This is a genomic window from Deltaproteobacteria bacterium CG11_big_fil_rev_8_21_14_0_20_49_13 (assembly GCA_002796305.1).
Taxonomy (GTDB): Bacteria; UBA10199; UBA10199.
Genome location: PCWZ01000050.1, coordinates 1 through 45,917, shown reverse-complemented (window position 1 = coordinate 45,917; position 45,917 = coordinate 1). Strand labels below are relative to the sequence as shown.

Genomic DNA, 45,917 nt, shown 5'->3' with positions numbered 1-45,917 from the left:
ACTATACGAAATCATAAAGAATTTAAAAGATGTTTCCGATAACTGACCACCGATAACCGATCACCAGACTTTATCAAATTGGTAAATTTATACCGGGGATGGGCGTTTTTTGACGGTTTTCCAAAACACGAATACATTTTGCCGTGAACGTTGTACAAAAAATTGCCTTGCCTCGCTGTCTAACTATCATGTAATGAAACCCAAATGGATATAATCTGCGGGATAAATTCTGTCTATGAGGCGATAAAGGCGGGAAAGAGGAAAGTCTATTCTCTTTACGTCGTTGAAGGCAAACAGAACCAGTCGATCATTGAGATCGCAGACCTTGCAAACAAGAAGGGCATCAAGACAAAACCTGTCCCAAAGGGAAAGATCGCGGACCTTACCCATGTCGAAACTAATCAGGGGATAGCCGCCGAGATCGAGTCATTTAAATATTTTGCCATCGAAGAACTTATAAATCTTATAAAAAGCAATAATGAGTCGGCCTTTATCATTATATTGGATCAGGTCCATGACCCCCACAACTTAGGGGCCATTATCAGGACAGCTCATCAAATTGGGGCACACGGTATAGTTATACCCAAGGACAATGCAGCCGATGTTTCGGCGACTACGACCAAGGTGGCTTCGGGTGCTGTGGAGTATCTTCCAATAGCTAAAGTAACAAATTTAAACTCAACCATTAAGTTGATGAAAGATAACGATATTTGGGTCGTTGGTGCGGAAGGGGAATCTCCTAAAACTATTTATGATTATGACTTCAAAACCCCAACGGCGATAGTCCTCGGGGGGGAGGGAAAGGGCCTAAGGCGCCTTGTAAAAGAGAGTTGCGATGACCTTTTGAGCATCCCTATGAAGGGTAAAATTGACTCATTTAATGTCTCGGTTGCTGGGGCCATTTTTATGGCCGAGGTTGTGCGGCAACGCTTAGGCAAGAATTGTGCCAAAAGGCCTTAAAAGTCCTTGACAACCATTCAGTTTTTCAATAACAATCCGCGAACTTTGCCATAGGTGTATGCGTGTACTTGTGAGCGAGCGACTTATTCATCCAGCGCGGGCGAAAGGGGTTTGGGAGGAATGATTGGGCGCCAGCCGGAGGCTGGCCCGCCTCTGGCGGAAGCGAGTCGTTCCCACCGTTTCTAATGCCGACGTAGCTCAGTTGGTAGAGCATCTGATTTGTAATCAGAGGGTCGGGGGTTCGAATCCCTTCGTCGGCTCAGAATTTGGAGAGGTACCCAAGTGGCCAAAGGGAGCAGACTGTAAATCTGCCGGCATCAGCCTTCGAAGGTTCGAGCCCTTCCCTCTCCACACCTTGCGGGAGTAGCTCAATGGTAGAGCTCCAGCCTTCCAAGCTGGTCACGTGGGTTCGATTCCCATCTCCCGCTCAAGGAAGGCCGACATAGCTCAGCCGGTAGAGCACCTCCATGGTAAGGAGGGGGTCAACGGTTCGATTCCGTTTGTCGGCTCAAAATGGAAGCAAGAAGCGGGATGCAAGGGGCAAGAGGCATGGAAAGAATATTTTTTATGGTTATCGCGCTGGTTTTTATTTCCGTGTCTTCATTTGCGGAAGATAGCCATGTCGCCACGCTCAAGATATCTCCTGATCTTGGAAAGACGCAGTGTGCGAGCCAGCCTGGCAAAGGCGTCACGTTGGTTTGGGGTAAGATATCTGATAAGCGCGTTAGTCCTGCGGTTGGAACTTTCAAGAAGGGAAAAGAAGAGTTCGATGTTCTATTGGCAGGTCCCGTAGATGTGGTGATAGGTGACGCGATAAAGACAGCGTTCAAGAACTGTGGATATACGATGGTTGATAAGAATGTGCCCGGTGCGGTGACAGTGAACGTCGACGTGAACCAGTTCTTTGCGGGTTCGGTTAAACGCTGGTTCACCGGTGAGACAGATGCAAAGGCATCTTTTTCTCTTCATCTGAGGAGCGAATTGTCGTCATACGATTACGATTTTGGAGCAACAAAATCGGACAAGGGGCTCCGGAAGAAGAACATTCAACGTTTGGAAGCGGTGCTGAGCGGTCTTTTAGAAGAGACCGTTCTGCAGATAGCGGAGTCGCCGACGTTGCAGAAGGAGATAGACAAGCTGGCAGGGCAACAACAATAAATAAGTGAAAAGGGAAAAGGGAAATTATGAGATCGATAATACAATTGGCGTGTGGTGAGTGCAAAAATCGCAACTATTCGACTACGAAGAATAAGACCCGTACGCCGGACAAGCTTATTCTCAAGAAATTTTGCCCCCACTGCAGAAAGCACACGGATCACAAGGAGACGAAGTAACGCGAGCGAACATCCGGCTCAGCCGGTGTGAGCGAGAGGGGTATGGGGGAAAGGAGCAGTAAGCGATGAATCCGGCTTTGCCGGTTCAGATCGTGTGGGTTTGGGGGGTACTCCCCCCATATAAATAGGGGAGTAGCTCAATTGGAAGAGCACCGGTCTCCAAAACCGGGGGTTGCAGGTTCGAGACCTGTCTCCCCTGCAAATTTTTTGCTGTAGGCGAAAAATTCGTTCGCCGCGAAGTTTGGCGGACAACAGGGATGGTTGAAAGGTAGTTCATAAAGTAGTGGAAAAGTTGTGAGGAGATATGGACAATAAAAAGATCGTGAACGGTGCATTCGTAGGTATCGGGGTCATCGTCTGGATATTCGTCAAGCAGATCGTTGACACCATCTGGGGAATTGTGAAGTTTCCCGTTCCTCAGGACTGGCCCTTTACCCCCGCGGATCTTTTCGGCACTATCGCGGCGGTAGCGGCTTTTGTAATGATCAAGAAGAACCAAAGAATCAACAGGTTCTCGAACGAGGTCCTTGCAGAGCTCTCAAAGGTCACATGGCCACCGAGGAAGGAGACCCTTCTTTCTACGGTTGTTGTCTCAGTTATGGTCGCCATCTGCGCTGTGATACTTTTCGGCTTTGATACACTTTGGGGCACTTTGGTTAAGATATTATATCAATAGAGGTCAATATGGCAAAGAACTGGTACGTAGTTCACACATATTCAGGCTACGAGCAGAAGGCGAAGCAGGCGCTGTTGGAAAAGATCAAGAGTGCGCGGGCCGAAGATCTGTTCGAGGAGATACTCATTCCTTCGGAAGACGTTGTCGAAGTGAAGAAGGGTTCAAAGAAGACGACCAAGCGCCAGTTCTTCCCGGGTTATATCCTAGTCAAGATGGATCTGAACGAAAAGACATGGCACATCGTCAAAGGAACACCGAAGATCACCGGTTTTGTGGGCGGTTCGCTTAATCCCCCCATGGTTCCGGAAGAAGAGGTGGCAAGGATCACTAAGCAGATAGAGGAAGGCACGTTAAAGCCCAAGCCAAAGGTCCAGTTCGAAAAGGGCGAGGATGTAAAGGTCGTAAACGGTCCTTTTGCCACGTTCTCAGGCACAGTTGATGAAGTGAACAGTGAAAAAGGAAAACTAAGGGTGATGGTCAGCATATTCGGCAGATCAACCCCCATTGAACTTGAATTTACGCAGGTAGAAAAGGTCTGATTTAGGCATGCTACGGTAGCACGTTAAAAGATCGTGCGCTTCTTACCGCGGAAGGCCGAAGGATAAAAGGTGAGGTTATGGCAAAAAAGATTACGGCACAGATAAAACTTCAGTGCCCGGCAGGATCGGCTAACCCAGCGCCCCCGGTAGGCCCGGCGCTCGGTCAGCACGGCGTGAACATAATGGAGTTTTGCAAACAGTTCAACGCCAGGACGCAGAGTCAGGCGGGAATGATCATCCCCGCTATTATCACTGTCTATCACGATAGAACCTTTTCGTTCATCTTGAAGACACCCCCCGCTTCAGTCCTTCTTAAGAAAGAGGCTCAAGTTGCTAAGGGGTCAGGCGTGCCCAACAAAGAAAAGGTTGGCAAGGTCACAAAGAAACAATGCGAAGAGATAGCAAAAATAAAGATGCCCGACCTTAACTGCACGAATCTTGAATCGGCAGTTCTGCAGATCATGGGTACGGCCCGCAGTATGGGATTGGAGGTTGTATAATATGTCATCAAAAAATTATGAAAAAAGCCTAAAACTGGTGGACGACCAGAAGAAATATTCCGTCGAAGAGGCGTTCGGCATTCTCGATCAGTTCGAGAAGGCAAAGCACGATGAAACGGTGGATGTCGCCATTCGTTTGGGTGTTGACCCGAAGCAGTCCGACCAGATGGTAAGGGGAGCTATTCCTCTTCCACACGGTCTTGGCAAAACGCTTAAAGTTGTCGTCTTTGCAAAGGGCGAAAAGGAAAAAGAGGCCCGCGATGCAGGCGCCGATGAAGTTGGTAGCGATGAGCTCGTAGCAAAGATTCAGGGCGGCTGGATGGATTTCGACAAGGCAATAGCCACGCCGGATATGATGGGCGTTGTCAGCAAAATTGGTAAGATATTAGGCCCCAGAGGTCTTATGCCAAACCCTAAGCTTGGAACCGTTACATTTGAAGTTGCAAAGGCGGTCAAGGAATCCAAGGCCGGCAGGGTGGAGTTCAAGGTCGAAAAGGCGGGCATTATCCATGCACCGATCGGCAAGCGCTCTTTTGGAGCAACCAAGCTCAGAGAGAACTTCATAGCTCTTTTTGAAGCCGTTTTGAAGGCGAAACCATCCTCATCAAAGGGTACTTATGTCAGAAGCATCGCCATTTCTGCCGTGACAAGCCCCAGCGTAAAGATAAACGTTGGCGCTTTGGCAAAGGTATAATAAGGAGGAGGAAGGATTTTGTTTTGAGGGGAGGCGGTCGTTCCCCCCTGATATGATGTTACTAGCGAGCGAGAATCTGGCTTTGCCAGTTCGAGTGAGAGGGGTTTGGGGGGAAACGCCGAGGGTTTCCGAGGCGGTCGTTCCCCCCATCTGAATAGGAGAATTTATGAATCGCACACAAAAACAAGAAACGGTCAAGACATTCACCGAAAAGGTGAAGAACGCCAAGGCCTTTATTCTGGCAGATTATTTGGGACTAACCGTCGCGCAGATGACCAGCCTCAGGCGCAAGCTTGACAAGGACAAATCATCGATGAGGGTGGTAAAGAACCGCCTTTTTAAGCGCGCATTGAAGGACCTGTCCATCGAAGGCCTCGATACGTTCCTTAAAGGGACCGTAGCGATGGTCTATTCGAACGATGATCCTATCCTTCCCGCAAAGGTACTTGCACATTTTGCGAAGGATAATGAAAAGCTTAAGATCAAAGCGGGCTTCATGGATAACAAGGTCATGACGGCAAAGATGTTGCACGAAATCGCATCGCTTCCGTCGCGTGAGATCTTGCTCGCAAAGCTCCTTGGCACTATGAACGCACCTGCAACGAACATCGTTGGGGTCATTGCAGCGGTTCCAAGACAGCTGGTAACGGCATTGAACGCAATAAAAGAGAAAAAACAATAATTTCACTTAAATGGCCGCTCTACTAATAGAGTGGTCGCCCATTTAACCGTACCTTGGTGACTTGCCCCGATCGAACGGAGTGAGTCGAGGGGTTCGGAGGTATCTGGGGTGGAAAGCAGGAGGATAATATGTCAGTATCAAGAGAACAGATAGTCGAGGCGCTCAAAGGGATGACCCTTTTGGAGGTCTCGGAACTCGTGAAGGAACTCGAAACGACCTTCGGCGTGTCGGCAGCGGCACCGGTAGCAATGGCAGTAGCCCCAGGCGCGGCAGGCGCAGCAGTAGAGGAAAAAACAGAGTTCTCGGTTGTGCTAACAGACGCAGGCGCTAACAAGATCAATGTCATTAAAGAACTCCGCGTTGTGGTAAGCGGACTCGGCCTCAAGGAGGCAAAAGACCTGGTCGAAGGCGCGCCCAAGACGATCAAAGAAGCGGCATCCAAGGATGAAGCTGCAAAGATCAAGGCCGCTCTCGAAAAAGCAGGTGCAAAGATCGAGATCAAGTAAAGAGATTATGGCAGATGTCGGATGTCAGAGGTCAGAATTCAGACCCCTGACGTCCGGCGCCTGACCTTCGTGTTGTGTGTTTTTATAATTAAGTTTACCAGTAAACATTAATGGGTAACGAAATGATCAAAACTACGCCGCGCCGTATTAGAAGGGATTTTTCCCGTATAAAGAAGATTACAGACATCCCCAACCTGATCGAATTGCAGAAGGCCTCCTTCCGGCAGTTCATTCAAGCTGAGGTTGCCGCAAACGACAAGACCGACACCGGTCTTCAAGGGGTCTTCAAGAGCTCTTTTCCGATAAAGGACTTCAATCAGACCTCGTCCCTTGAGTTCGTCAGCTACGCGCTGGACGAGCCGAAATACGACGTGATAGAGTGCCGTAGCCGCGGCATGACATACGCTGCCCCGATGAGGCTCGTGGTACGCCTCATCATCTGGGACAGTAACGAACAGACAGGCGTTCAGTCGATACGCGATGTCAAGGAGCAGGAGGTATATTTCGGAGAGATACCCCTGATGACCGAGAACGGCACGTTCATTATTAATGGTACGGAGCGCGTTATCGTCAGCCAGCTTCACCGTTCACCCGGTATATTCTTTGAACACGATAAAGGAAAGACGCATGCCTCCGGCAAGCTCCTTTATTCCGCAAGGGTGATACCTTATCGCGGTTCGTGGCTCGATTTTGAGTTCGACGCAAAGGATATACTCTATGTCAGGATAGACAGGCGCAGAAAACTACCGGTCACTATCCTTTTAAGAGCCCTTGGATATTCCGTTGAGGACCTCCTTAATTACTTCTATGAGAGCGAAAAGATCTCTTGGGAAGGAAAGAAGATATGGAAGAATTTCGTCCCTGAGCTTCTTCTTTTCCAGAAGGCTGGCGCTGATATAAAGGATCCCTCAAATGGAGAGACGCTGGTCAAGAAGGGTAGGAAGTTCACCCGTGTCGCCATCGAAAAACTTAAAAAGGCAAAGCTTGTTGAAGTCCCGGTAGAGCTTGAGGACCTGGTGGGCCGAGTTTCAGCGCACGATGTAGTAGATCCCGCAACAGGCGAGATCATACTTGCGGTGAACGAGCCTTTAACATCCGACAAGTTCGAAAAGATCAAGAATGCCAAGGCCTCTAATATCGATCTTCTTTATATAGATGAGCTCAATATCGGCGGTTATCTAAGGAATACTCTCTTAATAGATAAGGTGACAAGCCCCGAAGAGGCGATCATAGAGGTCTACAAACGTCTCCGTCCGGGCGATCCCGTTACGATCGAGACCGGCACAAGGTTCTTTGAGAACCTCTTTTTTAACCCTGAACTTTATGATCTTTCAAAGGTAGGCCGTCTCAAGATCAACTACAAGTTCGGGTTCGACGTCCCCCTTGAAATGGGAACTCTTCGTAAAGAAGATATCTTTGCGGTCGTTCGCTACCTTCTTGACCTTAAGGACGGTTCCGGCGAAGTGGATGACATCGATCATTTAGGCAACAGGCGTGTTCGCCCGGTAGGCGAGCTTCTTGAGAACCAGTTCAGGGTGGGCCTAGCCAGGATGGAACGTTCCATTCGTGAAAGAATGAGTTTGCAGGAAGTTGATACGCTCATGCCTCACGATCTTGTTAACGCAAAGCCGGTCATGGCGGTGGTCAAAGAATTCTTCAGCTCAAGTCAGCTGTCTCAGTTCATGGACCAGACGAACCCTCTCTCCGAGATAACCCACAAGAGAAGGCTCTCCGCTCTCGGACCCGGCGGCCTCACAAGAGACAGAGCCGGCTTCGAAGTACGCGATGTCCACTTCACGCACTACGGACGTATATGTCCTATTGAAACGCCTGAAGGTCCGAATATCGGTCTAATTGCCAGCTTATCTTCACATGCCAGGGTGAACGATTTCGGTTTTATTGAGACGCCTTATAGAAAGGTCGTTAACGGCCGCGTGGCCGATGAGGTCGTTTACTGCTCAGCACTTGAAGAAGAGAAATATATCATCGCACAGGCGAATGCGACGCTCAGCTCAAAGGGCGAGTTTACCACCGAACCTGTACAGTGCAGGAAGAGAGGCGAATACATTCTGGCCAAGGCTGAAGAGGTCCAGTTAATGGATGTCTCTCCCAATCAGCTGGTCTCCATTGCCGCATCTCTCGTTCCGTTTCTTGAGAACGATGACGCCAACAGGGCCCTCATGGGTTCCAACATGGAACGCCAAGCGGTCCCTCTGTTACGTTCAACAGCCCCTCTTATCGGCACAAAGATAGAAGCTATCGTTGCGCGTGACTCGGGCGTTACGGCGATTGCAAAGAGCGACGGTACCATTTTATCGGTCGATGCCGAGAAGATAGTTGTGAAACCGGACAAGGCAAGGGCTTCAGATTCCAAGAAAAAAAAGAAGGGCCCAGAAATTGATGTTTACCAGCTCACAAAATATCAGAGAAGCAATCAGAACACCTGCATCAACCAGATCCCTATAGTTCATCCGGGTGAAAAAGTGAAGGCCGGTGATATCCTGGCTGACGGTTCGGCAACGGACATCGGAGAGCTTGCTCTGGGCCAGAACATGTTGGTAGCGTTCATGCCTTGGGGCGGATATAACTTCGAAGACTCGATGCTGATCTCAGAACGCGTCGTGAAAGATGACAGCTTTACATCCATCCACATAGAAGAGTTCGAGTGCGTTGCTCGAGATACAAAGCTTGGCAAAGAAGATATCACACGTGATATCCCTAACGTTGCCGAAGAAGCGCTGGCGCACCTCGACGAAGGCGGTATCATCCGCATCGGCGCAGAGGTCAACCCCAGCGATGTCCTTGTAGGCAAGATCACACCAAAGGGCGAGACGCAGCTCTCTCCTGAAGAAAAGCTCCTTCGCGCCATATTCGGCGAAAAAGCGGGAGATGTTAAAGACTCATCCCTTCGCGTTCCTCCCGGAATAGCCGGCATCGTCATTGGTGCACAGACCTTCTCTAGAGAAGGGATAGATCTTGAGAACGACGCCGAACCTCAGGATGAAGAGACAGCAAAACTAAGAAAAGACCTCGAAGCAGAACTTAAGGTCATTAGAGATACGGCATCCAAAAGAATGAGAACGCTTCTCCTTGGCAAGACGTCATCTTCAAAGGTGGCGACCGAGGACGAAGAGACGGTACTTCTCGCATCAGGTAAAAAGATCACCGAAAGCGTACTGGAGAAGATTCCGATGTCAAGGTGGGGCGAAATATCGGTCTCCGGCGGTGAAGATGTGGAAGAGGAGGTAGCCGAAATATTAGAAGGTCTTGAAGAGCAGGAAGACCTTGTCAAGATGATGTACGATCAGAAGATCACGAAGCTCAAGAAGGGCGATGAACTCCCTCCCGGCGTGATCAAGATCGTTAAGATATTCATTGCGATCAAACGTAAACTCCAGGTCGGCGACAAGATGGCCGGCCGCCACGGTAACAAGGGTGTTATCTCAAGGATACTCCCCGAAGAAGATATGCCGTACATGGCCGACGGAAGGCCTGTGGATATCGTTTTGAACCCCTTAGGTGTTCCTTCCCGTATGAACGTCGGACAGATCCTGGAGTGTCATTTGGGATGGGCTGCCCGCGGTCTCGGAGAGCAGATCGAAAAGGTCCTTCACACAAAATTCGATAAAGAGACCCTCGTTAAGGCGATCAAGAAGGTCTATAAGTCCGATACGATGGATGAATTCCTTGAAAAGGCCACAGAGGCCCAAGTTAAGGACCTCGCAAGGTCGCTTCGTCAAGGCATCTTTATGGATTGTCCGGTCTTTGACGGCGCACGCGAATCCGAGATCAAGGAATGTCTTAAGCTGGCCGACCTCCCTGAGGACGGTCAGACCACTCTCTTTGACGGCAAGACCGGCGATCCTTTCAGCCAGCCGGTCACGGTAGGCATCATGTATATGATGAAGCTCCACCACCTGGTCGAAGACAAGATCCACGCAAGGTCCATAGGACCATATTCGCTGGTCACCCAGCAGCCGCTCGGCGGTAAAGCGCAGTTTGGCGGACAGAGACTCGGAGAAATGGAAGTCTGGGCGATGGAAGCGTATGGCGCCTCGAACGCGTTGCAGGAGTTCCTCACGGTCAAGTCTGATGATGTGGTCGGCAGAACTCGTATGTACGAAGCCATCGTTAAGGGCGATCTGACCCTGGAGGCAGGCCTCCCGGAGTCGTTCAACGTTCTAATAAAGGAACTCCAGGCGCTTTGTCTGGATGCCGAACTAATAGAGACCAAATGAGTGATGAGTGATGGGTAATGGGTAATGGGCTTTGATGCTCATAACTCATAACTCATAACTCATAACTAACATCAATATGCCAGACATCTACAGCTTTTTTGAAAAACCGAAGGATCCTCTCTCTTACTCGGGAGTGAAGATAAAACTTGCCTCCCCGGAAAGGATAAAAGAATGGTCGCACGGCGAAGTTAAAAAGCCGGAGACCATCAACTACCGCACATTCAAGCCCGAGCGCGACGGTCTTTTCTGCGCTAAGATATTCGGGCCTGTCAAGGACTATGAATGTAACTGCGGTAAGTACAAGAGGATGAAACACCGAGGTATTGTTTGCGAAAAGTGCGGTGTCGAGGTCATCCAGTCAAAGGTGCGGCGCGAAAGGATGGGGCATATCACGCTTGCTTCACCTGTTGCCCATATTTGGTTTCTAAAGAGCCTGCCAAGCCGTCTCGGCCTGATGCTCGATGTCACTCTTAAGGCTCTCGAAAGAGTTCTTTATTGTGAGGCTTATACGGTGGTCGATCCCACGACGACAGATCTTGCAGAGGGAGAAATCCTTACCGAAAATGAATATCAGAAGGCCATCGAAAAGTACGGTCCGGTCTTCAAGGTCGGCACAGGCGGAGAGGTTATCCGCGACATTCTAAAGAAGGTAGATCTTGACGAGCTTGCAAAACGTTTACGAAAAGACCTTGCAAAGACCGAATCAGAAGCAACTCGCAAGAAACTTTCAAGAAGGTTGAAACTTGCCGAGAACTTTAAGAACGCAGGAAATCGTCCCGAATGGATGATGCTCGAAGTGGTTCCCGTTCTTCCGCCCGATCTAAGGCCTTTGGTGCCGCTCGATGGCGGAAGATTCGCAACATCCGATCTGAACGACCTCTACAGGCGCGTAATCAACAGAAATAACCGTTTGCGCCGCTTATTGGACCTGAACGCTCCGGAGATCATCATCAGGAACGAAAAGAGAATGCTCCAGGAATCCGTGGACGCTCTATTTGATAACGGCCGCCGCGCAAGGCCTTTTACAGGACCTTCGCGCAGGGCCCTTCGTTCGCTTTCAGACATGCTCAAGGGTAAACAGGGTCGTTTCCGTCAGAATCTCCTCGGAAAACGCGTCGACTACTCCGGCCGTTCTGTCATAGTCGTCGGTCCTGAGCTTCGTTTGCATCAGTGCGGTCTTCCGAAGAAGATGGCGCTCGAGCTTTTCAAGCCGTTCATCTATCACAAATTAGAACTTAAAGGACTCGTTTCTACCATCAAGAGCGCGAGGCGCATGGTGGAGAAAGAGACACCTGAGGTCTGGGATGCGTTGGAAGAGGTCATTAAAGAGCATCCAGTGATGCTTAACCGCGCTCCCACGCTCCATAGGCTAGGTCTCCAGGCGTTCGAGCCGGTACTTATCGAAGGCAAGGCCATTCAGCTCCATCCGCTCGTTTGTACGGCGTTCAACGCCGACTTCGACGGTGATCAGATGGCTGTTCACGTTCCGCTCTCGACCGAATCTCAGATCGAAGCCCGTGTGCTCATGATGTCCACGAACAACATTTTATCCCCTGCCAACGGCAGACCTATCATCGGTCCCACGCAGGATATGGTGCTTGGTCTCTACTGGATGACCCGCGAACGTCCTTCCGTAAAGGGCGAGGGGAGGATCTTTTCATCCCCTGCGGAACTTTCTATCGCCTACGATGAGGGAGAGGTCGACCTTCAGGCAAAGGTAAAGGTGAGGCTCCAGGGACGTATCCGTGAGACAACGGTCGGACGCGTTCTATTATATGATATAGTCCCCAAGGTCATCGACTTTGAAGAACACGTGAATAAGGTCATGGACAAGAAGGCGATCGCAAGCCTTATCGATCAATGTTACCGCCTCTGCGGTGACAAAGAGACGGTACTTCTTGCGGATCATATCCGTTCCTACGGCTACAAGTTCGCAACGATCTCCGGTATCTCCATCTGCATCGATGACATGAAGATCCCCACAAGGAAACAGGAGTTGATCGATGGTGCGAACGCCGAGATAGGCGAGGTTGAAGATCAGTATGTGAACGGTCTCATCACCTCAGGCGAAAAATATAATAAGGTGGTCGATATATGGGCAGGAACCACGGATCAGGTAGCCGCGGAAATGATGAGGGAGATCAAAGCCGGTCGTACTGCTAATGAACCGGCGGGCTTCAACCCGATATTCGTCATGGCCGATTCCGGCGCCAGAGGCTCGGCTCAGCAGATAAGACAGCTGGCCGGCATGCGCGGATTGATGGCGAAACCATCAGGCGAGATCATCGAGACGCCGATCACCGCCAATTTCCGTGAAGGCCTCAACGTACTCCAATACTTCATTTCTACCCACGGAGCCCGTAAAGGTTTGGCCGATACAGCTTTAAAGACAGCTAACTCAGGTTACCTCACGCGCCGTCTTGTCGATGTCGTTCAGGATTGCACGGTGACAGATGAAGATTGCGGAACACTTGACGGCATCATCATGGAGCCGCTAGTTGAAGGTGGCGAAGTGATAGAACCGCTTAGCGACAGGATCTTGGGCCGTGTTTCATTAAAGGATATCTTGGATCCGATCACAGGTGAGATCATCGTTCCGGCAGGTGCGGAACTTGATGAAGAGAACGTGGCAAAGATCGAAGAGGCGGGTATTGAAAAGGTCGTGATCCGTTCTGCCATGACGTGTCAGTGCAAGGTCGGTATCTGCGCAAAATGCTACGGGCGCGACCTTGCAAGAGGCCGCGTGGTTTCCCTCGGCGAAGCGGTTGGTGTCATCGCCGCACAATCGATAGGCGAACCTGGTACGCAGCTGACGATGAGAACGTTCCATATCGGCGGCACCGCATCCAGAAGGGCAGAGCAGTCAGCCCTCGAAGTTCGTCACGACGGCTTTCTGAAATTTCACAATGTCCACACGGTCGTTAACAGAGAAAAGAAGCTTGTCGTCATGAACAGAAACGGCGAAGCGAGCATAATCGATGAGAACGGTCGTGAACGCGAAAAATATAAATTGATCTACGGGGCAGTGCTTCTTGCCAATGAAGGCGATAAGGTCAAGGCCGGATCATTGATCGCCGAGTGGGATCCTTACACGATGCCTATTCTGACCGAAGTCACCGGCGTTATCAAATTCGGAGATATCGTCGAAGGTCTCTCGATGTCGGAACAAGTCGATGAGGTCACGGGTCTTGCGCAGAAGGTCATCTCTATTTCAAAGGATCCGAACACTCGGCCGCGTATCTCCATCAAGGACACCGATGGCAAGACACTGAAGATACCCGGGAGCGAACGCGATGCAAGATATCTCCTGCCCGTCGGCGCGCATATCGTTGTTGGTGAAGGCAATGCGATGCAGGCTGGTGATATTATCGCAAAGATTCCCCGCGAAACTACGAAGACCAAAGATATCACCGGCGGCCTTCCGCGTGTTGCCGAACTTTTCGAAGCAAGAAAACCGAAAGAGTTCGCCATTATTACTGAGATCGACGGCGTTGTCTCCTTCGGGAAAGATTCAAAAGGTAAACGTAAGATCATTGTCACTCCTCCTGTAGGAGGCGCCATGGAATATCTGATCCCCCGCGGAAAACATATTACAGCGCACGAAGGAGATATTGTGAAGTCCGGCGAAGCTTTGATGGACGGCTCTTCTAATCCGCATGACATATTAAAGGTCAAAGGTGAGAAGGCTCTTGCAAGTTATCTTGTCGATGAAGTGCAGGAAGTTTACAGATTGCAAGGTGTTCGCATCAATGACAAACATATCGAGGTCATCGTAAGAAGAATGCTCAGAAATGTCCGCATCATAGATGCCGGTGACACTCTGTTCCTCGTTGATGAGCAGGTCGACAAGTCATCGTTCGACGAAGCCAATGAGGCTATTAAGAAAAAAGGTGGAAAGCCGGCCGTTGCGGAAACTATCCTTTTAGGTATCACGAAGGCGGCTCTTTCGACCGATAGTTTCATCTCCGCGGCAAGCTTCCAGGAGACAACAAAGGTCCTCACCGAGGCGGCTTCGGTAGGAAGAGTTGACTATCTGCGCGGATTAAAAGAGAACGTTATCATGGGTCGTCCGATACCTGCAGGCACGGGGCTTAGGAGATATCGCGATGTTAAGATAGAGGCGGAAGAGGTTGAAAATAAAGAAGGTTTAGCCTCCGAACAGGTCATAGTCACCGAGGAACAGGTAGAGGCCAGGACATAAATAATAATCGTGAGTAAAGTCCTTGACAATACAAAGGGTTTTTGTTACGAGTCCGCACCTTTTAAGAAGGTGAACAGTGAACAGTGAACAGTGAACAGTGAACAGTGAACAGTGAACAGTGAACAGTGAACAGTGAACAGTTTACTAGTAACTATTAACTGCAGTTAATATGCCAACGATAAATCAGTTAGTGAGTTCTGGAAGGACGAAGGTCAGATGGCGCAACGCCGCGCCGGCACTTCAAACATGCCCGCAGAAGCGCGGAGTTTGCGTAAGGGTTTATACAACAACGCCTAAAAAGCCTAACTCGGCTTTGAGAAAAGTTGCGCGTATCAGACTCACCAATGGACTTGAAGTGACAGGATATATCCCCGGTGAAGGTCACAATCTGCAGGAGCATTCAGTTGTTCTTGTAAGAGGCGGCCGTGTGAAGGATCTTCCGGGTGTGAGATATCATATTGTAAGAGGAACGTTGGATACAATGGGAGTAGAAAAAAGAAAACAGAGCCGCTCTAAATACGGAGCCAAAAGGCCCAAATAGTTAACAGTTAACTAGTTAACAGTTCACTGTTAACTGTTAACTAATAACTGTTCACTACAGTTAATATGCCAAGAAGAAAAAGAGGTTCGTTAAAGAGAGAGGTGATTCCCGATCCGAAGTTCGGAGACAAGCTTATCTCCGCGCTGATCAACAAGATCATGTGGAATGGAAAGAAATCCACCGCGGAAAAGATCACGTATGGCGCATTTGATATCATTCAGGAGTTGAAGAAGGACGATCCTGTCAAGATATTCAAGCAGGCTTTGGAGAACATAAAGCCTTATGTTGAAGTTCGTTCCAGAAGAGTAGGCGGAGCCAACTATCAGGTTCCTACCGAAGTCCGCACCGACAGGAAACAGAGTTTGGGACTCCGCTGGCTTTTAGAGGCGGCCCGTAACAGAAGCGAGAAGACGATGGAAAAACGCCTCGCCGGCGAGATTTCTGAAGCATTTGAGAGCAAGGGTGCGGCGTGCAAGAAGCGCGAAGAAGTACATAAGATGGCTGAGGCCAACAAGGCTTTTGCGCACTTCAAGTTCTAAATTCAGTGTTTTCTAGTGCTTCCCCGAAGGTTTAACGCCCTTTCGGGGGGTGAATAGAAGATACCCGGTTTCCGCGGCAAGCGCGGCCGGTAAAATTAGCGGGCGTTCTAATTAAAAGAGGTACCAAAGGCTCGGTTGGCCTGGTTGCCAATTGAGCCTTTTTTTATGTATGGACACTAAAGAAAAAGAAAAACTGCAAAAGATGCGTAATATCGGCATCATGGCCCATATTGACGCGGGTAAGACCACCGTGTCCGAGCGCATACTTTTTTATACCGGTAAGACCTACAAAATAGGTGAGGTCCACAATGGCGCCGCCGTTATGGATTGGATGGAACAGGAGCAGGAGCGCGGCATCACGATAACTTCAGCCGCGACCACATGCGAGTGGGACGGGCATCAGATCAATATCATAGACACCCCAGGCCACGTCGATTTCACGATCGAGGTCGAGAGGTCTTTGCGCGTATTAGACGGTGCGGTCGGTGTTTTCTGCGCAGTGGGCGGAGTTGAACCCCAATCAGAAACAGTCTGGCGCCAGGCCACAAAGTATCATGTTCCAAGGATAGCCTTCATTAATAAGATGGACAGAACGGGAGCTGATTTTAGGCGTGTGGTCAAGATGATGCGCGAACGCCTGCACACACATCCGGTCTGTTTCCAACTGCCGATCGGTGCCGGTGATAATTTTGACGGGGTTGTGGATGTCATAAAGGGAAAGGCCATCTATTATAAGGAATCGGATAGCGGAGCGACCGTAACCGAAAAAGAGATGCCAGCGGAACTGATAGATGAAGTGGCAGAACTCCGGGAGATGCTTATTGAAGCGGTGGTTGAATCAGATGAAGAGCTCCTTCATAAATATCTTGAAGGTCAGTCATTGACAGAAGACGAGATCCTTAAGTGCGCACGCGAGTCCACTCTTACAATGAGGGTTACTCCTGTATTTTGCGGAGCCGCCTTTAAGAACAAGGGCGTTCAGCAGTTGCTCGATGCCGTGGTCAATCTTCTCCCTTCACCCCTCGACAGGCCTCCGGTCGAAGGTTATCATGAAGATGATAAGGAAAAGAAAATAATACGTAACGCCACAGAAACTGAACCGCTGTCAGCTATTGCATTCAAGATAGCTACAGACCCTTACGTCGGTCAGCTTACATATATAAGGGTCTATTCGGGCAAGTTGGAATCAGGTAGCTCTGTTTACAATCCGATAAAGAGAAAGAACGAACGTATCGGGCGTCTTGTCAGGATGCACGCAAATAAAAGGGAAGAGGTAAAATCTGTCACAACAGGTGATATTGCCGCCGCGGTCGGTCTTAAATTCACGACAACTGGTGAAACCCTTTGCGATGTCGGAGCGCCTATTGTCCTCGAATCTATGGAATTTCCGGACCCGGTCATAGCCGTTGCGGTTGAGCCAAAGACAAAGGCCGACCAGGGAAAACTTGATATTGCCCTTCAAAAATTAGCCCTTGAAGATCCCTCATTCAGGGTAAAGGTCGATTCCGATACCGGCCAGACGATCATTTCCGGTATGGGCGAGCTTCACTTGGAGATCATTGTTGACCGCATGAAGCGTGAATTTAGCGTTGATGCTAACGTTGGCGCGCCTCAGGTCGCTTATAGGGAGACCGTCACAAGAGAGGCAGAGGCAGAAGGCAAATATATCCGTCAGACGGGCGGCAGGGGTCAATACGGCCATGTTTGGCTTAAGGTTGCTCCGGCAGAACGCGGCAAAGGCTTTGAATTTGTTGATGAAGTTAAGGGTGGACGAGTTCCCAGAGAGTTCATTACCGCAGCCCGAAAGGGTCTCGAAGAGGCGCTTTCGGCAGGCGTTATGGCATCGTATCCGGTGGTGGATGTTAAGGTCACAGTGTTTGACGGTAGCTACCATGAGGTAGATTCCAACGAAATGGCCTTTAAAATAGCGGCATCTATGGGTTTTAAGGATGCCTGCGCCAAGGCCGGTCCGACCATTTTGGAGCCTATCATGAGCATGGAAGTGGTCACACCGGACGATTTTTTGGGTCCCGTTTCGGGCGATCTCAATGCCAGAAGAGGCAAGATTATGCGCTCAGAGATCAGGTCCGGAAGTCATATAGTTGTTGCGCAAGTACCTCTTGCAAAAATGTTTGGATATGCTACATCCTTGCGCTCCGTGACACAGGGTCGGGCGACCTACTCGATGCAATTTTCGCACTACGAGCAGGTACCCAAAAATGTATTGGAAGAGCTGACTAAAAAATAACTTGGGAGGAACTATGGCAAAGGAAAAATTTGTAAGAACAAAACCGCATGTCAACGTAGGAACCATCGGTCATATCGACCATGGCAAGACAACTCTCACCGCTGCGATAACAAAAGTGTGCGCCGATAACGGCCTTGCCACTTTTATTCCGTACGATGAAGTTGCAAAAGCATCAGAGTCTCAAGGCCGTCGTGACGATTCTAAGATTCTCACGATCGCAACATCGCACGTTGAGTATCAGAGTGCGAACCGCCACTATGCTCACGTCGATTGTCCCGGCCACGCCGACTACATCAAGAACATGATCACCGGCGCGGCCCAGATGGACGGCGCGGTTCTTGTCGTCAGCGCGGCGGACGGTCCGATGCCTCAGACCCGCGAACATATCCTGCTCGCGCGTCAGGTCGGTGTTCCTTACATCGTTGTCTATCTCAACAAGGTTGATGTGGTCGACGATCCGGAACTCTTAGAGCTTGTAGAATTAGAGGTCAGAGATCTTCTTTCGAAATACGATTTCCCAGGCGACAAGACCCCGATCATCAGAGGCAGCGCACTAAAGGCGATGCAGGGTGACAAGGGCGATACAGGTGCAGGTTCCATCATGAAGCTTCTCGAAGCACTTGATACGTATATCCCCACACCTCAGCGTCCAAAGGACAAGCCGTTCCTGATGCCGATCGAAGATGTGTTCAGCATCTCCGGGCGCGGAACAGTTGTCACCGGACGTATTGAGAGAGGTCTTGTGAAGGTCGGCGAAGAAGTGGAGCTCATCGGCATCAAGCCTACGGCGAAGACCATTGTTACCGGCGTTGAGATGTTCAGAAAATTACTTGATCAGGGTGAAGCGGGCGATAACGTAGGACTCCTCCTCCGCGGAACCAAAAAGGAAGATGTTGAGCGCGGCCAGGTAGTTGCAAAGCCGGGTTCGATCACTCCTCACAAGAAGTTCAATGCAGAGGTTTACGTTCTAACAAAGGAAGAAGGCGGTCGTCACACACCGTTCTTTAAGGGTTACAGGCCCCAGTTCTATTTCAGAACGACAGATGTTACCGGCGTTGTTACGTTACAGCCGGGCGTTGAAATGGTCATGCCTGGCGATAACACCAAAATGAGCATCGAACTCATCACTCCGATCGCCATGGAAAAAGAGCTCCGCTTCGCTATTAGAGAAGGCGGACACACGGTAGGGGCGGGCGTTGTTACGGAGGTTGTTGAATAATGGCCGAACACGATAAAAATCAGCGCATAAGGATCAGGCTCAAGGGCTTTGACTCAAGGCTCTTAGACCAATCCACAAAAGAGATAGTCGAAACAGCCAAGAGGACAGGTGCGATGGTGGCTGGTCCGGTGCCGCTTCCGACGGACATCGAGCGTTACACTGTGCTATGTTCCCCGCACGTTGACAAAAAGTCCCGCGAACAGTTTGAGATCAGGACTCACAAAAGGCTGATCGATATCCTGGAACCGACGCAACAGACGGTTGATGCGTTGATGAAGCTGGATTTGGCCAGCGGCGTGGAAGTCGAGATTAAGATGTTGTAAAGGCGGTTGGTAGGTTAGAAAGTTAGTAGGTTGGAAGGTTGAATCCTTTGAACCTAAGGACCTGTAGACCTATAAACCTGATAATAAATATGCTAGGCTTATTAGGAAAAAAATTGGGAATGACACAGATATTCGGTGAGAACGGAGAACCCGTTTCGGTCACCGTTGTTGAAGCCGGTCCTTGCACTATCGTAAGAAGGAAGTCCAAGGCGACCGACGGTTACGATGCCATCTGTGTAGGTTTTGAACCCGTCATCAAGGAAAAGCGCGTCAACAAGCCCATGACAGGGGTCTTCAAGAAGGCAGGTACCAAGTCTTTCAGGTATATGAAAGAGTTCAAGCCCGCCAAGTCGGAAGGTCTTGATGTCGGCAAGGAGATCGATGTCACGCTTTTTAAAAAGGGCGACATAATCGATGTTATCGGTGTCACAAAGGGCAAAGGCTTCCAGGGCGTCATAAAACGCTGGCACATGAAGGGTGGTCCGTCGGGCCATGGAAGCAAGTTTCACAGGACTGCCGGTTCTGTTGGTATGCGTACCTGGCCCGGAAGAGTTCTGGCTGGAACCCACATGTCCGGACAGCTGGGTAATACCTCGCGCACCGTAAAGAACCTTAAGGTCTTTGACATCGACAAAGAGAGAAACCTTATGTTTGTTGATGGATCTATACCGGGTGCAAAGAACGGATTGGTCGTTATAAACAATAAATCTCTATAAAGAACGAAGGAACATTTTATGACCGTTACAGCAGTATACGACATTAACAAGGAGAAGGTTGGAGAGATCGAACTCCCCGACGCCGTATTTAACGTTGAAGTTAATAAGGCCATCCTTCATCAGGCGGTTACGATCGCGCTCAATAACAAGAGACAGGGTACCGTTAAGACTAAAACGCGCTCCGAGATAAGGGGCGGCGGAAAGAAGCCGTACAAACAAAAAGGGACCGGCCGCGCACGTCACGGTTCGATAAGAAGCCCTATCTTTGTGGGTGGCGGAGTCACATTCGGTCCTCTTCCAAGGGATTGGCATATTGAGATGCCCAAGAAGCAGAAGAAGGTTGCCTTGAGAATGGCTCTCTCTCTTAAGAACAAGGAAGGGGCGTTGTTTGTCGTCTCCGATTTTGTTTCCAAGGATGGAAAGACCTCAAAGATGGCAAAGACACTTTCAAAGTGGGAGATGAAGAGCGGTGTTTTCGTTGCTGACAACGCGGACGATAAGACCCAAAGGTCGGTCAGGAACATTCCTTATATGAAGGTCATTCGCGATAAGGACCTGAGCATTCTCGATCTGTTCAAGTACGAAAATTTGATATTAACAAAGGATTCTATTGGCAATATCGCCAATAGGCTTAGTGTCTAATGTGGTTCTTATAAACACTTAAACGCTTAAGCACTTAAAAACTTATTTTATGGATGTATACTACGTTATAAAAGAACCGCTGATCACCGAAAAGGTGACTCAAGGCAAGGCCGAAGTGAATAAATATTATTTCTCGGTCGATCCTCAGGCCACCAAGGATGATGTGAAGAAAGCGGTCGAGAAAATTTTTAAGGTCAATGTGACCGGTGTAAGGACCATAACGGTTCATGGAAAGGCGAGAGTCAATCCACGTTCTAGGCGTCCCATACCTGCGCAAAAATGGAAAAAGGCGATTGTTACTTTGAAGAAAGGTAACAAGATAGAATTATTTGAGGGTGTATGAAGACTTATAACGCAACATCACCAGGAAGAAGGTTCCAAACAGGCCACGACTTTTCTGACCTGACGAAGAAGAGGCCCGAAAAAGGACTCTTGGCGTCACTTAGACGCACAGGCGGAAGGAACAACGTGGGCCTTATCACCACCGACCACAGAGGCGGCGGTGCACCTAGGAACTACAGGATAATCGACTTCAAACGCAACAAGCTGAACGTTCCCGGCAAGGTCATCGCGTTGGAATACGATCCCAACCGTACTGCAAGAATAGCACTTATCCAGTACATTGACGGTGAAAGGGCATATATTCTCGCGCCTCTTGGTCTCAAAGTAGGCGACAAAATAATTGCCGCCGAGAACGCAGACGTTCAGCCCGGAAACGCAGTTCCCTTAAGGAACATTCCGCTTGGAACGTCCATTCATAACATTGAGCTCAAGGTCGGCGGAGGCGGAAAGCTTGTCCGTTCAGCGGGCGGTGAGGCGCAGATCATGGCCAAAGAGGGTGAATATGCCCAGATCAGAATGCCATCGGGAGAAGTCAGGCTTGTAAGCATCAATTGCAAGGCGACCATCGGCCAGATTGGAAATCTTGATCATGAGAATATCTCTATCGGAAAAGCAGGAAGAAATCGTCACTTAGGAAAGAAACCTCATGTCAGAGGTATGGCAATGAACCCTGTTGATCATCCGCACGGAGGCGGCGAAGGTCGCTCGAAAGGCGGTAACCATCCGTCAAGTCCGACCGGTGTGCCGGCAAAGGGTTATAAGACCCGTACAAACAAACGAACTCAGAAGTTCATTATTAAGGATAGAAGAAAATAAAAGCAGTAATCGGTAATCGGTCATCAGTAGTCGGCAAAAAACTGATAACTGATAACTGATAACTGATAACTGGAATTCAATATGACCCGATCGTTAAAAAAGGGACCGTTCATTGATGAACACCTACAAAAGAATGTCGAAGTTTCAGCCAATGACCGCGGCAAGAAAGTTTTAAAGACATGGTCAAGAAGGTCTCAGATAGCCCCGGATATGATAGGGCTTACCTTCGCTGTCCATAACGGAAAGAAATTTATTCCGGTGTTCGTTACTGAAAACATGGTTGGTCACAGATTCGGCGAATTTTCACCAACACGCGTCTTCAGAGGTCACTCCGGATTGAAGAAAGAGGTTGGAGGAGGAGCAACTGGAGCGGCGGTAGCGGCAACGCCGAAGGCGGTAGTAGCGCCGGCGACAAAAGCATAAGAGATAATTTATGAATGCAAAATTCAGGCATATCAGGATCTCGCCCCAGAAAGTAAGGGGCGTTGTGAATCTTGTTCGCGGTAAGAACGTGAACGAAGCCATAGGCATCTTACGTTTCACAAGGCGTAGCGCCGCTCTCCCTATCCTAAAGATGGTGAAGTCGGCCATGGCCAATGCCAAACAAAAGGGCGGCGTAGATGTCGACAATCTTTATATAAAGAAGATAGCGGTTGATAAAGCGACTATACAGAGACGTTTTCGTGCCCGTTCAAGAGGCATGGCTCACAGTATTTTAAAACGTTCAAGTCACTTGAGCGTCGAACTAGGAGAGAAATAATGGGACAGAAGACTCATCCAATAGGGTTTAGGCTTGGCGTTACAAAGACGTGGTCTTCGCGTTGGTACGCGCCTCGCAAGGATTATGCCAAGCTTGTCCATGAGGACGTCTTTTTCAGAAAGATGATAAAGGAGAGGCTTTACCACGCCGGTATTTCCAAGATCGATATAGAGCGCGCCGCAGAGAAGATCAAAATAACCATCTGGACGGCCCGTCCCGGTCTCGTGATAGGAAAGAAAGGTTCAGGTATCGATACCTTGGCGGCAGATCTGCAAAAGTTAAGCCACCATGAGGTTGTTCTTAATATACAAGAAGTTCGTAAGCCGGAGCTCGATTCACAACTTGTGGCCGAGAACGTTGCAATGCAACTTGAAAGGCGAGTCTCTTTCAGGCGTGCTATAAAGAAGTCGGTCCAGATAGCAATGAAGCTTGGCGCACAAGGCATCAAGCTCCATGTGAGCGGACGTCTGGGTGGCGCTGAAATTGCCAGGGCTGAGTGGTATCGCGAAGGACGCGTTCCCCTTCAGACCTTAAGGGCCGATATCGATTATGGATTTGCAGAGGCCAAGACAACGTACGGCCAGATCGGCGTGAAATGCTGGGTTTATAAGGGTGATGTTTTGCCAAGCTAGAGAGATAAATTATGTTACAACCTGCTAAAACTAAATGGAGAAAGCAACAGAAAGGGCGCGTCAGAGGCGTTGCTGTGCGCGGTGTCAATCTTGCGTTCGGAGATTTTGGACTTCAAGGGCTTGAACACGGATGGATTACCGCACGCCAGATAGAAGCTTGCCGCGTGGCTATTACTCGTTCTTTAAAACGTGGCGGCAAGATGTGGATCAGAATTTTTCCGCATAAGCCGATTTCCAAGAAGCCGGTTGAGGTCAGGATGGGACGTGGAAAGGGCGCAGTGGAACTCTGGGTTGCAACTGTACGGCGCGGAAGGATGCTTTTCGAGATCGAAGGCCTCCCTGAAGCGGAGGCAAAAGAGGTTTTAAATGTAGCAGCACACAAACTGCCGATTAAGACCAAGGTTGTCGCACGCGAAGGAACCCGCGATGCAAGATCGTAGTTTAATTACTACATAAAAAGGTGAGGTATATGAAGAAGGAACAAGAATTAAAGACAAGAACAGCTGATGACCTTCAGGGTCTTTCTGAAACGAAACGCGCAGAGCTCGCAAAAACCAAGTTCAAGCAGGCCATGGGCCAGCTTGAGAAAACATCTGCTTTGAAGGAATTGCGCAGAGATGTCGCGCGCATTGAAACATTCAAGAGGCAAAAGGAACACAAGAAGGGAGCCCGCCAATAAATCGAGGCGGGTTTTAAAAAATGCAAAGGCAAATTAAGAACAAAACAGGGGTTGTCATTCGCAGGAGCGGGGATAAATCGGTGATTGTTGAGGTCGAGCGCCTTGTTATACATCCGACCTACAAGAAGTATATCCGCAAGCGCAAGAAATTTCATGTTCACGATGACAAGAACATATGCCAGCTGGGCGATAAGGTAAGGATCATCGAAACAAGGCCCATTAGCAAGACCAAGTGCTGGAAGCTTTCAAGCGTCCTTGCAAAGGGAGATTATGTAGAGAAGGGAATAGACGATACGGCGGTAGAAAAAAGCGTTTAAGTGTTTGAGTGTTTGAGTGCAGAAGTCAACTTCTGCACTTCTACACTCCTGCACTTAGGACCAAATATATGATACAGCAACAATCATCATTGGATGTCGCGGACAATTCAGGCGCCAAGAGGCTCGTATGTATCAAGGTGCTTGGAGGCACGAGGCGCAGATACGCGAGCGTGGGGGATATTATTGTTGTGGCAGTTAAAGAGGCCCTGCCAAAGGCAAAGGTCAAGAAGGGCGACGTTAAGAGAGCGGTGATCGTACGCACAGCCAAAGAGCTCAAGAGGGCCGACGGTTCATACATCAGGTTCGATGATAACTCGGCGGTATTGGTCGACAACCAGGGAGAGCCTATCGGTACACGTATCTTCGGGCCGGTGGCGCGTGAACTGAGGAGTAAGAAGTTCATGAAGATCATCTCCCTCGCCCCGGAGGTTCTATAAGATTATGAAATTTGAAACAGCACACATTAAGAAAGGCGACACGGTCCAGCTTATAACCGGCAAGGATAAAGGTAAGACCGGCAAGGTCATTACCGTCTACCCCAAAAAGGAACGCGTGCTTGTCGAAAAGCTGAACCTTTGCAAGCGCCACATGAAGCCGAACCAGCAGTTCAAGCAGGGCGGCATCATTGAAAAAGAGGCTTCCATTCACTGGTCGAACGTAATGGTCGTGTGCACGAAATGCAGCAAACCCGTGCGCATTAAACATAAAACAATAGACGAGCAGCAGAGGCGTATATGCGTCAAGTGCGGAGAGCTCGTAGAGGTTTCGAAATAGTTATGAACAAAACACACATTGAACAAAAATTCCTTAATGAGTGTGTGCCGTTCCTTCAGAAGGAATTCGGCTACAAGAATCCTTTTGAGATGCCAAAGCTCAAGATGATCGTTGTGAACACTTCATTAAAAGAGGCGCTTCAGGACTCGAAGGTGCTCGATGCGGCGGTAGCTGATATGGCTGCCATCACAGGTCAGAAACCCGTGATCACCCGTGCGAAAAAATCGATCTCTAACTTTAAATTAAGGGCGGGGCAGGCGATTGGCGCAAGAGTGACGCTTCGCAGGAAAAGAATGTTCGAATTTTTAAATCGTCTGGTGAACGTCGCTCTTCCCCGTGTTCGCGATTTTAAGGGTGTGGATGCAAAGTCGTTCGACGGCAGGGGTAACTATACGTTAGGTCTTACCGAACAGATCATATTCCCGGAGATCAATCCTGATAAGACACAGAAGGTCTTCGGAATGAACGTAACTTTCGTAACAACGGCAAAAACAGACAAGGAAGGAAAGGCGCTCCTTAAGTTCATGGGAATGCCTTTCAACAAATAGTATGGCAAAGAAAAGTCTAATAGCAAAATCGAAAAGAAAACCCAAGTTCGCAACAAGGGCATATAATAGATGTCCGCTTTGCGGCAGGCCCCGTGCCTATATTAGAAGGTTCGGCATGTGCCGTTTGTGTTTCAGAAAGATGGCGCTTAAAGGGGAACTGCCCGGAGTGATCAAGGCAAGCTGGTAGCCTGCCTGCCGGATGGCAGGGGAGAATAAAAACTATGAGCATGACAGACCCGATAGCAGATCTATTAACAAGGATCAGGAACGCCAACAAGGCGCTTCTTCCGAACGTTGCGATCCCTCATTCGCGTTTCAAAGAGGACATTGCGCGCGTTCTTAAGGAAGAGGGTTATATTAAGGCGTATGAAACTGTTGGCGAAGGAGCTGGAAAGAACCTGGTAATTATCCTTAAATATACCGCTAAGAAAGAGCGCACGATTGAGGTGATTGCGAAGATAAGCAAACCAGGTCACAGAAGATATGTAGCCCATGACGGGATCAAGCCGATCAGAGGCGGAATGGGGATCGCGATCCTCTCCACGCCAAAAGGTGTCTTGACCGATACCTCGGCGCGACAACAGAAGGTCGGAGGCGAATGGATCTGCACGGTCTGGTAAGGATAAAATTATGTCAAGAATAGGAAAACAACCGGTAGTGATGGCGGACAAGGTAACGGCGGCTTTCAAGGATAGCGTCCTGAAGGTCACCGGCCCATTAGGGACCTTGACCCTTAACGTTCCAAGCGTACTTAGCCTTGAGATCAAGGATAAGGTCATGACACTCGGAAGGGCTAACGAAGAGAGACACACCCGTGCGCTTCACGGGCTATATCGTTCGCTCATCAATAACATGGCGGTAGGCGTATCTCACGGGTATACGAAGATACTCGATATCGTCGGAGTAGGTTATAAGGCGGAGCTGAAGGGGAAGAACGTTGAGTTCGCGCTTGGGTATTCACACCTGATCACCTTTCCGATACCCGAAGGCCTCAAAATTACAATAGACAAAGGCGCACGTGTTACGATCAACGGTGCCGATAAACATTTGGTCGGTGAAATAGCATCTCAGATGCGCCGTCTGCGTCCGCCCGAACCCTACAAAGGCAAAGGCGTTCGCTATTCCGATGAGATCGTCAAGAAAAAGGTCGGTAAGGCAGCAACAGCGGTTGGAGGCAAGTAAGTATGGCTAAGACAAAAACAGAAGGAAGATTAAGAAGGAAAAAAAGGATCAGAAGGGACCTTTCCGGTACCGATGCGCGCCCTCGCTTGAGCATTTTTAAGAGCGACCGTCACATTTCCGGTCAGATCATCAATGACGAGGTACATAGCACTCTTGTTTGCGCCTCTTCGCTTGAAAAGACGTTCAAGAGCGATAAGGATATGCCAAAGATCGCAGGCGCCAAGAAGATCGGCGCACTTTTGGCCGAGCGCGCTATTGCAAAGGGAATAAAGGCCGTTGTTTTTGACAGGAACGGATTTGCATATCATGGAAGGGTCAAGGCCTTTGCGGATGCCGCAAGGGAAAAGGGCTTAAGCTTTTAAGGTAAACTATGCGCGAATACACCAAATCAAGTGAGAATATTGAAAAGATCGTCCACATCTCTCGTGTTGCGAAGGTTGTTAAGGGCGGTAAACGTTTCAGCTTTTCGGCGGTAGCCGTTGTAGGAGACGGCCGCGGTCGAGTCGGCATAGGGCTTGGCAAGGCCAACGAAGTTCCCGATGCTATCAGAAAAGCCACAGAACACGCCAAGAAGAACATGGTGAGCGTGCCCATCCAGAACAGTACTATTCCTCATGAGGTATTGGGCCGTTATGGTGCAGCAAGCGTCGTTCTAAAGCCTGCAGTCCAAGGTACAGGCGTCATCGCCGGAAGCGTTGTACGCGCAGTGGCAGAGGCGGCCGGTATCGCTAACGTTCTTACGAAGTGCATTGGAACGAACAATCCGCATAATGTGCTCAAGGCCACGCTTAACGGTCTTTTAAATCTCAGGACGCTTGAGTATACAAAATATTTAAGAGGTAATAATCACGATGAAACTAAATGAATTACAACCGGGTGTTGGTGCAACGCATAGGGTAAAAAGGCTTGGTAGGGGCGATGCAACCGGTCACGGCGGCACGTCGACCAGAGGTCACAAGGGGCAGAAATCTCGCTCCGGCGGTTACCACAAGCGCGGATTCGAAGGCGGTCAGATGCCTTTGCAACGTCGTATTCCGAAACAGGGTTTTACGAACATCTTTAAGCGAGTTGTTACTGTGGTCAACGTCGAAAAGTTAAACTCCCTTCCTAAGGGTACGGAAGTCACCCAGGAACTGCTTCTTGAAAAGGGTGTCATCAACAAGAAAGGCGATTTCCTGAAGATATTGGGTGACGGCAAGGTCGGGAACGCTTTAACTATCAAAGGTGCGCTGGTCTCGAAGCAGGCCAAGGCTAAAATTGAGGCTGCAGGCGGAAAAATAGTAAGTTAGCACGTTTGCAGGTTGTCAGGTTCGCAGGTTGAGATCGTGTTCAATCTGAAGACCTGTTGACCTAGTAACCTGTTAACCTGGTAACCTAATATGCAGTCAGTCGGTAATATTGCTAAAATACCGGAGTTAAGAAAAAGAATAATTTTTACGGTATTTATGCTTGCGGTATATAGAATCGGGATCTACGTCCCGACCCCCGGCATCAACGCAGACGCGTTGAAACGGATCATGTCTCAAGGAACGGTCTTTGACATCTTTAATCTCTTTTCGGGAGGTGCCCTCGAGCGTTTCTCAGTTTTTGCGCTTGGCATCATGCCTTATATCAGCGCTTCCATTATCTTTCAGCTTTTGGCCGTTGCAGTTCCGGCCATTGAGAGACTCCAAAAGGAGGGCGATTCAGGCAGGAGAAAGATAACCCAGTATACGAGATACGGAACAGTTCTCTTGAGCCTTGTTCAGGGCTTCGGCATCAGTTACGGTCTTGAACAGCAGGGCGTTCTTTTAACTGGAGTCGGCGGAATAGCCTTTTATATCACGACAATGGTGACGCTTGCCGCGGGCACGTGCTTCCTAATGTGGCTAGGCGAACAGATATCAGAACGCGGCATCGGTAACGGAATATCGCTCATCATCTTCGCAGGTATCGTAACGCGTATTCCATCGGGTTTCCGCGATGCATGGAACACAAAAGACCAGTTCGGCGGTCTTTTCGGCTTCCTCATTCTTTTGGCCTTCATATTCGGGATAGTCGCTCTTATAATCTACTTTGAACGCGCACACAGAAGGATACCGGTTCAGTACGCCAAGAGGATAGTCGGAAGAAAGATGTATGGCGGTCAGGAATCACATTTGCCGCTCAAGCTTAACATGGCGGGCGTTATTCCTCCCATCTTTGCATCTAGTTTAATATTGTTCCCGGCAACTATAGCTCAGTTCGTTAAGGTAGATAAGATGCAGGCGGTGGCGGCGATGCTTAGTCAGGGCTGGGTTCACGACTTCCTCTATGCGGGCCTTATCATATTCTTCTGCTATTTCTACACTGCGGTCACGTTCAATCCGGTGGATGTCGCTGATAATATGCGTAAGTTCGGCGGTTATATTCCGGGCATCAGGCCTGGGAAGAGCACCTCGGATTATATCGATAGCATTTTAACGCGTATCACGCTTGGCGGAGCATTATATATCACTTTTGTCTGTCTCCTGCCGAGCATATTGATATCTAAATTCGGCATTCCGGTCTCCTTGGCATCTACCTTTGGCGGTACATCGCTTTTGATCGTTGTAGGCGTTGCAATGGATACGGTGGCACAGATAGAAGCGCATCTCTTAAGCCGTCATTATGAAGGATTCCTTGGTAATAAGACGGGCGGTAGATTTAAGGGGAGGCGCGGTTAGCTATGAAATTAGTCTTACTTGGAGCTCCGGGATCGGGCAAGGGAACGCAGGGGGAGAGAATAGCCAAGAATTATGGCATTCCTCAGCTTTCAACCGGCGAGATCCTGAGATCGGCGATAAAGAACGGAACGCCCCTCGGTAAAAAAGCCGAAGTGTTCATGAACAAGGGAGAACTGGTCGCTAACGAGTTGGTGTTGGACCTCATGTCTGCCCGTATTGATGAACCCGATTGTAACAAGGGATATATATTAGACGGTTTCCCTCGTACGATCGAACAGGCAAAGGGACTTGCGGATCTCTTGACGAAGAAGGGCGTAGCGCTTGATGCAGTTATAAATATAGATGTTTCGGATGATGAAGTGATAAAAAGGCTTTCAGGACGCAGAATGTGTAGCAAATGCGGAGCCATCTTTCATGTGGCTTTCTCGCCCTCATCAAAAGGGGCGATCTGCGATAAGTGCGGCGGCGAGCTTTATCAGCGTGACGACGACAAGGAAACGACGATCCTGAACAGAATGAAGGTATACAAGGAAAAGACCAAAGCCCTGATAGATTTTTATAAGAAGGAATTAAAGAACATTGATGGGAGCAAGAACCCGGCGGATGTTTTTAAGGATATTTGTTCTTTGATAGACAAGGTCGTATGATCATTCTTAAGTCTCGAGAAGAGATAGAAAAGATGAACTCGGCAAATAAGATCGTTGCCGAGGCTCTTGATGTCATCTCGGAAGAGATCAAGGAAGGTGTAACGACCGGAGACCTGGACAGGATAGCGGAAGAGCTTATCCTTAAGCGCGGCGGAAAAGCGGCGTTCAAGGGTTACAGGGGCTACAAGCACACGCTATGCACATCTATCAATCAGGAGATAGTGCACGGCATCCCCGGCAAGCGCGCAATTAAAACAGGCGATATTATCGGGGTCGACTGCGGAGTGCTTTACAAGGGTTTTTACGGCGACATGGCAAGGACATTTCCCGTTGGTGAGATAACAGATGCCGCGAAGAAGCTCCTTAGGATCACCAAAGAGGCCCTTAATATTGGGACCGGTGAGGCGAAGGTCGGGAATAGGCTCTTTGATATATCCGCAGCGGTTCAGAAATATGTGGAGGCGAACGGATTTTCCGTTGTCAGAGATTTTGTTGGACACGGGGTCGGAGCGTCTCTTCACGAAGATCCACAGGTGCCCAATTTCGGCGAGGCCGGAACCGGCGTTAAATTAAGACCGGGAATGGTGCTGGCCCTGGAGCCGATGGTAAATTCCGGCGGATATAAGGTCAAGGTCTTGGATGACGGTTGGACGGTGGTGACACAAGACGGAGGATTATCGGCCCATTTTGAACACTCGGTGGCGATCACTGAGAACGGGCCTTTGGTTTTGGGAAAGTAATGGCAAAAGAAGATTCGATAGTAGTGGAAGGAAAGGTACTGGAAACGTTGCCGAACGCAATGTTTCGGGTGGAGCTTCCTACCGGACACAAAGTACTGGCGCATATTTCGGGTAAGATGCGCATGCATTTTATAAAGATCTTGCCGGGCGATAAGGTGACTATAGAGCTGTCCCCTTACGACCTGACAAGGGGAAGAGTAGTTTACAGGGCAAAGTGATAGGTGGTGAGTGATGAGAGTAGATGCTCATAACGCATAACCCATAACTCATAACAAATATGAAAGTAAGATCATCAGTTAAAACGATTTGCACGAAGTGCAAGATAGTGCGCAGGAAGGGCGTAGTAAGGGTCATTTGCTCTAATCCTAAGCACAAACAAAAACAGGGATAATGACGTAACTTGTAGCTTGTAACCCGTGACTTGTTTTTTACAATTCACGAGTCACGAGTCACGAGTCACGATATAAAATATGCCAAGACTAGCAGGTGTAGACATACCTACAAAAAAAAAGATAACTTTCTCGCTCCGTTATATCTACGGGATCGGGGCAAAGGTGGCTAATGATATTTGCGAAGAGGCAAAGATAGACCCCAACCTTCGCGCAGAGAAGCTTACCGATGCGCAAGTGGCCAGTATCCGCGAGATCATCGATTCCAAGTTCAAGGTGGAAGGCGATCTCAGGCGCGAGGTTCAGGCTAACGTCAAACTTTTAAAGGACCTTGGTGCATACAGGGGACTTCGCCACATAAGGCATCTCCCCGCTAGAGGCCAGAGGAGCCATACCAACGCAAGAACAGCTAAGGGGAGGCCGCGCATGGCGATCGCAGGCAAGAAACAGGCCCCGGGCGCAAAGTAAAAGCGGTTAACAGGTTTCCAGGTTAACAGGTTTAAAACCTGGAAACCTGGAAACCTGGAAACCTGCTAACTGGAGTTAAATATGTCAGATGAGATCAAAGAAGTAAAAGAGACAAAGGATGCAAAACCAAAACCACCGAAGCCCGAAAAAACGGCGGCTCCGGAAGGCGCAAAACCAGCAGGTGCGAAACCTGAAGGTGCGGTAGCTGTGGCAGGTGAAGCGGTCGCGGTGGTGAAGAAAAAGAAGAACAAGAAGAACGTGGCTGTAGGCATAGTCAATATTCAGGCAACGTTCAACAACACTATCATTACCATAGCCGATCCCAGCGGAAACGTTCTTTGCTGGGCCACATCGGGTGGAAAAGGTTTTAAAGGTTCCAAAAAAGGGACTCCATTCGCCGCACAGCTGGCAAGCGAAACAGCATGCAGAAAGGCGCTCGAATTTGGAATGAAATCAGTTACAGTCTATGTTAGAGGCCCCGGCGCAGGGAGAGAGTCTGCGGTGAGAGCCATTGCACATACCGGATTAAGAGTTTCATCCATCCGCGACCTGACTCCGATACCGCACAACGGTTGCAGGCCGCCCAAGAGAAGGAGAATATAAAGCATTATGGCAAAGTATACCGAAGCAGTTTGTAGATTATGCAGGCGCGATGGAATAAAGCTCTTTTTAAAGGGCGAGCGTTGCTTTACCGACAAATGCGCAATTGAGCGCAGGGCCTACGCGCCCGGCCAGCACGGCCAGCGTGGCGGAAGAAAGCCTACGGAATATGCCGTTCAGCTTCGCGAAAAGCAGAAGGTGAAACGTATCTACGGCATCATGGAACGCCAGTTCAGGCGCTATTTCTCCATGGCCGAAAGAATGCACGGCATCACCGGCGAGAACCTGCTCCAGCTGTTGGAACGCAGACTCGACAATATGGTCTACCGCATGGGTTTTGCCACATCGCGTGCCGAAGCAAGACACATGGTAAGGCTCGGACATTTCCTTGTGAACAACAAGAGGAACACCATCCCTTCATATATTGTGAAACAGGGCGATGTTGTCTCTATTAAAGAGAAATCGCGCGCAAGCGTTTGGGTGAAGAACGCGCTTGAATCGGCCGATCGTCACGGTATCCCTGAATGGGTACAGATAAACAAAGAAAAGTTCACCGGCACCGTCGCTGCCTACCCGGCACGCGATCAGATAACTATGCCGATAAATGAACAGATGATAGTTGAACTTTATTCTAAATGACCTGAGCGAAGCGAAGGTCACCACGGGCCCGCCGGAGGCGGTTTGAGGGGTTCCCCGAACGTAGTTGAAAAAAATAGGAGTTAAACATGTATAGAAATTGGCGTGATCTTATTAAACCAAAAGGTTTGGAAGTTGAAAAGAATACACTTACAGCGACCTACGGCAGGTTCGTTGCAAAGCCGCTGGAACGCGGATACGGCATAACCTTGGGTAATTCCCTTCGCCGCATCCTCCTTTCGTCGCTTCAGGGTGCCGCGATCTACGCTGTCAGAATAGACGGTGTCCTTCACGAGTTCTCGACCATTCCGGGGGTTCGCGAAGACGTTACGAACCTCATCCTTAATCTCAAAGAGCTGCGCTTAAAACTTAACGAAGGCGAACAGGACATAATGACCATAAACGCCTCCGGAGAGAAGGACATCAAGGCTTCCGATATTAAAATATCCTCCAAGATAGAGATATTGAACCCGGACCTTCATATTGCAACGCTCGGGCCTGAAGGCAAGCTCAAGATGGAGCTCTATGTAAAGATGGGGAGAGGATACGTCCCCGCAGAGCGCAACAAGGAGGAGTCACAGCCTATCGGAGTTGTTCCTATCGATTCTATCTTTACCCCTATCCTTAAGGTCAACTACAACGTCACGAACGCCCGTGTAGGTCAGATGACAGATTACGATAAGCTTACGATGGAGGTCTGGACGGATGGTTCCGTCAGACCGGACGACGCGGTGGCGTTCTCGGCAAAGATCCTCAAAGAACAGCTACAGATATTCATCAACTTTGAAGAGACGGTGGAACCGATAGAAGAGGCGATGATCGAAGAGCTGCCAAAGCTCAACTCCAACCTCTATAGAAGGGTCGATGAGCTTGAACTTTCGGTCAGAAGCGCTAACTGTCTGCAGAACGCCAGCATCAAGTATATCGGCGAACTTTGCGAGAGGTCAGAACCTGAGATGCTCAAGACGAAGAACTTCGGAAGAAAATCCCTTAACGAAATAAAAGAGATCCTCACATCCATGGGGCTTTCATTAGGTATGAAGCTCGACGGTTTCGACATAAAGGATGCGGAAAAGTACAGACCGAAAGAGATAGAATAAACAAGGGCCAGCAAGGCAAACAAGGCCAGCAAAGCAAGCAAGGTTTGACTTTGCTGGCGTTGCTGGCATGGAACCTTGCTGGCGGTATTCAATATGAGACATAATATCGCACACAGAAAATTAGGGCGCACCACCGGACACAGGCTGGCGCTTTTTAGGAACATGCTCTCGGCCCTTGTAACAAGGGACAGAATAGAGACAACTCTTGCCAAGGCAAAAGAGTTAAGGCCGCTAGCCGACAAACTGGTTACACTTGCCAAGAAGGGGACCCTATGCTCCAGAAGGACGGCATTTTCCCTTTTGAGAGATGATATATCGGTCAAGAAGCTTTTCTCCACCCTTGTGGACAGATACAGAGAGAGAAAAGGCGGATACACACGTATCTATAAGCTCGGATTCAGACACGGTGACAGCGCTCCGATGGCGATTCTTGAGTATTTAACGGCTGAGATCAAGAAAGAATCTTCCGAGAGCAAGAAGACATCAAAGGTTAAGAAAGCCCCCGCAAAAAAGGAAAAGAAGTAAACTTTTCTCATGAAATTAAAGCTGACCCTTCTTTTTGTTCTGCTTGCGGTCATCTTAGGGAAGTTCACTTACGATCAGATAGTGCCTCCATTTAAGAAAGGCGATGCCGCGCCTGAGTTCTCTCTGAGCGATCTCGACGGCAAGACCGTTAGGTTCTCCGATTTTAGCGGCGGTCCGCTTCTTGTCCACTTTTGGGCCACATGGTGCAACCAGTGTGTTGAAGAACTTCCGTCGCTTAGTAAGTTCTCCGAAAAATTCCCGGACGCAAAAGTAGTCGCCATAAGTGAGGATGAGGCCGGTAGTGACGCGGTCCTTAAGTTCTTCGGAAATATCAAGCCATCATTTTTGGTTTTGCTGGATCCTGAGGGGCACGTTGCCGACAAATACAAGTCCTACAAGGTCCCAGAGACCTACTTAATAGATAAGGACGGTAAGATCCTTCACCATTTTATCGGTGCCGTTTCGTGGACCAATCCTAAAGTTGCTTCATTTATTCGAGGCTCGATAGCAGATTCCGCGGCGTTTGAGTGAATTCGGACACCGGTCGCTTATAGTTTTTAACAAAGGTATTACGGCTCTTCTCCCGATCTGGTGGGCCATTTGCGGGACAAGATGGCGGGAAGAAGCGATTAGACGCGAATCATCTGTTTATAAACTTAAGAAGAAAGTTGTTTTCAGGCGCGACAAGCAGTTATCCACGCACGCGCACCAGCCCGTAAGGAGCTGGTGTGCGCGTGGGTGGGTAACTCACCCAAGAATGTTATGAGCCACTCAGCATAAATGTCCCGCAAATGACCCACCCATATCCGCGAAGAGCCGGTTAAAATACTATAGAACCGTAAGCGCCCGGCGAACCTAACAATTACCCGCAAATCGGTTCTTGAACGAAAGGGCGCCGGTGGGGCAGAGGTCGACCACCTCGAGACATTCGCCGATCTTCGTCTCGATAAGCTTCTGATTCAAGGGCGGCCTTACTACGGTGTCAAAGCCGCGTTTGACGAACCCTAAGCAGTCGAGGTTCTTCACTTCAGAACAATAGCGTACGCAGTTGCCGCAAAGTATGCATTTGTGCGATTCGTAAAGGACCAACGGGTGAGAATCGTCCACAAAGAACGTTCTTCTGGCGCCTTTAAAACGGTCCTGAACAACCCCGTATTCGGTGCAAAGGTCTTGGATCTTGCATTTGCCGGCCTGTGTGCATCCGCAGGTAAGGCATCTCTTTGCCTCGTTCAACGCCGATTTATAATCAAAGCCTATCTCGACCTCTTCAAAGCTCTTTACACGTGGTTCCATTTCCATCTCCGGCATCTTTTCGCGTTCAGCCTTGGAAACATTCTCCAATATCTCTTTCGGTGCGTCTTCTTTCTTTTTGCCCATGGTTGAATAGAACTCTGCAGGTTCGCCGATCACGTATTCGCCTTCAAGGTACTGGTTTATTGCGGCGGCCCCTTTTCTTCCTGCGGCAAGTGCCCTTATAGCGATATCTGCGCCGGACGTGCAGTCGCCGCCCGCGAAGACGCCTTTAACGTTCGTCTCAAAAGTGTTTGGATTGACATCTAAAGTGTTCCACTTGGTAAGATTGAAATTGTTCATCTGATAGGTTGATGAGTCGACCTTCTGACCGATAGCGGATATCACCGTGGAGGCTTCAATTGTATATTCGCTTCCCTTCATCGGGACTGGTTTTCTTCTGCCGGACGAATCGGGTTCTCCAAGCTCCATCTTGATGCAGGTGAGCTCGATCCCTTCATTGGTTCGCTTCATGGCGGTGGGAGCAGAGAGATACATCATCTTAACGCCTTCTTGTTCGGCCGCTTCTATCTCCATTTCGTTCGCGGGCATTTCGTGGCGCGTCCTTCTGTAGAGAATGATGACCTCTTTGGCGCCGATCCTTAGAGAGGTCCTTGCCGCGTCTATGGCGGTATTTCCGCCGCCGACGACAACTACGCGGTCGCCTACCTCTATCTGGGCCCCCTTGGAGGCGTCTTCAAGGAAGGCTATCCCCGAAAGGGCGCCGCCGTCGTCTTCGCCGGCAACTCCCATGGCGGAGGCTATTTGCGCACCTACGGCTACGAATATGGCGTCAAACCCGTCTTTCTTAAGAGAGTTAAGGTCGAAGTCCTTGCCGTAAACGGTATTTTGTTTAAAGACGGTCCCCATTTTTTCGATGGTCGATATCTCTTTGTCAAGGATGTCACGTGGAAGCCTGTATGCAGGGATGCCGTAGCGGAGCATGCCGCCCGATTTTGAGTGGGCGTCAAATATGGTCACCGCGTGGCCTGCTTGTCTAAGATAGAAAGCAGAAGACAGCCCGGCCGGTCCGCCGCCTATCACCGCCACTTTTTTACCGGAATCGCTGCCAACATCCGGGATATATACTTCACCCGATTCAAGCTCGACATCGGCGACCTTTCTTTTCAGGAAACAGATAGAAACAGCCCCTTCAAGGAGTCCGCGCCTGCAGGCAGTTTCGCACGGTCTCGGACATACGCGTCCGAGGGAGGCGGGGAGGGGAATGGTCTCCTTTATTATCCTTATCGCTTCTTTAGGTTTGTTATCGAGGAGGAAATGTATGAAACCGGGGATGTCGCAGCCGGCAGGGCATGCCGCCTGGCACGGGGCCAGACAGTCGCCGCAGTGGTCGGACATTAAGAGCTCAAGACACGTCTTTCGGCTCTGGCGTATACGTTCCGATTCGGTCGTTATCTCCATATTGGGGGAGACCTGAAGCGAACACGAAGGGGCAAGGTTGGCGCGTCCCTTTACCTCGACCACGCATAGGAAGCATGATGTAAAAGGTTTTGTCTCTTTTAGATAGCAAAGGGTCGGTATCTTGAACCCGTTCCGCTCCGCTACCTGAAGGATGGTCTCTCCCTCGGCGGCCTCGCATGCCTTGTTGTTGACAGTGATGTTAAATTTATTGGTCATATGTTTTATGTCGTCCTGGGCGATAACGAAGGATCCCCCGCATCTTGGTTGCCGGGATCCTTCGGCCTAACGGCCTTAGGATGAGCGCTAGCTTACCAGTATCGCCTCGAACTTGCATGTTTCCTTGCATGCGCCGCAGTGTGTGCAGAGCTTTTTGTCGAGGGTGTGCGGTTTTCTCTTTTCGCCGGCTATCGCCTTTACGGGGCAGGCACGCACACATGCGCCGCATCCCGTGCACTTTTCGACAAGTATTGCGAATTCGATAAGATCCCTGCAGACGCCGGCCGGACACTTTTTGTTCCTGATATGCGCTTCATATTCGTGCCGGAAATATCGCAGGGTCGTTAGAACCGGATTCGGTGCCGTTTGTCCGAGGCCGCAAAGGGAGGTCGTCTTTATCTGCCGGGCAAGCTCTTCAAGCATCTGGATATCCGATTCGAAGCCTTCCCCCTTGCAGATGCGGTCCAGCGTTTCGAGCATTCTCTTCGTTCCTATCCTGCAGAAGGTGCACTTTCCGCACGATTCCTTTTGCGTGAAATCGAGAAAGAAACGGGCCACATCTACCATGCACGTCTCCTCGTCCATTACGACCATGCCGCCGGAGCCCATTATGGCGCCGGTCTTGGTGATCTCGTCATAATCGACCGGCGTATTCATAAGACTTTCTGGGATACATCCGCCCGACGGTCCGCCCATCTGCACCGCTTTGACAGGCTTGCCGCTGGAAGTGCCGCCGCCTACGTCGTTTATTATCTCACGAAGCGTGATGCCCATCGGGACCTCAACAAGGCCCCCGCGCTTTATCTTTCCTGCCAGCGCAAAGACCTTGGAGCCTTTGCTTTTTTCCGTTCCCATGGCGGCAAAAGCCCCCCCGCCGTTGTTGATTATCCAGGGAATGTTTGCGAACGTCTCGACGTTATTTATGTTGGTCGGTTTTCCCCATAGTCCGGAAATCGCAGGGAAGGGTGGGCGTATCCTTGGCATCCCTCTGTTTCCTTCAATTGAGCCGATGAGGGCCGTTTCTTCTCCGCAGACAAATGCGCCGGCGCCTTCTTTTATGTGGATGTTAAGAAAATAGCCCTTTCCTAATATGTTATTTCCGAGCAGGTTCTTCTTTTCGGCCTCATCGATAGCTTTGTAGAGTCTTCTTACCGCCAGCGGATATTCCGCGCGGCAGTAAATGTATCCTTCGGTCGCGCCAATGGCGAGGCCGGCGATGATCATTCCTTCAAGGACGCGATGCGGATCGCTTTCAAGGACAGAACGGTCCATGAACGCCCCGGGATCTCCTTCGTCGGCGTTGCAGATGATATATTTTTGGTCGCCCTTAGCCGCGCGCGCGAACTTCCATTTTAGGCCGGTAGAAAAGCCGCCGCCGCCGCGCCCGCGAAGGCCGGAAAGGGTTACATCGTTTATTATTGCCTCGGGCCCCATTTCAAAGGCCTTCTTTATGGCGGTGTAGCCACCTGCCTTTATATAGTCGTCGATCGATTCGGGGTCTATCTTTCCGCAGTTCTCAAGAACTATGCGTTTCTGTTTGCTGAAATATTTCCCTTCGGATGATTCTTTGTTATCTACATTGAGAAGCCATTCTGAATGAGGCTGGTTCGCGCCTATATGGTCTAAAAGGAGCTTCTTTGCCTTAAAGAGTTCGATGTTGCCGTAAAGATACGCGGTTCCCTTTCTATCCTTAAGCTCTATCAAGGGTTCTCTGTGGCAGAGGCCCATACAGCCGGCTATCGTTACCTTAATTGGAAGCTTATATTCTTTTTTAGCGGCCTCAAAAAGTTTGTGAACGTCCCCGGCTCCGGAGGCTATCCCGCAACTTCCAAGACCTATGACCACCTCGGCAATCTCTGTTTCTTGGCCACGCTTCCATTCAACGCCTTCCAAATAGTCCTTTTTGCCGCCGCATTCGCAGTTCTTGCGGTGAGTATCAACGGCCCTCGGCGCCTTGGTTCGGTTAAGACCGCCATAGGTGGTCTCGTCTATCATTATGACGGGGGCAAGCGAGCAGCAGCCAAGGCAGGCTACCGATTCTAGCGTGAACATGTTATCTTCGGTCGTTCCGCCTTCCGGGGCATCTAAATGTTCCGAGAGAGACTCGGATATTCCTACGGCTCCGGCAACATGGCAAGCGGTGCCGTGGCAGACTTTTATTATATGTTGGCCGACAGGGGAGAGCCGGAACTGTGCGTAGAAAGTCGCCACACCGTAAAGACCGGTTGCCGAGATGCCGGTCTTCTCGCTCACATATCTAAGGTCGTCGAGCGGCAGGTAGCGGTATTTATTCTGTATATCCTGCAGTGTCGGGATGGTGGCGGAAGGCGTTTTACCCCTTTTTTCTATTATACGGTCCAGTTCTTTTGCGTGTTCTGTCATAAATATATCCCCTTTTTCTGGGGACACACTCGGCGCGCGTCCCCGGACGGCGCATTTAATTGGATTTGGCCTCGAATGTCAAATGTTGAGTAAAAAAGAGGCCGCTTTTGACCAAGGATTTTGATGTTGAAATGTTTAGTGAAATTGTGTCATAAGCTCACTTACAAATTCAGCCCGCCGATCAAACGTGGCGGGCATAAGAATCGCTAAGCTCGAAGACTTGCTAAGAGCGGATCTTATGGACCCATAGCTCAGCGGATAGAGCTCCTGCCTTCTAAGCAGGATGCCGCAGGTTCGATTCCTGCTGGGTCCGCCACGTGGAACGAATCGCACTTAATTGGGCGATTCGTTCTTTATTTTCGGGGCTTTGCGCCGGTTCTAGCCCTTTGTATTTAGATTCAATGGCCGGGTAGGCATTTTCTATCGGCACAAGCCACTCGTTGGTGTGGATAGTGAGTTTGCCGTCTTTGATGGTTGAGTTCGAGCCTAATGCCATAAGTATTTGCTTCTTGGTTTCAAGATTGCCCGTAAGGAAGGATTCACGGGCGTGTGTTGCAAAATTGAAAGCCCTTTCTGCGACCTCGATCCAACGCTCAGCCCGATCTTCTGTCTCTCTCAAATTTTTCTTCAGGTGGCATCTCTGTCTCCAATTGGTGACGTTTCTCTTTGAACTGCTCATCCGTGAGTGAATCGTTCAGAGACGCATTTCAAGGGTGATATCGACAGGTCTATAAAATATGTTGTAAATAAAAAGATGCAAAAATAATAATTGACATTGGCACGTATACCGTATATTCGTCATGAATCATCAAAAAAGATGCATTTTAATTTGTAGCTTGTTTGAGAAAAAATGTGAGGAGAGATCAGTGAAAGTTGGTGAGGTTGTAGACATTCAGTTTGGGTTCCAAGCGCGTGAGCGGCGTCATGCCAGGGTTGTGAATCATCATGGCAGTCACTCGCTTATCCAAATTAAAGATGTGGATAATGCGGGCAATCTCCTCATCGATCAGCTCTCCAAAATAACGCCCACGGGAAGTGTTGATCGCTATCTCGTTACAAAGGGCGACGTCCTGTTTTTATCGCGCGGACAAAATAATATCGCTATCACCATTCGCCAGCCGCTGGAGAATACGCTTGCCTCCTATTATTTTTATATCCTCCGCGCCAATCCCAAGCGCGTGCTGCCAGATTACCTCGCTTGGTTCATCAACCAACCCTCTGCCCAGGCCTTTTTTGGCAGTGCGGGACAAGGGTCCCTTGTGAGGATGGTGCCCAAATCAACCTTTGAAGAATTGGAAATCCAACTTCCTTCACTCAATACGCAAAAGGCCATTGCGGAACTTGATGTGCTTCAAAAGAAAGAGGCGCATGCAATGGAACATTTGGTGCGCTCACGGAAGCGTTTAATCGATGGCCTGTCATTAAAGGCAGCCACTGGGGAAAGTCAGACTTAACAGGAGATCACAATTATGGAAAACTCAGTCTCACAAAAAGAAATCAACGACATGGTTTGGCGCGCCTGCGATACCTTTCGCGGCACCCTCGATCCCGCGCAGTACAAAGATTATATCCTCGTCATGCTCTTTATCAAATACATGAGTGATCTGTGGAAAGACACGCGGGAACAATTTGAGGCAAAATACAACGGAGACAAACAGCGGGTTGAGCGTGCCCTGTCACGCGAGCGCTTTGTGATGCCGTCGGAATCTGATTTTGAATTTCTCCACAGCAAGCGAAGAGAGAACAATATTGGTGAACTGATTAATATTGCCCTCGAAAAAATCGAGGATGCCAACAAGGGTAAGCTGGAAAATGTTTTCCGGAATATCGATTTCAACAGTGAACCCTACCTGGGACAAACCAAAGACAGAAACCGCCGACTGATTCACCTCTTGGAAGACTTTGCCAATCCCAAACTCGATCTGCGCCCCTTGCGTATTGGCAATCAGGATGTCATCGGCAATGCCTATGAATACCTTATTGCCCACTTTGCCGCCGACGCCGGGAAAAAAGGGGGAGAATTTTATACCCCCGGTGAAGTCGCGACCCTGCTTGCACGTTTGTTGGAACCGAAATCCGGTGATCGCATTTGTGACCCGGCCTGCGGGTCGGGCTCGCTTTTGATTCGTGTTGCCCAAGAAATCCCAAAACATGATTTTGCCCTCTTTGGCCAAGAGTCCAACGGCTCCACCTGGGCGCTCTGTCGCATGAATATGTTTTTGCATGGCATGGACAGTGCCCGCATTGAATGGTGCAATACCATCACCAGTCCCCGTTTGGTTGAAGGCGATAGCTTGATGAAATTCAATGTTGTCGTGGCGAACCCCCCTTTTAGTCTCGATAAGTGGGGTGCCGATGAAGCGGCGCACGATCCGTTCAATCGCTTTTGGCGCGGAATTCCTCCCAAGAGTAAAGGAGATTATGCCTTCATCAGTCACATGGTGGAAACAGCGCTCGAAGGCGATGGCCGCGTCGGAGTGATTGTTCCACACGGTGTCTTGTTTCGTGGTGGCGCCGAGGGAAAAATCCGGCAGGCAATGATTGAAGAAAATTTGCTCAAAGCGGTGATCGGCTTACCTGCCAATCTCTTCTTTGGAACGGGCATCCCGGCGGCGATTCTTATCTTCGATAAGAACAAAAAGATCAAAGACGTGCTCTTCATCGATGCCAGCCGGGAATATCTGGACGGCAAAAAACAAAACTACCTCCGCGACCAGGATATCGAAAAAATCGTCAAAGCCTTCAAGGCATTCAAAAACATCGACAAGTACGCCTACCGCGCCACAGTCGATGAAATCAAAGAGAACGACTTCAATCTGAATATCCCCCGTTATGTGGACACCTTTGAAGAAGAGGCCGAGGTCAATATTCCTGCAGTACAGAAAGAAATCAAACAGATCGAAGCGGAGCTGGCTACGACACGCAAGGAGATGGATAAGTATTTAAAGGAATTGGGGTTGGTGTGAGTTGTACGGAAAAATCGTGCAACTGAATATTTGAAACGAGGACAATATGAAAAATAATTTAGCCATCTTTGAAGAGTATAAAATTCGCCGCATTTATGATGAAGAAGCGGAGACGTGGTATTTTTCTGTGATTGATATTATTCAGGCTTTGACTGACCAGCCTGAATTTCAAAAGGCCAGAAAATACTGGAACAAGCTCAAAGAACGGCTCAAGAAAGACGGAAGTGAAGTGGTGACAAATTGTCACCAGTTGAAAATGTTGTTTGAAGACGGCAAGTTACGTCTGACTGATGCGGCCACTCCCGAAACTCTTCTTAGGCTTATCCAATCTGTCCCCAGTCCCAAAGCGGAACCCATCAAGCTATGGCTCGCCAAAGTGGGCTATGAACGCATGCAGGAAATGGCCGACCCCGCCCGCTCACTCGATCGTGCCCGCGATACGTGGAAAAAGCATGGTCGTAGCGAAAAGTGGATCCAACAGCGGATGATGGGTCAGGAAACCCGCAACAAATTGACCGACTATTGGAGTGACCACGGCATCAAGGAAGGAGAAGAGTACGCCATCCTCACAAATATTATTCATCAGGAATGGTCCGATGTTTCCGTCAAAGAGCATAAAGCTATCAAAGGACTCAAAACTCAAAATTTACGTGACCATATGAGCGAGGCGGAATTGATCTTTACAGCTTTGGCGGAACTTTCCACCCGACAAATAGCCGACAGTGTGAAAGCGACTGGCATGGATGAAAATAAAGTGGCTGGTATCAAAGGTGGCAGGATTGCCAAGAAAGCGCGTCAGGAATTGGAAGCCAAAACAGGGCGCAAAGTGGTGACCGCTGGAAATTATTTGCCACCGAAGAAACAGAAAGAGTTGAAGGGAAAGTAAACCCAGGACCATTTTCCCGATGTCGGCAAAATGGTTTCGGGGGCACATAGAACAAGGGTGGGGGCAAAATGCCACCCCCCTTTCGAAAATTGGAAGGACCAATTATGGCTAAAAATCCACCACCAGGTGACAACCGACGTAAAGGGGCTGTCAAAGACAGGTCTCAAACACATAATCCAAAAACGGATCGCTTTGTAAAACGTGATACGGACACGGGCCGCTTCATTGATCAGAAGTCCGACAAAAAGCCTTTTAAGGGCGTGAGGAAAGAGAAATGAGTTTATTCAAAAAATCTGCGTTTATCAGCTTTGATTTCGATCATGATGAGTTTTTGAGGATAGCCCTTGTTGGCCAGGCCAATAATGATGACTCCCCTTTTGAAATTATCGATCGTTCAGTTAAAGAGCATCTGACAGGAGATTGGAAAGTCAAAGTTAAGGGCAGAATTCAGCGCGCTAATCTTGTAATAGTCATTTGTGGTCAACATACACACAACGCAAGCGGTGTGGCGGCTGAACTTCAAATTACCAAAGATGCAGGCAAACCTTATTTTCTGCTCAAAGGTTATTCAGATAAAAATTGTACTTGGCCAACAACAGCGGGTCAGCAGGACAAAATGTATGACTGGACATGGCCCAATCTCAAATTGCTTATCGGGGGTTCCCGATGAGCACCCCCACCAACGATCTAGCTGAAGCGCTGTGGAATGATAAGCCCACTCAAAACGGTTACCAATCCGAGGAACAGTACCACGAGCATATTCTTGAACAGTATAAACTCTGCATTGAGATGGCTGATCGCATCAGTAGTCGGCGCGACGTGGCGAATGGGTTCTTTCTTACATTAAACAGCTTGATTTTAGGGGCTGTCGGTTTCCTGTTCGAGAAACAAAATTTCCTGCCTTCCAGTTGGGCCTTATTGCTTCCCCTCGCTGTTTTGCTACTTGAATGCTTTTTCTGGTGGCGTCTGATTATTTCATACAAGCAATTGAACGGGGCTAAATTTCAGATCATCGGGGAACTTGAATCGCGCCTTCCCGCGAGTCCATATGGGAAAGCTGAATGGGATCTTTTGCTCAAGAAAGGATCCGAGCGAAAAACGTATTGGCCGCTGACGCATTTGGAATCAAAGATTCCGGTCATTTTTGGGATTGGGTATCTCGTTGTGACAATTGTTTTCTTACTAAAGTGAAAATATGAAACGTGAAGCAGTACATATTTATGAAGATGGGCATGCCAGTGGTGACACAGAACTATGGAAACGAGTGAGCTTACTGAACGTCGTTGAAATAGTCAGTGGACAGGTCGATCCAAAGCAATCTCCATATAATGAAATGATTTTAGTCGCACCGGACCATATTGAACCATGCACTGGAAGAATTATTTCAAAAGAGACTGCTCGTACTCAATCTGCAATCAGCGGGAAATATTATGCCAAAAAAGGATGCGTACTTTATTCAAAAATTCGACCCTATTTATGCAAAGCAGCTATAGCGGATGAAGACGTGCTTTGTAGTGCTGATATGTACCCTATCCACTGCAAAGACGAAATACTTCCTCAGTATTTATTGTATATATTGCTCTCTAAACATTTTACTGATTTTACCGCTTCAATGTCTGGTCGGACGGGCATACCAAAAATTAATAGAGAGGAGTTGGCTGAGTATCATTTTGATCTTCCAACAATAGAAAACCAATTAAAAATCTCGAAAATCCTCAACACATGGGACACCGCCATCACCCAAACCGAACGACTGATTGCTGCTAAACAAAAACTAAAAAAAGGTCTGATGCAGCAGTTGTTGACGGGGAAGCGAAGATTAGAAAAATTCAATGAGCAGTGGGTTCCAATATCTCTTAATGATGTGGCAGCTTTAAAAAATGGATACGCATTCAAAAGTGAAAGTTATGATTCAAAAGGGAAGTATTCAATAATTACAATTTCAAATGTACAAGATGGATGCATGCATGCGCGCGGCTGTGACAGAATTGCATCGTTGCCGCCAGATCTGCAAGAGCATCACATGCTACATAACGGTGACATATTAATATCAATGACAGGCAATGTTGGTCGCGTTTGCAGAGTCAATACTCAAGATACACTTCTTAACCAACGAGTAGGAAAACTAGTTCCAAAAAAAATTAATAATGGTTTCTTTTTTTGTTTAATAAATTCTCAAGGTTTTATCCGAGAAATGGCTAAAAAAGCACAAGGCGGTGCTCAAGGCAATATTGGAATTGGCGATATATTAGGCTACGAAACTAATATCCCTAAACTTGAAGAAGAACAAAAAGAGATTTCCACTATCTCAAATGCAATCAGTGATGAAATCAATTTGTTGCATCAGAGTTCTATAAA

54 protein-coding genes, 6 tRNA genes and 1 pseudogene are annotated in these 45,917 nt (G+C 49.0%); 59 read left to right on the top strand and 2 right to left on the bottom strand.

What is annotated here, in order from left to right; genetic code table 11:
* Positions 1-204: 204 nt before the first annotated feature.
* From COV46_04790 to COV46_04540, 51 genes and pseudogenes are all read left to right on the top strand, one after another.
* Positions 205-960 (top strand): annotated as a pseudogene (locus COV46_04790) (23S rRNA (guanosine(2251)-2'-O)-methyltransferase RlmB).
* A gap of 187 nt (positions 961-1,147) precedes the next feature.
* Positions 1,148-1,220, top strand: a tRNA-Thr gene (locus COV46_04785).
* A gap of 8 nt (positions 1,221-1,228) precedes the next feature.
* Positions 1,229-1,311: transfer RNA gene (locus tag COV46_04780), tRNA-Tyr, on the top strand.
* Positions 1,312-1,317: 6 nt separating this feature from the next.
* Positions 1,318-1,391, top strand: a tRNA-Gly gene (locus COV46_04775).
* Positions 1,392-1,396: 5 nt separating this feature from the next.
* Positions 1,397-1,472, top strand: a tRNA-Thr gene (locus tag COV46_04770).
* 1 nt (position 1,473) lies between these two features.
* Complete coding sequence (locus COV46_04765; GenBank protein ID PIR17319.1) at positions 1,474-2,118, top strand: hypothetical protein; 645 nt, start codon at positions 1,474-1,476, stop codon at positions 2,116-2,118.
* 26 nt (positions 2,119-2,144) lie between these two features.
* On the top strand, positions 2,145-2,294 hold the full coding sequence (rpmG, locus tag COV46_04760; protein ID PIR17318.1) for a 50S ribosomal protein L33: 150 nt from the start codon (positions 2,145-2,147) through the stop codon (positions 2,292-2,294).
* A 126-nt stretch (positions 2,295-2,420) separates the two neighbouring features.
* Positions 2,421-2,496 (top strand) — tRNA-Trp (locus tag COV46_04755).
* A gap of 102 nt (positions 2,497-2,598) precedes the next feature.
* The gene (gene secE / locus COV46_04750) at positions 2,599-2,970 is read left to right on the top strand and encodes a preprotein translocase subunit SecE (GenBank protein ID PIR17317.1); all 372 of its coding nucleotides are present in this window, start codon (positions 2,599-2,601) and stop codon (positions 2,968-2,970) included.
* An 8-nt stretch (positions 2,971-2,978) separates the two neighbouring features.
* Positions 2,979-3,509: a transcription termination/antitermination protein NusG gene (locus COV46_04745; protein ID PIR17316.1), complete on the top strand. Its 531-nt coding sequence runs from the start codon at positions 2,979-2,981 to the stop codon at positions 3,507-3,509.
* Positions 3,510-3,586: 77 nt separating this feature from the next.
* Positions 3,587-4,009, top strand: a complete 423-nt coding sequence (gene rplK, locus COV46_04740; GenBank protein ID PIR17315.1) for a 50S ribosomal protein L11 — start codon at positions 3,587-3,589, stop codon at positions 4,007-4,009.
* A gap of 1 nt (position 4,010) precedes the next feature.
* Positions 4,011-4,703 (top strand): 50S ribosomal protein L1, encoded by a 693-nt coding sequence (locus COV46_04735; GenBank protein ID PIR17314.1) that lies wholly within the window; start codon positions 4,011-4,013, stop codon positions 4,701-4,703.
* 166 nt (positions 4,704-4,869) lie between these two features.
* Positions 4,870-5,385 carry a 50S ribosomal protein L10 gene (locus tag COV46_04730; protein ID PIR17313.1) on the top strand — a complete coding sequence of 172 codons (516 nt, stop codon included), beginning with the start codon at positions 4,870-4,872 and terminating at the stop codon, positions 5,383-5,385.
* Between the two features lie 128 nt (positions 5,386-5,513).
* Positions 5,514-5,891, top strand: coding sequence for a 50S ribosomal protein L7/L12 (locus tag COV46_04725; GenBank protein PIR17312.1), 378 nt, complete (start codon positions 5,514-5,516; stop codon positions 5,889-5,891).
* A 122-nt stretch (positions 5,892-6,013) separates the two neighbouring features.
* Positions 6,014-10,129 carry a DNA-directed RNA polymerase subunit beta gene (rpoB, locus tag COV46_04720; protein PIR17311.1) on the top strand — a complete coding sequence of 1,372 codons (4,116 nt, stop codon included), beginning with the start codon at positions 6,014-6,016 and terminating at the stop codon, positions 10,127-10,129.
* A 76-nt stretch (positions 10,130-10,205) separates the two neighbouring features.
* Positions 10,206-14,330 carry a DNA-directed RNA polymerase subunit beta' gene (gene rpoC / locus COV46_04715; protein PIR17310.1) on the top strand — a complete coding sequence of 1,375 codons (4,125 nt, stop codon included), beginning with the start codon at positions 10,206-10,208 and terminating at the stop codon, positions 14,328-14,330.
* Between the two features lie 169 nt (positions 14,331-14,499).
* Positions 14,500-14,871 (top strand): 30S ribosomal protein S12, encoded by a 372-nt coding sequence (locus tag COV46_04710; protein PIR17309.1) that lies wholly within the window; start codon positions 14,500-14,502, stop codon positions 14,869-14,871.
* A gap of 65 nt (positions 14,872-14,936) precedes the next feature.
* Complete coding sequence (locus tag COV46_04705; GenBank protein PIR17308.1) at positions 14,937-15,410, top strand: 30S ribosomal protein S7; 474 nt, start codon at positions 14,937-14,939, stop codon at positions 15,408-15,410.
* A 169-nt stretch (positions 15,411-15,579) separates the two neighbouring features.
* Positions 15,580-17,658, top strand: a complete 2,079-nt coding sequence (gene fusA, locus COV46_04700; GenBank protein ID PIR17307.1) for an elongation factor G — start codon at positions 15,580-15,582, stop codon at positions 17,656-17,658.
* A 13-nt stretch (positions 17,659-17,671) separates the two neighbouring features.
* Positions 17,672-18,877 carry an elongation factor Tu gene (tuf, locus tag COV46_04695; protein ID PIR17306.1) on the top strand — a complete coding sequence of 402 codons (1,206 nt, stop codon included), beginning with the start codon at positions 17,672-17,674 and terminating at the stop codon, positions 18,875-18,877.
* Positions 18,877-19,200 (top strand): 30S ribosomal protein S10, encoded by a 324-nt coding sequence (locus COV46_04690; protein PIR17305.1) that lies wholly within the window; start codon positions 18,877-18,879, stop codon positions 19,198-19,200. The genes tuf and COV46_04690 overlap by 1 nt, the downstream gene beginning before the upstream one ends.
* Before the next feature lie 89 nt (positions 19,201-19,289).
* Positions 19,290-19,916: a 50S ribosomal protein L3 gene (locus COV46_04685; GenBank protein PIR17304.1), complete on the top strand. Its 627-nt coding sequence runs from the start codon at positions 19,290-19,292 to the stop codon at positions 19,914-19,916.
* An 18-nt stretch (positions 19,917-19,934) separates the two neighbouring features.
* Positions 19,935-20,558: a 50S ribosomal protein L4 gene (locus tag COV46_04680; GenBank protein PIR17303.1), complete on the top strand. Its 624-nt coding sequence runs from the start codon at positions 19,935-19,937 to the stop codon at positions 20,556-20,558.
* 49 nt (positions 20,559-20,607) lie between these two features.
* Positions 20,608-20,901 carry a 50S ribosomal protein L23 gene (locus tag COV46_04675; GenBank protein PIR17302.1) on the top strand — a complete coding sequence of 98 codons (294 nt, stop codon included), beginning with the start codon at positions 20,608-20,610 and terminating at the stop codon, positions 20,899-20,901.
* Positions 20,898-21,716, top strand: a complete 819-nt coding sequence (locus COV46_04670; protein ID PIR17301.1) for a 50S ribosomal protein L2 — start codon at positions 20,898-20,900, stop codon at positions 21,714-21,716. The genes COV46_04675 and COV46_04670 overlap by 4 nt, the downstream gene beginning before the upstream one ends.
* An 81-nt stretch (positions 21,717-21,797) precedes the next feature.
* Positions 21,798-22,139 carry a 30S ribosomal protein S19 gene (locus COV46_04665; GenBank protein PIR17300.1) on the top strand — a complete coding sequence of 114 codons (342 nt, stop codon included), beginning with the start codon at positions 21,798-21,800 and terminating at the stop codon, positions 22,137-22,139.
* Positions 22,140-22,149: 10 nt separating this feature from the next.
* On the top strand, positions 22,150-22,476 hold the full coding sequence (locus tag COV46_04660) for a 50S ribosomal protein L22 (GenBank protein PIR17299.1): 327 nt from the start codon (positions 22,150-22,152) through the stop codon (positions 22,474-22,476).
* Entirely contained in the window at positions 22,476-23,108 is a 633-nt protein-coding gene (locus tag COV46_04655; protein PIR17298.1) for a 30S ribosomal protein S3, read from the top strand. The genes COV46_04660 and COV46_04655 overlap by 1 nt, the downstream gene beginning before the upstream one ends.
* A gap of 11 nt (positions 23,109-23,119) precedes the next feature.
* Positions 23,120-23,548, top strand: a complete 429-nt coding sequence (locus tag COV46_04650) for a 50S ribosomal protein L16 (GenBank protein PIR17297.1) — start codon at positions 23,120-23,122, stop codon at positions 23,546-23,548.
* 29 nt (positions 23,549-23,577) lie between these two features.
* Positions 23,578-23,787 carry a 50S ribosomal protein L29 gene (rpmC, locus tag COV46_04645; GenBank protein PIR17296.1) on the top strand — a complete coding sequence of 70 codons (210 nt, stop codon included), beginning with the start codon at positions 23,578-23,580 and terminating at the stop codon, positions 23,785-23,787.
* Between the two features lie 20 nt (positions 23,788-23,807).
* A complete protein-coding gene (gene rpsQ / locus COV46_04640; GenBank protein PIR17295.1) occupies positions 23,808-24,104 on the top strand; it encodes a 30S ribosomal protein S17 in 297 nt (98 codons plus the stop codon).
* Positions 24,105-24,172: 68 nt separating this feature from the next.
* Positions 24,173-24,541, top strand: coding sequence for a 50S ribosomal protein L14 (locus tag COV46_04635; protein ID PIR17294.1), 369 nt, complete (start codon positions 24,173-24,175; stop codon positions 24,539-24,541).
* Positions 24,542-24,545: 4 nt separating this feature from the next.
* Complete coding sequence (locus tag COV46_04630; protein ID PIR17293.1) at positions 24,546-24,878, top strand: 50S ribosomal protein L24; 333 nt, start codon at positions 24,546-24,548, stop codon at positions 24,876-24,878.
* Between the two features lie 2 nt (positions 24,879-24,880).
* The gene (locus COV46_04625) at positions 24,881-25,426 is read left to right on the top strand and encodes a 50S ribosomal protein L5 (GenBank protein PIR17292.1); all 546 of its coding nucleotides are present in this window, start codon (positions 24,881-24,883) and stop codon (positions 25,424-25,426) included.
* Between the two features lies 1 nt (position 25,427).
* A complete protein-coding gene (locus COV46_04620; protein PIR17291.1) occupies positions 25,428-25,613 on the top strand; it encodes a type Z 30S ribosomal protein S14 in 186 nt (61 codons plus the stop codon).
* 34 nt (positions 25,614-25,647) lie between these two features.
* Complete coding sequence (locus COV46_04615) at positions 25,648-26,046, top strand: 30S ribosomal protein S8 (protein ID PIR17290.1); 399 nt, start codon at positions 25,648-25,650, stop codon at positions 26,044-26,046.
* Between the two features lie 10 nt (positions 26,047-26,056).
* Positions 26,057-26,608, top strand: coding sequence for a 50S ribosomal protein L6 (locus COV46_04610; GenBank protein PIR17289.1), 552 nt, complete (start codon positions 26,057-26,059; stop codon positions 26,606-26,608).
* 2 nt (positions 26,609-26,610) lie between these two features.
* Positions 26,611-26,970 carry a 50S ribosomal protein L18 gene (locus tag COV46_04605; protein ID PIR17288.1) on the top strand — a complete coding sequence of 120 codons (360 nt, stop codon included), beginning with the start codon at positions 26,611-26,613 and terminating at the stop codon, positions 26,968-26,970.
* A gap of 8 nt (positions 26,971-26,978) precedes the next feature.
* On the top strand, positions 26,979-27,473 hold the full coding sequence (locus COV46_04600; protein ID PIR17287.1) for a 30S ribosomal protein S5: 495 nt from the start codon (positions 26,979-26,981) through the stop codon (positions 27,471-27,473).
* The gene (locus COV46_04595) at positions 27,460-27,897 is read left to right on the top strand and encodes a 50S ribosomal protein L15 (GenBank protein PIR17286.1); all 438 of its coding nucleotides are present in this window, start codon (positions 27,460-27,462) and stop codon (positions 27,895-27,897) included. Before COV46_04600 ends, COV46_04595 begins: the two co-directional genes overlap by 14 nt.
* 90 nt (positions 27,898-27,987) lie before the next feature.
* A complete protein-coding gene (locus COV46_04590) occupies positions 27,988-29,292 on the top strand; it encodes a preprotein translocase subunit SecY (protein ID PIR17285.1) in 1,305 nt (434 codons plus the stop codon).
* Between the two features lie 2 nt (positions 29,293-29,294).
* Entirely contained in the window at positions 29,295-29,939 is a 645-nt protein-coding gene (locus COV46_04585) for an adenylate kinase (GenBank protein ID PIR17284.1), read from the top strand.
* Positions 29,936-30,679 carry a type I methionyl aminopeptidase gene (map, locus tag COV46_04580; protein ID PIR17283.1) on the top strand — a complete coding sequence of 248 codons (744 nt, stop codon included), beginning with the start codon at positions 29,936-29,938 and terminating at the stop codon, positions 30,677-30,679. Before COV46_04585 ends, map begins: the two co-directional genes overlap by 4 nt.
* On the top strand, positions 30,679-30,897 hold the full coding sequence (locus COV46_04575; protein ID PIR17282.1) for a translation initiation factor IF-1: 219 nt from the start codon (positions 30,679-30,681) through the stop codon (positions 30,895-30,897). Before map ends, COV46_04575 begins: the two co-directional genes overlap by 1 nt.
* 59 nt (positions 30,898-30,956) lie before the next feature.
* A complete protein-coding gene (gene rpmJ, locus COV46_04570) occupies positions 30,957-31,070 on the top strand; it encodes a 50S ribosomal protein L36 (GenBank protein PIR17281.1) in 114 nt (37 codons plus the stop codon).
* A gap of 79 nt (positions 31,071-31,149) precedes the next feature.
* Complete coding sequence (locus tag COV46_04565) at positions 31,150-31,536, top strand: 30S ribosomal protein S13 (GenBank protein ID PIR17280.1); 387 nt, start codon at positions 31,150-31,152, stop codon at positions 31,534-31,536.
* Positions 31,537-31,617: 81 nt separating this feature from the next.
* The gene (locus COV46_04560; protein ID PIR17279.1) at positions 31,618-32,139 is read left to right on the top strand and encodes a 30S ribosomal protein S11; all 522 of its coding nucleotides are present in this window, start codon (positions 31,618-31,620) and stop codon (positions 32,137-32,139) included.
* Positions 32,140-32,145: 6 nt separating this feature from the next.
* Entirely contained in the window at positions 32,146-32,775 is a 630-nt protein-coding gene (locus COV46_04555; protein PIR17278.1) for a 30S ribosomal protein S4, read from the top strand.
* An 86-nt stretch (positions 32,776-32,861) separates the two neighbouring features.
* On the top strand, positions 32,862-33,872 hold the full coding sequence (locus COV46_04550) for a DNA-directed RNA polymerase subunit alpha (GenBank protein ID PIR17277.1): 1,011 nt from the start codon (positions 32,862-32,864) through the stop codon (positions 33,870-33,872).
* Between the two features lie 93 nt (positions 33,873-33,965).
* On the top strand, positions 33,966-34,397 hold the full coding sequence (locus tag COV46_04545) for a 50S ribosomal protein L17 (protein ID PIR17276.1): 432 nt from the start codon (positions 33,966-33,968) through the stop codon (positions 34,395-34,397).
* Between the two features lie 9 nt (positions 34,398-34,406).
* Entirely contained in the window at positions 34,407-34,928 is a 522-nt protein-coding gene (locus COV46_04540; GenBank protein ID PIR17275.1) for a thioredoxin, read from the top strand.
* Positions 34,929-35,252: 324 nt separating this feature from the next.
* On the opposite strand, the gene COV46_04535 is transcribed toward COV46_04540, so the two are convergent.
* Positions 35,253-37,325: a hypothetical protein gene (locus COV46_04535; GenBank protein PIR17274.1), complete on the bottom strand. Its 2,073-nt coding sequence runs from the start codon at positions 37,323-37,325 to the stop codon at positions 35,253-35,255.
* 87 nt (positions 37,326-37,412) lie between these two features.
* Positions 37,413-39,707 (bottom strand): NADH-quinone oxidoreductase subunit NuoF, encoded by a 2,295-nt coding sequence (locus tag COV46_04530; protein PIR17273.1) that lies wholly within the window; start codon positions 39,705-39,707, stop codon positions 37,413-37,415.
* Between the two features lie 240 nt (positions 39,708-39,947).
* On the opposite strand from COV46_04530, the gene COV46_04525 reads away from it, so the two are divergent.
* The 8 genes from COV46_04525 to COV46_04490 all read left to right on the top strand — a co-directional run.
* Positions 39,948-40,023, top strand: a tRNA-Arg gene (locus COV46_04525).
* Positions 40,024-40,507: 484 nt separating this feature from the next.
* Complete coding sequence (locus COV46_04520; protein PIR17272.1) at positions 40,508-41,161, top strand: hypothetical protein; 654 nt, start codon at positions 40,508-40,510, stop codon at positions 41,159-41,161.
* Positions 41,162-41,176: 15 nt separating this feature from the next.
* Positions 41,177-42,673, top strand: a complete 1,497-nt coding sequence (locus tag COV46_04515) for a type I restriction-modification system subunit M (protein ID PIR17271.1) — start codon at positions 41,177-41,179, stop codon at positions 42,671-42,673.
* Positions 42,674-42,719: 46 nt separating this feature from the next.
* The gene (locus COV46_04510) at positions 42,720-43,559 is read left to right on the top strand and encodes a hypothetical protein (protein PIR17270.1); all 840 of its coding nucleotides are present in this window, start codon (positions 42,720-42,722) and stop codon (positions 43,557-43,559) included.
* 104 nt (positions 43,560-43,663) lie between these two features.
* A complete protein-coding gene (locus COV46_04505) occupies positions 43,664-43,837 on the top strand; it encodes a hypothetical protein (GenBank protein ID PIR17358.1) in 174 nt (57 codons plus the stop codon).
* Positions 43,834-44,229 (top strand): hypothetical protein, encoded by a 396-nt coding sequence (locus COV46_04500; protein ID PIR17269.1) that lies wholly within the window; start codon positions 43,834-43,836, stop codon positions 44,227-44,229. Before COV46_04505 ends, COV46_04500 begins: the two co-directional genes overlap by 4 nt.
* Positions 44,226-44,750: a hypothetical protein gene (locus COV46_04495; GenBank protein PIR17268.1), complete on the top strand. Its 525-nt coding sequence runs from the start codon at positions 44,226-44,228 to the stop codon at positions 44,748-44,750. Before COV46_04500 ends, COV46_04495 begins: the two co-directional genes overlap by 4 nt.
* Before the next feature lie 4 nt (positions 44,751-44,754).
* Positions 44,755-45,917 (top strand): hypothetical protein (locus COV46_04490; GenBank protein PIR17267.1); only part of this gene is annotated, 1,163 nt, incomplete at its 3' end.

Bases quoted from the DNA above. Each gene is read 5' to 3' on its own strand.
- COV46_04590 (PIR17285.1), top strand. From the start codon at position 27,988: ATGCAGTCAGTCGGTAATATTGCTAAAATACCGGAGTTAAGAAAAAGA.
- COV46_04730 (PIR17313.1), top strand. From the start codon at position 4,870: ATGAATCGCACACAAAAACAAGAAACGGTCAAGACATTCACCGAAAAG.
- rpmG (PIR17318.1), top strand. From the start codon at position 2,145: ATGAGATCGATAATACAATTGGCGTGTGGTGAGTGCAAAAATCGCAAC.
- COV46_04665 (PIR17300.1), top strand. From the start codon at position 21,798: ATGACCCGATCGTTAAAAAAGGGACCGTTCATTGATGAACACCTACAA.
- COV46_04670 (PIR17301.1), top strand. From the start codon at position 20,898: ATGAAGACTTATAACGCAACATCACCAGGAAGAAGGTTCCAAACAGGC.
- COV46_04585 (PIR17284.1), top strand. From the start codon at position 29,295: ATGAAATTAGTCTTACTTGGAGCTCCGGGATCGGGCAAGGGAACGCAG.
- COV46_04710 (PIR17309.1), top strand. From the start codon at position 14,500: ATGCCAACGATAAATCAGTTAGTGAGTTCTGGAAGGACGAAGGTCAGA.
- COV46_04520 (PIR17272.1), top strand. From the start codon at position 40,508: ATGAATCATCAAAAAAGATGCATTTTAATTTGTAGCTTGTTTGAGAAA.
- rpmC (PIR17296.1), top strand. From the start codon at position 23,578: ATGAAGAAGGAACAAGAATTAAAGACAAGAACAGCTGATGACCTTCAG.
- COV46_04505 (PIR17358.1), top strand. From the start codon at position 43,664: ATGGCTAAAAATCCACCACCAGGTGACAACCGACGTAAAGGGGCTGTC.
- COV46_04540 (PIR17275.1), top strand. From the start codon at position 34,407: ATGAAATTAAAGCTGACCCTTCTTTTTGTTCTGCTTGCGGTCATCTTA.
- COV46_04605 (PIR17288.1), top strand. From the start codon at position 26,611: ATGGCTAAGACAAAAACAGAAGGAAGATTAAGAAGGAAAAAAAGGATC.
- COV46_04550 (PIR17277.1), top strand. From the start codon at position 32,862: ATGTATAGAAATTGGCGTGATCTTATTAAACCAAAAGGTTTGGAAGTT.
- secE (PIR17317.1), top strand. From the start codon at position 2,599: ATGGACAATAAAAAGATCGTGAACGGTGCATTCGTAGGTATCGGGGTC.
- COV46_04705 (PIR17308.1), top strand. From the start codon at position 14,937: ATGCCAAGAAGAAAAAGAGGTTCGTTAAAGAGAGAGGTGATTCCCGAT.
- tuf (PIR17306.1), top strand. From the start codon at position 17,672: ATGGCAAAGGAAAAATTTGTAAGAACAAAACCGCATGTCAACGTAGGA.
- COV46_04610 (PIR17289.1), top strand. From the start codon at position 26,057: ATGTCAAGAATAGGAAAACAACCGGTAGTGATGGCGGACAAGGTAACG.
- COV46_04660 (PIR17299.1), top strand. From the start codon at position 22,150: ATGAATGCAAAATTCAGGCATATCAGGATCTCGCCCCAGAAAGTAAGG.
- rplK (PIR17315.1), top strand. From the start codon at position 3,587: ATGGCAAAAAAGATTACGGCACAGATAAAACTTCAGTGCCCGGCAGGA.
- COV46_04530 (PIR17273.1), bottom strand. From the start codon at position 39,707: ATGACAGAACACGCAAAAGAACTGGACCGTATAATAGAAAAAAGGGGT.
- COV46_04680 (PIR17303.1), top strand. From the start codon at position 19,935: ATGACCGTTACAGCAGTATACGACATTAACAAGGAGAAGGTTGGAGAG.
- COV46_04620 (PIR17291.1), top strand. From the start codon at position 25,428: ATGGCAAAGAAAAGTCTAATAGCAAAATCGAAAAGAAAACCCAAGTTC.
- COV46_04545 (PIR17276.1), top strand. From the start codon at position 33,966: ATGAGACATAATATCGCACACAGAAAATTAGGGCGCACCACCGGACAC.
- COV46_04500 (PIR17269.1), top strand. From the start codon at position 43,834: ATGAGTTTATTCAAAAAATCTGCGTTTATCAGCTTTGATTTCGATCAT.
- COV46_04615 (PIR17290.1), top strand. From the start codon at position 25,648: ATGAGCATGACAGACCCGATAGCAGATCTATTAACAAGGATCAGGAAC.
- fusA (PIR17307.1), top strand. From the start codon at position 15,580: ATGGACACTAAAGAAAAAGAAAAACTGCAAAAGATGCGTAATATCGGC.
- COV46_04595 (PIR17286.1), top strand. From the start codon at position 27,460: ATGAAACTAAATGAATTACAACCGGGTGTTGGTGCAACGCATAGGGTA.
- COV46_04555 (PIR17278.1), top strand. From the start codon at position 32,146: ATGGCAAAGTATACCGAAGCAGTTTGTAGATTATGCAGGCGCGATGGA.
- COV46_04765 (PIR17319.1), top strand. From the start codon at position 1,474: ATGGAAGCAAGAAGCGGGATGCAAGGGGCAAGAGGCATGGAAAGAATA.
- rpmJ (PIR17281.1), top strand. From the start codon at position 30,957: ATGAAAGTAAGATCATCAGTTAAAACGATTTGCACGAAGTGCAAGATA.
- COV46_04510 (PIR17270.1), top strand. From the start codon at position 42,720: ATGAAAAATAATTTAGCCATCTTTGAAGAGTATAAAATTCGCCGCATT.
- COV46_04625 (PIR17292.1), top strand. From the start codon at position 24,881: ATGAACAAAACACACATTGAACAAAAATTCCTTAATGAGTGTGTGCCG.
- COV46_04745 (PIR17316.1), top strand. From the start codon at position 2,979: ATGGCAAAGAACTGGTACGTAGTTCACACATATTCAGGCTACGAGCAG.
- COV46_04560 (PIR17279.1), top strand. From the start codon at position 31,618: ATGTCAGATGAGATCAAAGAAGTAAAAGAGACAAAGGATGCAAAACCA.
- COV46_04600 (PIR17287.1), top strand. From the start codon at position 26,979: ATGCGCGAATACACCAAATCAAGTGAGAATATTGAAAAGATCGTCCAC.
- COV46_04675 (PIR17302.1), top strand. From the start codon at position 20,608: ATGGATGTATACTACGTTATAAAAGAACCGCTGATCACCGAAAAGGTG.
- COV46_04685 (PIR17304.1), top strand. From the start codon at position 19,290: ATGCTAGGCTTATTAGGAAAAAAATTGGGAATGACACAGATATTCGGT.
- COV46_04515 (PIR17271.1), top strand. From the start codon at position 41,177: ATGGAAAACTCAGTCTCACAAAAAGAAATCAACGACATGGTTTGGCGC.
- COV46_04725 (PIR17312.1), top strand. From the start codon at position 5,514: ATGTCAGTATCAAGAGAACAGATAGTCGAGGCGCTCAAAGGGATGACC.
- COV46_04650 (PIR17297.1), top strand. From the start codon at position 23,120: ATGTTACAACCTGCTAAAACTAAATGGAGAAAGCAACAGAAAGGGCGC.
- COV46_04655 (PIR17298.1), top strand. From the start codon at position 22,476: ATGGGACAGAAGACTCATCCAATAGGGTTTAGGCTTGGCGTTACAAAG.
- COV46_04535 (PIR17274.1), bottom strand. From the start codon at position 37,325: ATGACCAATAAATTTAACATCACTGTCAACAACAAGGCATGCGAGGCC.
- map (PIR17283.1), top strand. From the start codon at position 29,936: ATGATCATTCTTAAGTCTCGAGAAGAGATAGAAAAGATGAACTCGGCA.
- COV46_04630 (PIR17293.1), top strand. From the start codon at position 24,546: ATGAAATTTGAAACAGCACACATTAAGAAAGGCGACACGGTCCAGCTT.
- rpoC (PIR17310.1), top strand. From the start codon at position 10,206: ATGCCAGACATCTACAGCTTTTTTGAAAAACCGAAGGATCCTCTCTCT.
- COV46_04565 (PIR17280.1), top strand. From the start codon at position 31,150: ATGCCAAGACTAGCAGGTGTAGACATACCTACAAAAAAAAAGATAACT.
- rpsQ (PIR17295.1), top strand. From the start codon at position 23,808: ATGCAAAGGCAAATTAAGAACAAAACAGGGGTTGTCATTCGCAGGAGC.
- COV46_04635 (PIR17294.1), top strand. From the start codon at position 24,173: ATGATACAGCAACAATCATCATTGGATGTCGCGGACAATTCAGGCGCC.
- COV46_04575 (PIR17282.1), top strand. From the start codon at position 30,679: ATGGCAAAAGAAGATTCGATAGTAGTGGAAGGAAAGGTACTGGAAACG.
- COV46_04735 (PIR17314.1), top strand. From the start codon at position 4,011: ATGTCATCAAAAAATTATGAAAAAAGCCTAAAACTGGTGGACGACCAG.
- rpoB (PIR17311.1), top strand. From the start codon at position 6,014: ATGATCAAAACTACGCCGCGCCGTATTAGAAGGGATTTTTCCCGTATA.
- COV46_04690 (PIR17305.1), top strand. From the start codon at position 18,877: ATGGCCGAACACGATAAAAATCAGCGCATAAGGATCAGGCTCAAGGGC.
- COV46_04495 (PIR17268.1), top strand. From the start codon at position 44,226: ATGAGCACCCCCACCAACGATCTAGCTGAAGCGCTGTGGAATGATAAG.